Raw genomic sequence first — 57,671 nt, 5'->3', positions numbered from 1 at the left:
CTTTCTACCAGGTCCGCTGCCAGGATCAGGCATTGACCTTCAACCTGTACCAGATGGTAGCTGAACTCTGCATTCAGCGAGATCGCACGGTTGGCAGGCAGCGTCCACGGTGTGGTCGTCCAGATCACCAGTGACACCGGGCCATTCACGTTGGTTACACCAAACTTGCTGGCCACCGCCGCCGCATCAACCGCATGGAACGCGACGTCGATGGATGGCGAGGTTTTGTCGTAATATTCAACTTCTGCTTCCGCCAAGGAAGAACCGCAGTCCGTACACCAGTGCACCGGCTTGGCGCCTTTGAGCAGATGACCATTACTGATGATCTTGCCCAACGCACGGATGATGTTGGCTTCGGTTTTAAAATTCATGGTCAGGTACGGATGATCCCAGTCGCCCAGCACCCCCAGACGGATAAAGTCTTTCTTCTGGCCTTCTACCTGCTCGGCAGCATATTCACGGCATTTCTGGCGGAACTCTGCCGGTGTCAGTTTCTCACCCGGTTTGCCATACAGTTGCTCAACCTTCAGTTCGATAGGCAGACCGTGGCAGTCCCAGCCTGGAACATAAGGCGAATCAAAGCCAGCCATCCCTTTTGACTTGATAATAATGTCTTTGAGGATCTTGTTTACCGAGTGACCAATGTGAATGCTGCCATTCGCATACGGAGGGCCGTCATGCAGAATGAAGGATTTCTTGCCCTTTTTGGCGGCACGAATGATCCCGTACAGATCCTGTTCATACCAACGTGCGAGCATGCCAGGTTCACGCTTGGCGAGATCGCCACGCATCGGGAACCCTGTTTCCGGCAAGTTCAGGGTATTCTTGTAGTCACTCATTAGATTCTCGATCTCGTTTCGGTTCGTAGATTAAGCCGGTGTCTGTAGCCCGAAGAACGTCCGGGCCGTCACCACATCATTGGCGATTTGCTGCTTTAGCGCATCGAGCGAAGCAAAACGCTGTTCATTGCGCAATTTTGCGCGCAGCACCACATCAAGGTGGCGCCCGTAAAGATCCATGGTTACATCCAGCAGATGCACTTCCAACTGCTGACGTACACCTGCCACCGTTGGGCGAGTGCCAATATTGGCCACGCCCGGCAAAGGCTCGGGGCCAAGGCCATAAACATCGACGGCATATACCCCTTTCACCGGGGCAACCAGGCGTTTGAGCGGCAGGTTGGCGGTTGGGAAACCAATGGTTCGCCCCAGTTCATCGCCATGCACTACGCGCCCGGAAATACTGTAAGGATGCCCCAGCAGGGTTTCTGCCAGCGGCAAATCATCATCACGCAACGCATTGCGGATGGCGGTGCTGCTGATACGCAGATCGCCTTCACGGAAGCTTGGCGTGCTGACCACCTCAAAGCCGAATTCTTGCCCGGCAAGCTCTAACAGCGGGAAATCCCCCTGGCGACCAGCACCAAAGCGGAAATCATCCCCCACCATCAGGAATTTTACCCCCAGCTTTTCGACCAGCAGCTCGGCAACGAATGCCTGAGCGGTATGGGCGGCAAAGCGGGGATCAAACTTGACGCACAACAGGTAATCAACCCCGGCCTGCGCCAGGTATTTGGCTTTGTCACGCAAGCGCGTGAGGCGGGCCGGAGCCTTATCCGCGGCAAACAGTTCCAGCGGCTGCGGCTCAAAGATCATGACGATGACCGGTAACCCCAGACGCCGTCCTTCCTGCTTCAACTGCCCCAATAGCGCCTTATGACCGCGATGGACGCCGTCAAAATTGCCGATGGTGAGCACACAGCCACGGTGGCGTGCCCGGATATTATGGATGCCGCGAATTAGCTGCATAGCTGGCCCAACACAGTGGAAATCGGCGGATTATACCTTGTACAGCGGTCAAGGTTAACCCGCGATTGGTTCCTTTGATGTAATAGTCATACCATACCGGAGGATAATCGCCTTAACCACCGTTTATCTGGCCCAATGCGTGCTATATTAGCGCGCTGATAGCGAGCTTGGCTTCTGGCCGACGCTTGAAAGACGGGGGATAACCCACCAGGACCAACAGCTTGCAGACTGTGATGCAAATCACATGGCGATTTTTCTCGTGAAACACTGTATTCCCATGGCTGAAGCTGGTAAAATCCTGCGCCATCACAACGTAGCAAGTGCCGCCCGTACAAACGGCGCTTATTTGCACAAATCCATTGACAAACGAAGGCTAAAAGGGCATATTCCTCGGCCTTTGAATTGTCCTCAATATATATATTTGGGAGTTGGACCTTGGCTAATATCAAATCAGCTAAGAAACGCGCCATACAGTCTGAGAAACGTCGCAAGCATAACGCTAGCCGTCGCTCAATGGTGCGTACCTTCATTAAGAAGGTTGACGCAGCTATCGCAGCTGGCGACAAAGACGCAGCACAAAAAGCATTCCTCGTAATGCAACCACTTGTGGATCGCCAGGCAGCTAAAGGCCTGATCCACAAAAACAAAGCAGCGCGTCATAAGTCAAACCTGACGGCGCGTATCAACGCAATGCAATAAGCATTACGTTGTGTGCTTGTTAAAAAAACCGGCTTCGGCCGGTTTTTTTACGCCTGGCGTTCAAGCCTACAGCGCGAACAGCGCCGAGAAGTCCTTGTTGCATACCCGCTGTACCGCCGGATGCTGGATCATTCGCTCGGCAAAAATGATGTAATACTCTTCCTGCACGCTATCGACACGGCCGATCTCCACCACGTCATCATCGCTATAGGTATCCAGCGCATACAGCGTTGGCGCCACGAAGATCGCATTGTGGTACAGGCCGAAAGCCTTCATCAGGGCTGCATCGTCAAACTCCCCCAGTATCTCAACCTTGATACCTTGCGTGTTGAACCAGTTAAGCAGCTTGCGCCCCAGCATTGAACGCCTTCCCGGGATCAACAAGCGGCGCTGTTCCAGACAGGCCGGAAACGGTAAATCGGGTATCGGCTGACGACAGAAGAAGCTGACCCCACACTCCCCCAGCTTAAGCGAAAACAAGCCTTCCTGCTGGCTGGAGTCGACCGGGCAATCCGACAGGATCATATCCAGTTTATGCTGGCTCAGTTGCTCAAGCAGCATCTCATGGGTTGATTCAAAACAGCGCAGGTGGATTTGCTCATTGTCCACTACCACCGCAGTTTCCAACACCTGGCTGACCAGACGTTTGGATAGCGCATCCGCGACGCCCACGTCAAACAGCAGGTTGGACTCCTTGCGGTAGTTGACGATATCCAGCATTTCCTGGCTGAGCATAAACATCTTGTCGGCATAGCGGAACACCAGTTGGCCTAGCTCGGAGGGGACCAGCCCACGCCCCTGGCGTTTGAACAGCTTACCGTTGAGCCGTTCTTCCAGTGCCTTGATTTGGCCGGTGATGGTCTGGGGCGTGAGGAACAGGGCTTCCGCCGCTCCCACGACCGACCCCTCCTTGCAGACCTGCCAGAAGTAATACAGATGGTTAAAGTTGATGTGAGACATTCTCAAAACGTTCTCTCCTTAGGTTTCTCATCGGCAAACGGTCTGCCGTGATGAGCGACAAACTCCCTATCGTTAATTTCGGACAACGCAAAGTTATCTTTAATCCCAAGTGCAGCGTGGCTGACGAAGCCACGCTGCCGCTACTATTGTAATAGCCCTTCAGCAACGAGGGGTAAACACAAAGGTCATCGGCTGCGGGGCAAACTCAAACGCAGCAGGCCGTAACCCACTACCGCAGCGCTGGTCGATCCCAATAGTATGCCTAATTTGGCATAGGTACTGAGAGCCACATCCGCCTCGGCGAAGGCCAATGAGGCAATAAAAATCGACATGGTGAAACCAATACCACAGAGCACGGCCACGGCAAACACTTGTTTAAAGCCGATATCCTGCGGCAAACGGGCAATCCCCAGTTTCACCGCCAGCCAGCAGAAGACGAAAATCCCCAGCGGCTTGCCGATAAACAGCCCGGCAGCAATCCCCAGCGGCAACAGTGAAGTCAACCCGCTCAAGGACACCCCTTGCAACGAGACACCCGCGTTGGCAAAGGCAAACAGCGGCAGGATCAGGAAGGCGACCCATGGGTGCAGCTCATGCTCCAGGGTTTCGGAGGGCGAAGGCTCACTCTTGGCGTTCAGCGGGATCATAAAGCCGACAATCACCCCTGCCAACGTAGCGTGAACACCCGACTTGAGGATCGCAACCCACAGCACCAATCCGACCATCATATACAGCGAGGTTTTACCCACTCCCCGCCAGTTCATTAGCGCCAATACCACGATCGCCGCAGCCGCAACGCCCAGCGCCACCATCGAGACCTGATGGGTGTAGAACAACGCGATAATGATGATGACCCCAAGGTCATCGATAATCGCCAAGGCCAGCAAGAATACTTTCAGGCTGGTCGGCACCCGGTTGCCCAGTAAGGCCATCACGCCCAAGGCAAAGGCAATATCCGTTGCCGCCGGGATCGCCCAACCCTGGCGGGTTACTTCATCGGCACCGTTGAACAGCAGATAGATCAGCGCCGGAGCCAGCATGCCGCCTAACGCGGCAATCGCCGGGAAGATGGCCTTCTCACGCCCAGCCAGGGAACCTTGCAGCAGTTCACGTTTGACTTCAAGCCCCACCACCAGGAAAAAGATGGCCATTAAACCGTCGTTAATCCACAGCAGCAGCGGTTTGGCAATGTCCAGCGAGGCGATGCTGACCGCCACGGGTAAGTTAAGGAAGGCCTGATACAGCCCCTGTACGGGGGTATTAGCCATGATCAAAGCCACCACGGCGGCAGCGATCAGAATAATGCCCCCAGCGGCTTCTTGACGCAGAAATTGACGAATAATAGTAGTCACAGTAAGTCGCTCCAAAATGCCCGTCGTCTTTCAAGCTGCGACTCGAAATCCATAGGGCATAGATAATGGGGGCAAAGCGCCCCGGTTTCCAGACAATGAAACGAGTATAGTCGAGGAATCACCTCGAAAAAATCAGTTTATAAATGCAAAACAACTCGTAAAAACCGAATTATTCGCGCTATATATCACACTTTTAATAGGGACTTTCATACAGCAAAGATAAAAAAACCCCGGTTTGCTTAAACCGGGGTTTGACGATTGATGCGCGGAGAACGTTGATTAACGAGTCAGGTCGTCAAAAAACTTTTTCACGCCGTCGAAGAAGCTTTTCGAACGCGGGCTGTTTTTATCCCCAGAAGGACCACCCAGGCTCTCTTCCAGCTCTTTGAGCAGTTGCTTCTGCTTCTCGTTCAGACTCACCGGCGTTTCTACCACCACGCGGCACAGCAGGTCACCCTGGCTGCCACCCCGTACCGATTTCACCCCTTTGCCACGCATGCGGAACAGTTTGCCGGTCTGAGTTTCCGCCGGGACTTTCAGCTTGACGCGGCCATCCAGCGTTGGCACTTCAATCTCGCCACCCAAGGCAGCCATAGCAAAGTTGATCGGCACTTCGCAGTAGAGATTATTGCCTTCACGTTCAAAGATCGGGTGAGCACTCACCTGAACCTGAACGTACAGATCGCCTGCTGGCGCGCCGTGTTCGCCAGCTTCACCTTCACCCGCCAGGCGGATGCGGTCGCCAGTATCTACGCCCGCCGGGATTTTCACCGACAGGGTTTTGGATTTCTCTACGCGACCATGGCCGTGACATTTGTTGCACGGATCCTTGATGATCTGACCACGCCCGTGGCAGTGCGGACAAGCCTGCTGCACGGTGAAGAACCCTTGGCGCATCTGCACCTGACCCTGACCATGACAGGTCGGACAGGTTGCCGGCGAACTGCCCGGCTTGGCACCGTTGCCATGGCAGACATCACACTCTTCCAGCGTTGGAATACGGATCTCTTTGGTCACGCCACGCACGGCTTCTTCGAGCGTCAGATCCATGTTGTAACGCAAATCGGATCCACGGCTGGCACGTTGACGGCGTCCGCCGCCAAAGATATCGCCAAACACGTCGCCAAAGATATCGCTGAAGTCGGCACCGCCGCCACCAAAGCCACCACCACCGCCCATACCACCTTGCTCAAAGGCCGCATGGCCGTATTGATCGTAGGCAGCACGTTTTTGATCGTCGGTCAGGACCTCGTAGGCTTCCTTGACCTCTTTAAACTGGCTTTCGGCGTCTTTTTCCTGATTACGATCAGGGTGATACTTCATCGCCAGGCGCTTATACGCCTTTTTGATTTCGCGCTCGTCTGCCGTCTTGGCTACGCCGAGCACCTCGTAATAATCTCTCTTCGCCATTATTTCTCTTACCCTTAACATGCGTGCACGGGCGTAGAGTTGCCTCGACGCCCGTGCTGGTTTCCGGTTACGGCCTGTGGCCGCACCGTGCCCGCTTAAGGGCGATTATTTTTTGTCTTTAACTTCTTCAAACTCGGCGTCAACCACGTCGTCGTCTTTCTGCGCCGCGTTGTCTGCACCGGCATCAGCACCCTGTGCCTGCTGCGCTTGCGCCTGGGCCATTTCCATCAGCTTGCCGGAAACCTGCACCAGAGCCTGGGTTTTCGCTTCGATTTCGGCTTTATCTTCGCCTTTCACCGCCGCTTCCAGATCTTTCAGCGCGCTCTCGATAGCGGTTTTGTCTTCAGCTGGCAATTGCTCACCCGCTTCTTCCAACTGCTTACGGGTACCGTGGATCAGGTGATCTGCCTGGTTACGAGTTTGCACCAGTTCTTCGAACTTACGGTCAGCTTCAGCGTTCACTTCGGCATCGCGTACCATTTTCTGGATTTCTTCTTCGTTCAGACCAGAAGACGCCTTGATGGTGATCTTCTGCTCACGGCCGGTGTTCTTGTCTTTCGCAGACACGTGCAGAATACCGTCGGCATCGATATCGAAGGTGACTTCGATCTGTGCCATACCGCGTGGTGCCGGCTGGATGCCGTCCAGGTTGAACTGGCCCAGTGACTTGTTGTCATTGGCACGTTTACGCTCCCCCTGCAGCACATGGATGGTCACCGCTGCCTGATTGTCTTCGGCAGTAGAGAACACCTGGCTGTGCTTGGTCGGGATAGTGGTGTTTTTGGTGATCAGCGGCGTCATCACGCTGCCCATGGTTTCGATACCCAGTGACAGTGGGGTAACGTCCAGCAGCAATACGTCTTTCACATCACCGGCCAACACACCGCCCTGAACCGCAGCACCAACGGCTACCGCTTCGTCCGGGTTAACGTCTTTACGTGGTTCTTTACCGAAGAAATCAGCAACTTTCTTCTGAACCATAGGCATACGGGTCTGGCCACCGACCAGGATCACGTCCTGAATGTCAGAAACCGACAGGCCTGCATCTTTCAGTGCCACTTTCAGCGGCTCGATAGAGCGAGCAACCAGATCTTCTACCAGCGACTCGAGTTTTGCACGGGTCACTTTGATGTTCATGTGTTTTGGACCGCTGCCATCTGCAGTGATGTACGGCAGGTTGACGTCGGTCTGCTGAGCGGAGGACAGCTCGATCTTGGCTTTTTCAGCGGCTTCTTTCAGACGCTGCATCGCCAACGGATCGTTGCGCAGATCCATGCCCTGCTCTTTCTTGAACTCTTCCACCAGATAGTTGATCAGGCGGCTGTCGAAGTCTTCACCACCCAGGTGGGTATCACCGTTGGTCGCCAGAACTTCAAAGGTTTTTTCACCGTCAACGTCGTCGATCTCAATGATTGAGATATCGAAAGTACCACCACCCAGGTCATAAACCGCGATGGTACGGTTGCCCACTTCTTTGTCCAGGCCATAAGCCAGGGCCGCAGCAGTAGGTTCGTTGATGATACGTTTCACTTCCAGACCTGCGATACGGCCAGCATCTTTGGTCGCCTGACGCTGAGCATCGTTGAAGTAGGCAGGAACGGTGATAACCGCTTCAGTTACCGGCTCACCCAGGTAATCTTCCGCCGTTTTCTTCATTTTCTTCAGGACTTCCGCAGAGATCTGCGGTGGTGCCATTCTCTGGCCCTTCACTTCCAGCCAGGCGTCACCGTTATCGGCAGCAACGATGCTGTAAGGCATGATAGCCTTGTCACGCTGTGCTTCTTCATCCTGGAAGCGACGGCCAATCAGGCGCTTGATCGCAAACAGGGTGTTCTGTGGGTTAGTAACAGCCTGACGCTTAGCAGGCTGGCCAACCAGAATTTCACCATCCTGGGTATATGCGATGATTGAAGGAGTGGTGCGATCGCCTTCGGCATTCTCCAGCACGCGCGCCTTGCCACCATCCATAATTGCTACACAAGAGTTGGTTGTACCCAGGTCGATACCAATAATTTTGCCCATCTAAACATCTCCACTAATAAATTCATAATCGGTCAGGTTGCTAACTATATGCGGGCGTTTTTTTGCTTTTCAACTGCCCGGCATCTCAGTGTTACCCGCGGTCAGCAACTGCGGTTGCCAATAAGATGGGGCCATCCACACCAGCATCAAGGGGCAGGACAAAAAAAATTTCGTTTTTATCCGCAGCCAGATCATTGTTTCCTGGCGTGGGGATCATTATGATGCCGCGCGCTCTGATGGAAGTTATGGGTTTTTCGGCCATTCAGACCAATTATTAAATTACCTATCCATTTTCGTTACAATTCTGTTATCGCAGAGGACATATGCACTCCAACAAGTTGGCAAATCCCGGCCCCCTGGGTCTGATGGGCTTCGGGATGACTACCGTCTTGCTGAACCTGCACAACGCGGGCTTTTTCCCACTGACTTCCGTCATCATCAGTATGGGGATTTTCTTCGGTGGCATGGCTCAGATTTTTGCCGGTATTCTTGAGTTCAAGAAAGGCAACACCTTCGGCTTGACCGCCTTCACCTCTTACGGCTGCTTCTGGCTGAGCCTGGTAGGCATCCTGCTGCTGCCACGCATGGGCCTGGCAGAACCGACCGACGCGAACGTCCTCGGCATCTACCTTGCACTGTGGGGCGTCTTCACCCTGTTCATGTTCTTCGGCACGCTGCGTACCAACCGTGGGTTGCAGTTTGTGTTTGCCAGCCTGACCGTGCTGTTCGCACTGCTGGCCGTCGGCAACATTACCGGTAACCACGCGATCCTGACGTTCGCCGGTTACGAAGGCATTATCTGTGGTGCCAGCGCGATCTATCTGGCAATGGCAGAGGTGATCAACGAACAGTTGGGCCGCACCGTACTGCCAATCGGCCCGGTGGAAGCTCAGCAGGCAACACCCGCTGCTGTTACCGCATAAATCCGTACTAACGTGATATAAAAAAACCCTGCGGTGTTTAATCGCAGGGTTTTTTATTGGGCGAAAATCGCTTAGTTCAAGAGCGGTTTTTCACTGTTCAGGTCGCGACGCAGGTAGATCCCCAGTAATAGGCCGAGCGTCGATAATGCCAGCATATAGTAAGCGGGCGCTAACGGGGTTAACTTCATGATCAGCGTGACAAATACCGGGGTTAAACCACCAAAAATCGCGTATGCCACGTTGTAGGAGAACGAAATCCCGCTAAATCGCACTTCCGCCGGGAAAGCCCGCACCAACACGTAAGGCACCGCGCCGACAATCCCCACGCTGAAGCCAACCAGCGCGTAGGTGGCAAACAGCATTTCTGGATGTGTTGCCACCGACTGATAGAACAGCCAACTGCACCCTGCCAACAGCACACTGCCGACGATAAAGGTTTTGCTGGCGCCAAAGCGGTCCGCCGCCGAACCAGAGACGATACAGCCAGCAAACAGCATGATGATGGCGATGCTGTTGGCCTGCAATGACAGCGCCGGGGCTATGGCAAACTGTTTTTGCAGGTAGGTTGGCGTCATCAGGATCACCACCACAATGCCTGCCGACAACAGCCAGGTCAGCAGCATCGAGACCGCGATCTCTTTGCGGTGATTCATCACCACCGATTTCAGCGGCAGCTCTTCTGCCAGCGCCTTACGCGCCTGCATCTCGATAAAGATTGGGGTTTCCTGCAACCAGCGGCGCAGATACATGGCGAACAGACCAAAGATACCGCCCAGGAAGAACGGAATACGCCAGCCACCGTCATGAATGGCCTGTTGGCTGAGCGTGGTATTGATGATGGTGGCCACCAGCGAGCCGAGCAGGATACCGGCCGTCAGGCCAGCGGTGAGCGTGCCACAGGCAAAACCAACGCGTTTGCGCGGCACATGCTCCGCCACAAATACCCAGGCACCAGGGACTTCACCCCCGATCGCCGCGCCTTGCAGAACCCGCATCAACAGCAGCAGCAACGGTGCGGCGATGCCGATACTGGCGTAGGTGGGCAGCATCCCCATCGCCAGCGTCGGTAACGCCATCAGCAGGATGCTCAGGCTGAACATCTTTTTACGGCCCACCAGATCGCCGAAGTGCGCCATGATAATGCCGCCCAATGGCCGAGCCAGGTAGCCCGCAGCAAAGATACCAAAGGTCTGCACCTGGCGCAGCCACTCAGGCATATCCGCCGGGAAGAACAGGTCGCCCATTACCGCAGCAAAGAAAACAAAAATGATGAAATCATAAAACTCCAACGCACCGCCCAGAGCAGCCAACGTCAGAGTCTTATAATCTTGCCGGTTGAGCCGGCGATTATTATCGTGATGCATAAGATACCGTTAGAGGAAACAGGAAAGACACAGAAAGCATAATGGCTAACTGTAAAAAGTTTCTTACTATAACGGCAAAATACTTTCACACCAGATGCGCTGAAGGTTATCCCGCAGATTGCTGAAATTTAGAGATTTATCTCGCGCCGCGCATTCTTGGGACGAAATGCTGCTACCACGGCCTCGTGGGTCTCTACATAGGGGCCTTCGAGCAGTTGGATGCAATAAGGCACGCTGGCAAAAATACCGTGCACCACCACCTTGCCTGCCTCGTCCTTCACCCCTTCCAGCGTTTCTTTAATCGATTTGGGTTGCCCCGGCAGGTTGATGATCAACGCCTGTTTACGGATCGCCCCAACCTGACGTGAAAGAATTGCCGTTGGCACATAGTGTAGGCTGATTTGGCGCATTTGCTCGCCAAAACCCGGCATGACCCGATCGGCAATTGCCAGGGTAGCATCGGGAGTCACGTCACGCCGGGACGGGCCGGTGCCGCCGGTAGTCAACACCAGATGGCAGCCCATTTCATCAACCAGCTCACACAGGGTATGCTCAATCAGCGTCTGCTCGTCGGGGATCAGCCGGGTTTCCAGGGTGAACGGCGTCGCCAAAGCGCTGCCCAACCACTCTTCCAGCGCCGGGATCCCTTTATCCTGATAAACGCCCCCTGAAGCGCGGTCCGAAATAGAAACCAAACCAATGCGTAATGTATCCATGTTTTACCTCTGTTTTATGCCCCGGTTACCCAAGGGAGATTCATCACGGGAGTATAGGGTGTTTGCTCAATGAGGTGGATATTCAGGTATAAAAAAAGGTGGCCGAGGCCACCTTCTGCGCTGATTGATTGCCGCTGTTACAGCAGATCGGCGATCATTTTTTCCAGCTTGCCCTGGTCTACGGCAAACTTGCGGATACCGTCGGTCAGTTTCTCAACCGCCATTGGATCCTGGTTGTGCTGCCAGTAGAACTCAGGCTCGGTCAGCGGTGCCGGACGCGCTTTCACTTCGCCGGTATAAGACAGTTTACGCTCCAGTGCGCCTTCGCTCTCTGCCAGCTCTTTCAGCAGTGCAGGTGCGATGGTCAGACGATCGCAGCCCGCCAGTTCGATGATTTCACCGACGTTACGGAAGCTGGCACCCATCACCACGGTTTCATAGCCGTGCTGCTTGTAATACTGATAAATTTCAGACACTGAAACCACGCCCGGATCTTCGTGCGGAGCGAACTCTTTCTTGTCGCCATTGGCTTTGTACCAGTCAAGAATACGGCCAACGAACGGCGAGATCAGGTACACGCCAGCTTCGGCGCAGGCACGCGCCTGAGCGAAGGAGAACAGCAGCGTCAGGTTACAGTTGATGCCTTCTTTTTCCAGGCGCTCGGCGGCACGGATGCCCTGCCAGGTGGAGGCCAGTTTGATCAGGATGCGATCGTTGCTGATGCCCGCTTCGTTATACAGTTTGATCAGGCGCTTGGCTTTGGCAACGCTGGCTTCGGTATCATAAGACAGACGCGCGTCCACTTCGGTGGAAATGCGGCCCGGGACCAGTTTCAGGATCTCCAGACCAATGTTGACGGCCAGCTTGTCTGCGGCATCGGCAACCTGCTGATCGCGATCGCTGCTCTGCTCACGTGCCCAGGCAATGGCTTCATCGATCAGTTTGCGGTATTCAGGAATTTGCGCTGCATTGAGGATCAGCGAAGGGTTGGTGGTGGCATCTTGCGGTTGATATAGCTTCATTGCAGCGATATCACCCGTATCCGCAACTACCGTAGTCAGCTGGCGTAGGGACGTTAATTTATCGGTCATGTTGGCATTATCTCATCGTTTGTGCATGAACTTTTGGCATCGTTCAACCATGCCTTGTCCTGATAATAACATGCACGTAGCCCGGCGCAAGGCAGGAAAATCACGCGCTGGCGGCGGTTGTTTTATCCTTGTGCGAGCAACCGGTTACGCACCGATAATTCGCCATTACCGAAGCAATGCCACGGCATTAACGCGCTATCCCCCCAGGAAATTATGTTAAATTCCCGCAGCTGTTTTATTCATCGAAAAACCCAAAAGAAGGCTGTAATTCCCGTCAATGGGATGATTTTAGCCAAGTTCTTGTCGAGAACTGACTCAAGTTTTCCGCACCGGAGTCGAAGAACCTGAGGAGCAGTAATCTTAACAAGGAGAAACACGTGACGGATCTGATTAACTTTATCAATAACATCTTGTGGGGTTCAGTACTGATCTATTTGCTGTTGGGTGCCGGCATCTACTTCACCTTGCGTACCCGCTTTATTCAAATTCGTCACTTCAACCACATGTTTTCCGTGTTGAAGAACAGCACCAAAAGCGACGGTGCGGGCATTTCGTCCTTCCAGGCGCTATGTACTTCACTTGCCGCTCGTGTCGGCACCAACAACCTAACCGGCGTGGCGATAGCGCTTACGGCTGGCGGCCCCGGTGCCATCTTCTGGATGTGGGTGATCGCGTTTATCGGCATGGCGACCTCTTTCATTGAGAGCACCCTGGCGCAGCTTTACAAAACCAAAGACGATAACGGCCACTACCGTGGCGGCCCTGCCTACTATATGGAAAAAGGCTTGGGAATGCGCTGGATGGGTGTGATGTTCTCCATTTTCCTGCTGATCGCTTTCGGTCTGGTGTTCAATGCGGTACAGGCCAACTCCATCGCCCTGGCCAGTGCCGTAGCCTTCAACATCGACCCCATGTACGCCGGCATAGTATTGGTGGTCCTGAGTGCCATGGTGATCTTCGGCGGTATTCGTTCCATCGCCCGCGTCGCAGAAAAAATCGTGCCGTTTATGGCCTTGGCTTACCTGCTGCTGGCGCTGTGGATCATCGGCCTGAATATTGAGCATATGCCTGCCATCCTGGCGTTGATCTTCAAAAGCGCTTTTGGCCTGCAGGAAGTTGCTGCCGGCACCCTGGGCTACGGGATCTCACAGGCCATGACGCAAGGTATACAACGCGGGCTGTTTTCTAACGAAGGCGGGATGGGGTCTGCCCCCAACGTGGCCGCTTCCGCGACTCCTTATCCGCCACACCCTGCCTCGCAGGGCTATGTGCAAATGCTTGGCGCATTTGTCGATACCATCGTCATTTGCAGCGCAACGGCGGCGATTATTTTGGCCTCTGGTGCACTGGATAATCCCCCGTCCGACATCAGCGGTATCGATCTGACCCAGCGGGCCATGGCCAGCGCCGTCGGTTCCTGGGGCGCGCCCTTTGTCGCGATCGCCGTTTTCCTGTTTGCCTTTACCTCTATCATTGCCAATTATGCCTATGCCGAGAACAACCTGATCTTCCTCAAGCACCACCATCCGACCAAGCTGACGATTTTCCGCTGCTTTGCCTTGGGCATGGTGATGTTTGGTTCGATGGCAGAATTATCCACGGTGTGGAAAATGGCGGACATCTCGATGGCGCTGATGGCGATCACCAATCTGACCGCTATCTTGTTACTGTCCGACGTGGCCTTCACATTGGCCAAGGATTACAACCACCAGCGTTCACTCGGCAAGCTGCCCACCTTTGACATCAACCACTACCCGGAGCTGGGATCTCAACTCGAACCGGGGATCTGGAAGCCGACCAGGCAGCGTTAATCCTGCAGGGCGTGCGTAAAGTGCGCCCTATCACAGCCATACCTCCTGGTCTTGCGCGCTTTTTGCTACAGTAGCCACATGTTGATAAACAGGATGTGACCATGCTCATTATTATTTCACCTGCCAAAACCCTGGATTATGCAAGCCCGTTAGCCACCGAACGCTTTACCCAGCCCGAATTGTTGGATCAGTCGCAAAAGCTGATCAAACTCTGCCGTAAGCTGACCCCGGCGCAAATTTCCGGCCTGATGAGCATCAGCGATAAGCTCGCGGGCCTGAATGCCGCACGCTTTGGCGAATGGCAGCCTGACTTCACCCCGGACAATGCTCGTCAGGCGCTGCTGGCGTTTAAAGGCGACGTTTATACCGGCTTACAGGCGCAAGACTTCAGCGAAGAGGATTTCGACTTCGCACAGCAGCATCTGCGGATGCTCTCTGGCCTGTACGGGGTGCTGCGCCCGCTGGACCTGATGATGCCTTACCGGCTGGAGATGGGGATCAAGCTGGAGAACCCGAAGGGCAAAGACTTGTACAGCTTCTGGGGCGATCGGATCACCGAGAAACTGAATCAGGCCCTGGAGCAACAAGGCGATGATGTGGTGGTGAACCTGGCTTCGGATGAATACTTCAAATCGGTAAAACCGGCCAAGCTGCACGGTTCACTGATCAAACCGGTATTCCTGGACGAGAAAAACGGCAAGTACAAAGTCATCAGTTTCTACGCCAAGAAAGCGCGTGGGCTGATGAGCCGCTTTATCATCAAAAATCGCTTGGAGCGCAGAGAACAGCTGGTTGATTTCAATCTGGAAGGGTATGCCTTCGATGAAGCAGCTTCGGCGGGTAATGAGCTGGTATTCAAACGCCCTGAGCAATGAGCAATCCGTTCCCTCTCCCGACAAGGAGAGGGAACGGGTTTTGTCAGACTGGCAACGTCATCATGAATTGACGCAGCGCGGCAAAGTCCGCCGACATGTTATGCGACAACAGCGGCAACTGTGCACGCACCGCCAAGGCCTTTGGCAGCGGTAACTCCTGGCCGAGGATCTCTTCGACGCTTTCCTTGAACTTGGCCGGATGTGCCGTGCCCAGGAACAGGCCAAACTCCCCTGCTTGCAGTTGATCACGCAGAACGCGGTAGGCGATCGCCGCATGAGGCTCTGAAAGGTAGCCCAAGGCAGCCAACTCTTTCATGGTTTCTTTGGTGGTTTCATCACTCACCGCGCCATGAGCCAACTCCTTCAACTGCCATATTTTACGGCGGAACAACTCTTCCACACGCGGCCAGTTGTTAGGCTGGCTGACGTCCATCGCGTTGGATAACGTCGCCACGGTGGCGTTTGGCTGCCATTGGCCAGTAGTCAGGAAGCGTGGCACGGTGTCGTTAGCGTTGGTGGCGGCGATAAAGCGTTTCACCGGCAGCCCCAGGGATTTCGCCAACAGCCCGGCGGTCAGGTCGCCAAAGTTGCCGCTTGGCACGGAAATCACCAACTGATTGCGGGCTTCCTGCGGCAGTTGCGCCACCGCTTCAAAGTAGTAGCAGATTTGCGCCAGCAGGCGGCTGATATTGATCGAGTTGGCCGAGTTCAGGTGTACGGCCTCTTTCAGTTCCTGATCGTCAAACGCCTGCTTCACCAACGCCTGGCAAGCGTCAAAGTCGCCATCGATAGCAATGGTGTGGATGTTGCCACCCAACGTGCAGAACAGCTTTTCCTGCAGCGAACTGATCTTGCCCTGTGGATAGAGGATCACCACGCGCACGTTTTTCAGGCCGTAGAAGGCATGGGCAACGGCAGCGCCGGTATCACCGGAGGTTGCAGTCAAGATGGTTACTGGCTGATCGCCCGCGACTTCCGCCAGCATCTGCGCCATAAAGCGGCCGCCGAAGTCTTTGAACGCCAGCGTCGGGCCGTGGAACAGCTCCAGACAGGCGACATCGCTCTCCACCTGCGCCACCGGGGCCGGGAACTCAAACGCGGCCTTCACCCGCTTGTACAGCGCTTCTTCGCCGATCTCGTCGCCAATAAAAGCGGACAGGATCTTGCTGCTGCGAGCGACAAAGTCCATCTCCAGCAGTTTATCAATCTCGGTCAGTTCGAATTCTGGCAGTTCCAGCGGGAAAAACAGCCCTTGCTGCTTACCCAGGCCCTGTTTGATAGCCTGCGCGAAGCTGACCTGTTCGTTATGATCTTTCAGATTGTACAGTTTCATGCGTTATCCCAATAGTCGAGCGCCAGCGGTATCCAGGCGGCAAATATGAACAAAACCTTCGTCGTTTTGCAGGTAATGGTTGGTCAGCCAATCGGCCATGCGTTGCGCCGTTGCGCCGTCATCACAGACCGCAAACAGCGTCGGGCCGGAGCCGGAAATGCCACAGGCCAAGGCACCGATCTCCTGTGAGGCTTTACGCGCTTCGGCGAAGCCTGGCAACAGGCGGGTGCGATAAGGCTCGGCAATCACATCCTGCATCAGCTTGGCCGCCAGACGCGGTTGCTGGGTGTGGCAAGCGTGAATAAAGCCCGCCAGATAGCGACCATGGCTGATACAGTCCTGGCGGCGGTATTGCGCGGGCAAAATGGCGCGCGCCTCGGCGGTGGACACTTTGATGCCCGGATAGGCCATCACCCACAGCCAGTCTTTAAAGCCAGGCACTTCCTGGCTGATGATCCCTTCTTCTTCCAGCATCAACTGCAAGCCGCCCAGATAGCACGGCGCAACGTTATCGTAATGCACGCTGCCGGAAATACGCCCTTCCAGTTCGCCCATCAGGGCCAGCAGTTGCGTCTCGTTGAGCGGGCGATCGCAAAATTCGTTCATCGCCATCAGACCGGCCACCACCGAGCAAGCGCTGGAGCCCAGCCCGGAACCGATCGGCATGTTCTTCTCCAGCCGCATCGCTACCGGCACTTCACGACCAATCGCCTGGCAGAAACGCTCCCAACACTGGTAAACAATGTTCTCTTTAGGATCGCTCGGCAGCTTGCTGACAAAACGCCCGCCATTTTCCAGGCTGAAGCGGCTGGCCGCTTCTACACTGACGCAATCCCCCAGCAGCGTGCCGTCGATAGGGGAAACCGCAGCTCCCAGCACATCGAACCCGACGCTGACGTTACCAATTGAGGCCGGTGCATACACCTTAACCATATTAGACTCCCAACTTCCATGACAGTGTGCGCAACAGATCGGCAAATACCCCGGCCGCCGTCACATCATTACCGGCACCATAACCGCGCAGCACCAGCGGCAATGGCTGATAGTAGCGGCTGTAGAAGGCCAAAGCGTTCTCACCGTTCTTCACTTTATACAACGGATCGTTGCCATCTACCGCATCAATACGTACCAGGCAGCGGCCTTCTTCGATAGCCCCCACATAGCGCAGCACCTTACCTTCCGCGGCAGCAGCGGCCACACGGCGGTTAAATTCGGCATCCAACTCCGGCAGGCGGGCAATAAAGTTCTCCACATCGCCGCTGGCATCAAACGACGGTGGTAACACCGATTCGACTTCAATATCGCTCAGTTCAAGCGCATAGCCTGCTTCACGCGCCAGGATCAGCAGCTTGCGAGCGACATCCATCCCCGAAAGATCGTCACGCGGATCTGGCTCGGTGTAACCCAAGGCCTTGGCCTGCAAGGTGGCCTCCGACAGCGACATCCCCTCATCCAGCTTACCGAAGATAAAGGACAGTGACCCCGACAGGATACCGGTGAAGCGCATCAGCTCATCGCCCGCATTGAGCAGGTTCTGCAGGTTTTCGATCACCGGCAAGCCCGCCCCCACGTTAGTGTCATACAGGAATTTGCGGCGAGAACCGGCTGCTGCGGTGCGCAGTTGCTGGTAATAATTCATCGACGAGGTGTTGGCCTTCTTGTTTGGCGTTACCACGTGGAAACCATCGGCCAGGAAATCGGCATACTGATCGGCCACCGCCTGGCTGGAGGTACAGTCGACAATCACCGGATTGAGCAGGTGGCACTCTTTCACCAGGCGGATCAGGCGGCCCAGATTGAAAGGCTCTTTGGCTTCGGCCAGTTCGTCCCGCCAGCTTTCCAGCGAGATGCCGTGCACGTTGGTCAACATCGCCCTTGAGTTGGCAATGCCACAGATGCGCAGATCGATGTGTTTTTGCTTCAGCCAAGGTTGCTGACGATAAACCTGCTCGATGAGCGCCCCGCCAACGCCACCCACGCCAATCACAAACACTTCGATCACCTGATCGGTGTTGAACAGCATCTGATGGCTGACGCGCACGCCAGTGGTGGCGGAATCGTTATCGACCACCACAGAGATTGAACGTTCGGAAGAGCCTTGAGCGATCGCCACGATATTGATGTTGGCGCGCGCCAGAGCAGAGAAGAAGCGTGCAGAGATGCCACGCAGGGTGCGCATACCGTCGCCAACGACCGAGATAATTGCCAGGCGTTCCATCACGTCCAGCGGCTCCAGCACGCCGTCTTTCAACTCCAGGTAGAATTCGTCTTCCAGGGCACGACGAGCTCGTTGCAGCTCACTCTGCGGCACACAGAAGCTGATGCTGTACTCGGAAGAGGACTGGGTGATCAACACCACTGAGATCCCGGCGCGTGACATCACGGCAAACACACGGGCCGCCATGCCGACCATGCCTTTCATACCTGGGCCGGACACGTTGATCATCGCCATATTGTTCAGATTGGTGATGCCCTTTACCGGCGTATCATCGGCCACGCTTTCGCCACCGATCAAGGTGCCGGGAGCTTGCGGGTTGGCGGTGTTTTTAATCAGGCAAGGGATTTGGAACTGGGCAATCGGGGTGATGGTACGCGGGTGGAGAACTTTGGCGCCGAAGTAAGAGAGCTCCATCGCCTCCCGGTAGGACATCGACTTCAATAATCGGGCATCCGGCACGGTACGCGGGTCGCAGGTATAAACCCCGTCCACATCGGTCCAGATCTCGCAACAGTCTGCTCGCAGGCAAGCGGCCAGCACGGCGGCGGAATAATCGGAGCCGTTACGCCCCAGCACGACCAGTTCACCTTTGTCGTTACCGGCAGTAAAGCCCGCCATCAGGATGATATGGTCTGAAGGAATGGCCGCAGCAGCGATACGCAGGGTGGACTCGGCAATATCGACGGTCGATTCCAGATAGTGGCCCTGAGCCAGCAGCTTCTCTACCGGGTTAATCACAGTAACCGGATAACCTTTGGCTTTGAAGACGCCTTCCATGATGGCAATAGAAAGCTTTTCACCCCGACAGATGATAGCCGCATTGACGCTATCCGGGCACTGCCCCAACAACGCCACGCCATGCAGTACCTGTTTGAGCTGCGCGAACTCCTGCTCGACCAGTGCCTTCAGGCGATCGTACTCAAAGCCTGGCAACGCCTTGGCCAAACCGCTGAGCAGGTCGGCAAAGATGCGCTCGGCGTCGCTCATGGTTGGCAGAATATCCTGGCCGGCTACCGTTTTGTCAATCATCGCCACCAGATGATTGGTGATCTTGGCCGGTGCGGACAATACCGTGGCTACCTGTCCTTGGCGTGCATTGTTCTCCACGATATCGGCAACGCGCAGAAAACGTTCCGCATTCGCTACCGAGGTTCCACCAAATTTAAGCACTCGCATTTCTGTTATCTCCTGAATTTATGCCGAAAAAAAAGCCCGCACTGGTTAGGTGCGGGCTTTTTTCTTCTGTTTCCTGTACGCGTCAGCCCGCCCCGTTACCTGTGGTATCGGTGGTGGTAATAATTGTCGTATTCAGGCTGATGTTTCGCATTTTGTCTGTCTGTCTCATTAGAATCTCTGTCCCCTCTATTGGTTAAAGCAATCGTCTGGCCAAGTCAAATTATTTCTTTGTTTTGCCTATTTACTGGCCACAGTGGGATCTGCGCGATGAAGCCGATAAAAAAACAGAATTGCAGAACAAAAAATCACAATAAAGCCGATTAAATAGTGAATAACACCAGCCAAGCAACAGAAAACGCCTACATCACTTCGTCAATTTTTTTTCAACATCATGCAGCAACCTGTGCAGCATGACGGTATCGCGCTGCTGCAAGACCCCGAGCCGCTGGTGTAACCAATCGCGCAATTTTTGGTCGCCCGCCACGTCCAGCGCTTGTAACAGGCGATCTGCCCGTTGCCGCAACGCGTTGAGTTGCCCGGCATCGGCCAGGGGTTCCTGCTGCGTGCTGACTGACATTAACTGCGCCAGTTGATAGCAATACACCATCACCGCCTGGCCGAGGTTCAGCGAAGGATAATCAGCCACCATCGGGACGCCGGTCAGCAGATCGGCCAACTCCAGTTCTTCATTGGTCAGGCCCGAGTCTTCACGGCCAAACACCAGTGCAGCCTGATGTACCCATTGGTGGCGTTCCGCCAACTGCTCCGTCAGTTGCTGGGGGGTACAGTAGTAATGAAAGCGTGCGCGGCTGCGAGCGGTAGTCGCAACGGTAAAGTCCACATCTTCCAATGCCTGCTCCAGGGTAGCAAACGTCTGCACCGCATCCAGAATATCGCCAGCACCGTGGGCGACCCAGCGGGCAGCGGGCTGCAGATGGGCCTCGCTGTCGACGATGCGCAACGAGGTGAAGCCCATGGTTTTCATCGCCCGCGCCGCTGCGCCAACATTTTCCGCCCGAGCGGGCGCGACTAACACGATATGAAGCTGCATCAAGACTCCAGAAAAATAATGAGAATAGTTCTTTGACTGTTGGGATTTGTCTGATTATATTTACAAACGATTAACATCGTAAATGATCGCTTGCTATAATATTATTAAATAGGCATTTCAACCTATAAATCACACGAAACAATCATAAATGTAGGTTAAGTTTTAATTTTCATTAAAAACAAAGCACTATATTTTCGCCCCAAACAGTTAGCTTTCAATTGTAACGCATCAGCTCCAACAAAGCTGAATCGTTCACAGAATTTGACGATCTGTGACTTAACATGGCAGTTCTGTAAGTGTTTTTCACAAAACTGTTAACGTGCTACAATTGAATTTGATATATGTCAACAAAGCGTAGTTTTGTTAGGTGATGAATTCGGCACACACTGTTATATTGCTGTTAATAGGGTTAGGATATGCGCCGTTTTGGCATCATTCGGGGTGGTAAAAAATAGCCCCCCCACCCAGCTAGCGATCTTGTTGACATTGATGGAAAGCGCATCAAGAACGAGTTTACGTACTGTAGTCGTTTGGTAATTGAGGGAACGTGAGCGGTATCTCTGCCCTCCATGGAAGAACACCGAGACTGCTGTACTTCCTATTTTCTATTTTGTTGGCAATTTTAGGTAGCAAATATGCAGACCCCGCACATTCTGATTGTCGAAGACGAGTTAGTCACTCGTAACACCCTGAAGAGCATTTTCGAGGCGGAAGGCTACATTGTTCATGAAGCCAATGACGGTGCAGAAATGCACAACATCCTGTCCGAAAATGATATCAACCTGGTTATCATGGATATCAACCTGCCAGGCAAGAACGGCCTGCTGCTGGCGCGTGAACTACGCGAACAAGCCAGCGTCGCGCTGATGTTCCTGACCGGTCGTGATAATGAAGTCGATAAAATCCTTGGCCTGGAAATCGGCGCCGATGACTATATCACCAAACCGTTCAACCCACGCGAACTGACCATCCGTGCGCGCAACCTGCTGTCACGCACCATGAATCTGGGTAGCGTCGGCGAAGAGCGCAAACTGGTTGAGAGCTACAAGTTCAACGGTTGGGAGCTGGACATCAACAGCCGCTCTCTGATCGGCCCTGCTGGCGAGCAGTACAAACTGCCACGCAGCGAATTCCGCGCCATGCTGCACTTCTGTGAAAACCCGGGCAAGATCCAGTCCCGTGGTGAATTGCTGAAGAAAATGACTGGCCGTGAGTTAAAGCCGCATGACCGTACCGTGGACGTGACCATCCGCCGTATTCGTAAGCACTTCGAATCCACGCCGGACACGCCGGAAATCATTGCTACCATTCATGGTGAAGGTTACCGCTTCTGCGGCGATCTGGAAGAATAAGCCTGTCTTAACGTCACAGGTTAAAAAGGGTTCAGCTTGCTGAACCCTTTTTTGTTGAGGCCAGACGCGATGCCATCTGAACAGGCTACAACGTAGGAGCGCTGCATACTGCGCCCGTCTGGATTATTTGGCTTCACCCCAAGGGATGATGGGCACCGCGCTCAGGGCATTTTTCGGTGAACCATCTACCACCCGATCGGAATAGCTCAGGTAGATCAGCGCATTGCGATTGGCATCATAAAAACGCACGACCTGCAGCTTTTTGAACACCAAAGAGGTGCGCTTCTGGAACACCACGGTTCCTTCAGCCTTGCCCTTCTTAATCTTGTCGCTCAGCTCAATCGGGCCAACCTGCTGGCAAGAAATGGCAGCATCCGAGGTATCCTCTGCCAGCCCTAACCCACCCTTTATGCCACCGGTTTTAGCCCGGCTGATATAACAAGTTACATTTTTAACATCGGGATCGTCGAACGCTTCAACCACAATTTTATGATCTGGACCAAACAGTTTGAATACCGTATCGACCGATCCTACCTGTTCCGCCTGCGCGCTATTAAACGTTGCGCAAACCAGACCGAACAAAAATATCCATCCTTTTTTCATTCACTTAACTCCAATAGAACAGCGTGTTAAATCACAGGGCTGCTAATAAGAACGCCGATGCTTCAGGTCATAGAAATGGGTTTTCCTCGGCCCAGTCAGCTCTTTTTAGCACAGAGAGCGAAAAAAATCTTTGGGAGTCGTGGAGGAAAAAAGTTGCTATTATGCGGCATCGTCATCGCTTAATGCCTGTTAACACCAGTTTTCCCCCGCTTCCCGCAACGCATATCGCAAAAGCGCCGTATGTAATGCAACTGATTGATCAATAAGTCAGTGGGCATCAGGTATCAGCATGACAAATCAAACAGTTCGGGTTCCGAACCTGAAGCTCTACGAGGAAGATCTATGGATCAAGCCGGTATCATTCGTGATCTGCTTAGCTGGCTGGAAAGCCATTTGGACCAACCTTTGTCACTGGATAACGTGGCGGCAAAAGCGGGTTACTCTAAATGGCATCTGCAACGGATGTTTAAGGATATCACTGGGAACGCCATCGGCGCCTATATTCGGGCAAGAAGGTTGTCCAAAGCCGCCGTCGCATTACGCCTCACCAGTCGGCCTATTCTGGATATTGCTTTGCAGTATCGTTTCGACTCACAGCAGACCTTCACTCGCGCATTCAAAAAACAGTTTGCGCAAACCCCGGCGCTGTATCGCCGTTCAGAAGACTGGAACGCCTTCGGCATGTGCCCGCCAATACGTCTGGGCGCCTTTACGCTGCCACATCCAGAGTTTGTCACGCTACCCGAGCTGGACCTGATCGGCCTGACGCAGAGCTACTCCTGTACGTTGGAGCAAATATCCAGCTTCCGCTCCGAGCTGCGTACCCAATTCTGGCAACAGTACCTGGGGCAGATAGAAACCCTGCCACCGGTGCTTTACGGCCTGCACCACTCGCGGCCAAGCCAGGAAAAAGACGACGAGCAGGAAGTGCTGTATACCACTGCCCTGGAGGCGCAACATGTGCCGACCAAGGTGCAGGAAGGCCAGCCGATCACGCTGCAGGGCGGAGAATATGCCATGTTCAGCTATCAGGGGCCAGCCTCCGGCCTGCAGGACTTTATCCTGATACTGTACGGCACTTGCCTGCCAGCATTGGAACTGACCCGCCGCAAAGGGCACGATATTGAGCGCTTCTATCCGCAAGGTGACCGGCGTCCGCCTCAGCCACCCAGCGAGATCCGTTGCGACTATCTGATCCCGATCCGCCGTTAGCGCTGTAGCTCATCCAACGCGGGCATGTCCAGATGCGAGATATCGCCCGCACTTTCCACAACCCAGCCTGGAGCCAACCAAGGGCTTTGCTGATAGTCGACGCGTGACAACGAGCAGTTGCGCAAACGCAGACGGCGCTCGGCATAGGCCGGTAGCCCTAAAACTGTCCCGATCAGGCACCCCAGCGCGATGCCGTGGCTGACAATCAACGGCTTGCTGCCCTGCGGCAGTTTCAGGCACTCGGTCAGCGCCGCATGCATCCGCGTGGCCAACTCCGTCATAGATTCACCTTGAGGGATACGGCCGTCAGCAGTACCATCGACCATCTGTTTACGCCACAGCTCTTCCTGCGGTGTCAGGCTGTCGATCAAACGTTCTTCCAGAACGCCCATATGCAGCTCACGCAGCCGGGCATCTACCATAACGTCGCAACCGCAAGCGTCCGCAATGATTTGCGCGGTCTGACGGGTGCGGCCCAGATCGCTGGAAATCACGTGCGTCACGCCCTCGCGGCTAACGCGTTTGCCAACCAGATGAGCCTGGTGAACGCCAGTGGCGGTTAATGGGCTGTCGGATTGGCCCTGAATGCGGCGTGCTGCGTTCCATTCCGTTTCGCCGTGGCGAACGAGGTATACCTGTAACATTATGCTTTTCCGTTATACTGCGTGAAACTTGAGTTTATCTGTGGCTCGTGCCTTGCACTACGCATAACTTGCCGCCATCAAAAATCATGGCAAGACACAGCCCCACTTTAAGGAAGCTAAAGCCGTTATGTATCATGTTATCGCTGCAACTACCAACCCGGCAAAGATCAGGGCTATTCAACTGGCTTTTGAAGATACCTTTGGCGCAGACCAATGCCGCATAGAATCGGTTGACGTCGCCAGCGGCGTTTCACTGCAACCCATTGGCAATACCGAAACCCGTACCGGCGCACGCCAGCGCGTGATGGAAGCGCGGCAGGTGCGGCCAGAAGCCGACTTTTGGGTCGGAGTAGAAGCCGGGATCGAAGAAAATATGACGTTCGCCTGGATGACGGTAGAAAATCCGACGACCCGTGGCGAATCGCGTTCTGCCAGCCTGATGCTGCCAGAATCAATTTTACAGGGTATTCGAGCCGGTCGCGAGTTAGGCGATGAAATGACCTTGATCACCGGCAATAGCGAAGTCAAACGTCAGGGGGGAGCGATCGGTATCTTTACCGATGGTCGGCTGAGCCGCACCAGCGTTTACCACCAGGCGTTGCTGCTGGCACTGGTGCCGTTCCACAATCCGATTTACCGCAGCCACAGCAGTAATAATACGCCGCAGCAATAAGCCACCGGGGTGATGGCTTCACCCCAGTAATTGCTGTTCCAGCCACTGTTTCAGCTCTGGCGTCGCCATCTTCAGGCTGTTTGATCCTCTGGTGATGGTTGCGATACCTGCCCCGAGCTCATTCTTCAGCTCGCGCTGGCTCATTTCGCCACGCATCAGTTCCTGAATAATACGCACCCGTGTCCCCAGCGCAGTACGCTCATCCGGCGTCAGTAGCAGTTGCATCAACTGTTGGTGCAAATCCTGATCGAACGAACTCTGCAGCAGTGCGACAAAGCGCAGCCAATCTTCATTGCCTTGTTCTGAAAGAGCGGGATCGTTTAGCGATAATTGCGTCATGCCAGCCACCATACTATTTAACTAGTACAGCAGCATAGCATACCGCGAGTAAGCGTCAAAATACCGGTAACAACGCTACAGCTTGAAAGACGACGGGGATATCAATAGCGTCTTTGCCACTCGGCATCCGTCAGCACCTTCGCTGGCCGATGCATGAAGTGACGATAAAACGCGTCATAGGCCAGCACGTTCTTCACGTAAGAACGGGTTTCCGAGAACGGAATGCTTTCCACAAACGCCACGGCATCTACCCGGCCATCGCTATTGCCTAACCAGGTATTCACCCGTGATGGGCCAGCGTTATAAGCCGCAGACGCAAGAATACGGTTACGACCAAATTGCTGGTACACCGACTCCAGATAGCTGGTGCCAATAGTGATATTGGTTTGCGGATCAAACAGCTGGCTCGGGCTGCTGTAGCCCGGGATACCGAACAGATCCACCGTATGTTTCGCGGTGCGCGGCATAACCTGCATCAAACCTGCGGCCCCGACCGGCGACTGCGCTTTCGGGTTCCAGGCGCTCTCCTGGCGGGCTATCGCCATGGCATAGCTCGGCGTAATGCCTTTATCTTCGGTAGCACGGCGGAATTCCTGTGGCCAGGCCATCGGGAAACGTTCTTCAAGATGATCCCACAGTTTGCCAACGATCGTTGCCTGTACGCTCAGATCGGCCCATTTCTGCTCAAAGGCATAGCGGGCCAGCGCTTCCTGCTCCGGGCGGCTGCGGCTGGCGACGAATGAGCTCCACTCACTGCGCGCCAGGTTATCCATATTCCAGTACATCAGTTCACGCACCCTGGCAATCTCCGGGCCACTCACCAGATCGGTACGCGGTTTTGCCGCCACGGCGACCATCACCGGATAAGGCACCTGCAGTTTTTGCGCCGCCACCATCGGGTAGAAGCCGCGTTCGTTCATCAGGCTACGCAGTATCGCTTCCCCTTCGCTGCGTTTACCTTCATCGATCATGACACTGGCACGCCAGTAGCGCCATTCATCCTTGTTCCGCGATTCTTCAGGCAGGCGTGCCAGCCAGGTTTTCAGCCCCTGACGATCGCCCACGCCCAGCGCCATACGCACGCGGCGCTCCAGCAAGGCTGGCTGTTGGCTGCGCAGGATCACCTGATCGCGCCATTGGGTCTGCTCAAAGGTGGCATCATTGCCCATCAACCGCCAGGCCACCTCTTCCTCCATTGCCAACTTCTCGCTTTCGCTCATTTTCTGTAGGCGGACCAGCGTTGGGATCATAGCTCGAGCATTTTCTACGTCCTGACGGGCAAGACGGGCGAATACGATGGTGGTAGCCGAACGGGTAAAATCTGTTGGGCCGACGCTACGGGCGAAGGCTTCCAGCGTGGCGGGATCGTTTTGCAACCGTACCAGCGCATCCCCCATGGTCTGATAATCGCTTGGGAGTTGGCGGTACAGGTAGTTCACCAGGCCGCTGTTGCCCTCTTTCAGCGCCAGCTTCATCCGTGCCAGCGTATTCAACGGCGTTTGCTTACCGGCAGCCTGCCAGACGCTGAACAGCTTATCGCAGGAGCCTGGCAAGGTTTTACCGCTCATCCAGATATCATCGGCACCAGCCCAAGCTGCCTGCTGATCGCCGGTGGCCCACTTGGCGTAATAGAAATTACAGCGCGCCGCAACAGGTTTAGGCTCTTGCGGGCTGAAGGCCAGCAGGGTAGTCCAATCTTGACGGCTCGCCAGCTCGTTCACAAAACGGGCAGAGAGCGATTTTGCGGGTGGCAACGTAGGATGCAACCGCAAAAACTGCTGGACCTGAGCCGCACTGGCGGTGCTGAGATCCTGCGTCAACTGGCGATATTCCAGATAAGGATACAGGGGGTAATCCTGCAGCGTTGGCATCAACTGCGCCACCACGTCCATCTGTTTACTGTCCCAGGCCTGCTTGATTTGCAGATAACGCTGGCGTTCGCCGTCCAGGGAGTCTGCCAATGTTGCACCAGAAAATGCCGTCAGGCACAGGCCTACAGCCCACAACCGCCATTTGTCCACCTTGACCATACTTACTCTTTCCTCGCTGGGTTAGCTTGCCAGAACCGATCCACCCCGCTGCCGCGCCGCGTCAGCAGCCAACGGGCCAGTAGATCCTGCTCTGCGAATATCTCACGCCCCACCGTGGGAAGCCACGCCGGGAACAAAACCGTGCCGCCACCATGGGCTGGCATCAGGTATTAATCATAGACAGCAAAAACGCGTATCCATTCATTACTTTATAACAAGTTTATCAACCCAGATGAAAACCACCCTGCCTGGCGCAATCGCCAGGCAGAACAACAAGACGACGTTTTGAAAAATCATGGGATTATGGGCAATTTTTTCATCACACAATAACCCCGGTGTTCTATAGTTTTCTATGCAGACACGAGTTTTCCTATACAAAAAATGACGTTAAAGAGACATTAATAGAGAAACATTTTCTCACTGATTAAAACAATTCCTATTACTTTGTTTTTATTATCTCAGATCAAAAACTCAAGTTTGCGATTATTTACTATCACGCGGCAGATAATTGGCCACCCACTAACTGAAAATGACTACCTTTAACGTCTGTGTGACAGAAAACAATGGAATATCAACCCGGCAAAAGGGCTGCCGACACAGATGGGGACTTAGATTCGAACGACTTTAAGGAGAGGCACTCCATGCCAAAACATTCCCCCACTGAATACCAAGCGCCGCCCAAGCCGGAAAAAGCCTGGTATCAATACGATATTGAACAAACGCTTCAGCATTTAAACGTTCAGCAACAAGGCCTAAGCGAACAGGAAGCCGCCGAACGGCTGAAGAAGTTTGGCCCCAACGCCCTGCCGGAGCAGGCAGGCAAAAGCGCCTTTATGCGCTTTATTGCCCACTTTAACGATGTGCTGATTTATATTCTGCTGGCCGCCGCCTTCCTCAAAGGCATTATGGGGCATTGGATCGATACGGTGGTTATTCTTTGCGTTGCCGTGATCAATGCCCTTATCGGATTTGTGCAGGAAAACAGCGCAGAGAAATCGCTGAAAGGCATTAAGAATATGCTTTCCAGCCAGGCTATTGTGGTACGAGACGGAATTAACCACACCGTGAATGCGGAAGATTTGGTCCCGGGGGATATCGTATTATTGCGCCCTGGCGATAAAATTCCCGCCGACCTGCGGTTACTGGAATCTCACAACCTTCAGGTTGAAGAGGCCATCTTGACCGGCGAATCTACCGTGGTCTCGAAGCAAACCGACGCTATCCCTGATGAAGTAATGATTGGCGATCGCACCAACCTGTTGTTCTCCGGTACCACTATCAGCGCCGGGAATGCCAAGGGCGTGGTTATCGCAACTGGCGGCTATACCGAACTCGGCCACATCAGCGAGATGATCTCGACCGTTAAGACCCAGCGCACCCCGTTACTGCAACAGATGGATCGCCTGGGCAAAAACATCTTCATCCTGATCCTGGTGATGATGGTGTTGCTGTTCGTGTTTGCCTTCACGATGCGTGATATGCCGCTCGGTGAGCTGCTGGTGGCGCTGATCAGCCTGGCGGTGGCCTCGGTACCCGAAGGTCTGCCTGCCATCATTTCCATTATCTTGTCCCTGGGCGTGCAGTCGATGGCACGTAACCGCGCGATTATCCGCAAACTGCCTACGGTAGAAACCTTGGGCTCGATGACGGTGATCTGCTCGGACAAGACCGGCACGCTGACCATGAACGAAATGACGGCAAAAAACGTCATCATGGCTGACCATGCCTACCGTGTGGAAGGGGAAAGCTATGAACCGGTTGGCGGCATTTTCTTTGCCGACAGTAACAAACCAGCACAAGTTCAAGATATCCCACCGTTAGCGCAGTTCATTACCGCGATCATCCTGTGTAACGACAGCCAGGTCAAGCAGGATGACAGCGGCCGTTGGCTGGTCACCGGCAGCCCGACGGAAGGCGCATTGAAGGTGCTGGCGATGAAAGCTGGATTAGCGATTGGTGAAGCACGCCAACTGGCTAAAATCCCGTTCGACTCCAGTTACAAATACATGGCGGTACGTAGCCAGGTCGCAGGCAAAAATCAGGTGTTCCTTACCGGTGCGCCAGACGTGTTGTTCTCACTGTGCGAGTTCGAACTGACCGATTCCGGCATCCAGCCCTTCCGCCTCGGCTACTGGGAAGCGGAGATGTCGCGCTTCGCCGAGCAAGGTTTACGCATGGTGGCCGCCGCCAGTAAAACGACGCCAGACGGCGAAGTGGAACTGGATCACGGCGATATCCGCCAGCAGATGGTGTTTATCGGTATCGCTGGTGTGATGGATCCACCACGTCCTGAAGCGGTCGCAGCCATCGCCGAATGTCAGCAAGCGGGGATCCGCGTGAAGATGATCACCGGCGATCACCAGAAAACGGCCATGGCCATCGGTGCCATGCTGGGAATTGGCAACAGCCAGGATTCTATCACCGGCTCCGAGCTGGAACATATGGATGACCAGGCGTTGGCTGAAGCCGCCGTGCACTACGATATCTTTGCCCGTACCAGCCCGGAACATAAGCTACGTCTGGTAAAAGCGCTGCAGGATAAAGGCGGCGTGGTAGGGATGACCGGCGACGGCGTCAACGATGCACCAGCGTTGAAACAGGCCGACGTGGGTATCGCCATGGGGATCAAAGGCACCGAGGTCACTAAAGAAGCCGCCGATATGGTGCTGACCGACGATAACTTCGCCACCATCGCCAGCGCGGTAAAAGAAGGCCGCCGTGTTTACGACAACCTGAAGAAAACCATCCTGTTCGTGCTGCCGACCAACCTGGCACAGGGCCTGCTGATCATCATCGCCATTCTGGCTGGTGCCATGCTGCCGCTGACGCCCATCCAGATCCTGTGGATGAACATGGCCACCTCCACTACCCTATCCTTTGGCCTGGCCTATGAGCCCGCCGAAAAAGGGCTGATGCACCGTAAACCAAGGATGCCGGGCAGCAACGTGTTGGATCTGCACGCTATCTGGCGCATCGGCTTCGTCGGCGTGCTGATCGCCATCAGCGCCTTCGCATTGGAAGCCTGGATGGCGCCACGCGGCTACAGCAGCGAGCTGATCCGCACCGTGCTGCTGCAAACCCTGGTCACCGCGCAGTGGGTTTACATGTTCAACTGCCGTACCGCAGACCGCTTCCCGCTCAACCGCCAATTGTTCCTCAATAAGGGCCTGTGGTTGGTCAGTGGCGTGTTGTTACTGCTACAGATGGCCATCATTTATCTGCCGTTTATGAACGCGCTGTTTGGCACCGCGCCGCTGCCGCTGTTCTATTGGGGCGTGACGCTGATGATAGCCATTGCGCTATTCCTGATCGTGGAAGTAGAAAAATGGGTGATTAACCGCATCAAAGCGAGCAGAAAAACGTTATTATAAGCACCTTAGGACTCGCAATTTTCACTAAAACGCCCGGCAAACCCTGCCGGGCGTTTTATAACGTTAAAAATACCTAGGAAAAATCTCATAAAAACGAGCATAAAGCGCACAACAAACTGCTCTTATAATACAATTCGCCCTCAAGACGGTCAGGTTATGCTTTTTTGGTAGTGCGATTGATGGTACGCGGCAAAGTTTTACCCTTTTCGACTAGGCTCAATTATTTAGTATCAGACTGCCGTGCCATCAAGCCGGCCGTAGGCAGGAATGGCAAATGAAGATGTCGATAAAGGCCAGGAAGTTGGCTGTCAGGACACTGGGTTTATGTAGCAACCCGGTCCGATCGCGTCGCATGTTACCGATACTGCTGCTGGCTCTGTTGACGTTTCCCAGCTTGGCCGGGGCTGATACACAAGATCCCTACCAAAAACGCATTCATACCGTCACCACCGTGGTGGTGGGGATTATCAGCTATGCTCGCTGGCCCGCCAAACCTGATCCGATCCGCTTGTGCGTGACTGCGCCTGTCCAGTATGCCGAAGGTCTGTTCGACCCAGTGTTGCTGACAGCACCGCAGCCAATCAAAACCTTGCGGATCGAGATAGATAATCCGCAGTTGGCAACTAGCTGCGATGTAGTGTATTTGGGCGACGTTAATGACGCCCAGAAACAAGATTTCTTCCACCGGATTTCGGGTCACTCGATCCTCAGCATCAGCGAAAAGGATATGGAATGTGCTGTTGGCAGTGCCTTTTGTTTGCAAATCAGCAACGATCAGGCGGGTTTTAAAGTGAATCTGGACTCACTGGCGCGCAGTGGCGTGCGTGTTCACCCTAACGTGCTGCAGTTGGCGCGTAAAAAGGGGCCGCCGCAATGAAACTGTTAGGTCACAAAGGTTCGGCTACCTCTCGCCCTACGCTGGGCCAAGTGCTGCAACGGATGAACCTGAGTCTGGCGTTGATCGCCGTCGGTGCCGCAGGGATCTTCCTGACGTTGCTTGCGCTGTTTGCCCTTCGAGCCTATGCCAACCATAACCTGCATCTGATTGCCCGCTCGATCAGTTATACCGCTGAAGCCGCCGTGGTGTTTGAAGACCGCCCCGCCGCTCGCGAAGCGTTGATGCTGATCGCTTCCAACGAAGAAGTGTCAGAGGCTAAAATCCTGAATATGCAGGGTGTCGCTTTGGCCAGTTGGAGCCACCCAGCGGATAGCCCATTGCATGGGTTGGAACAGATGGTGGCCCGCTGGATCTTGCCGGAAGCGGTGGTTTTGCCCATTGCCCGTGAAGGCAAACAGATAGGCCTGGTCTGGCTGACCGGCAATGGCAGCAGTCTGCTGAAATTCTTGCTGCGCGGCATGGTAGGCATGATTGCCTGCCTGATGCTCAGTACATTGTGCGCCCTGATACTTTCCCGCAGAATGCTCAGAGGGATCGTGACCTCCTTGGACGATATCACCAATGTTGCCCATACGGTACGTCGCGATCGGACTTTCGAACTGCGGGTGCCTTCAGCACCGATTGCCGAACTGCACGAACTGAGCTGTGATTTTAACGGCCTGCTGGATGAAATCGAAGCCTGGCAACAGCACCTGCAACAAGAAAATGACGCATTAACCCACCAAGCCACCCACGACAGCCTGACCGGGTTGCCAAACCGGGCCTTCTTTGAAGCTCAGTTGGGCCGCGCGCTGTCAGAGCTCGAACCCGATGAAAAGCTGGCGGTACTGTTTATCGACGGCAATCGTTTCAAGGAGGTGAACGATAACCATGGCCATGCTGCCGGTGATACCGTCTTGATCACCATCGCAGAACGCCTGCGCAGCAGGTTGCGCAAGCACGATCTGGTCGCCCGGATGGGGGGCGATGAATTCGCCATCCTGCTGGCACCGCTCAAAGACACCAACGATGTGCTGCCGATTGCCGACATCATCATCGAGTGTATGCAACAACCCATTGTGTTGCCCAACAAGGAAAGAGTGATCGCCGCACTGAGTATCGGCATCGCATTTTACCCTGAACATGCCTCTACCACTCAGGAACTGCTGCACGAAGCGGATGACGCAATGTACCGGGCAAAACACCTGTCCCATGGAGGCTGGCGGTTAGCGATGCGCAAATAGCGTCAGCACCGGGTCTCAAACAACCAAAAAGAGAAAAATCAATGTTACAGCAAAATTTTAAACGGTCTTTTTCCCTACTGGCATTAGTGTTTATCACCTTGCTCACGCTGGCAGGCTGCCAGAGCAAACCACAAGGGCTGACGGCAGAACAGATCGCTTTACTGCAGGCACAGGGGTTCAAACTGACCGAAAACGGTTGGGAGTTTGGTTTTTCCGACAAGGTGCTGTTCGGTAACAACGTCGGTAAATTGAGCCCGCAAAGTACCGAGATTGTCGAGAAGATGGGCAAGGCGCTGAAGAGCGTAGACATCGTGCAATTCCGCCTGGACGGCCACACCGATAACTACGGTGAAGACAGCTACAACGACCAGCTTTCACTGCGCCGCGCCAACGCCGTGGCCGATGTCCTGGCTGGTGTCGGCATCCCGCGTGCCAATATAGAAACTCGCGGCATGGGTAAACGCCAACCGGTAGCCAGTAACGCCACCTCCAGCGGGCGTGCTGAAAACCGTCGCGTGGCGATCGTCGTCACCCCTTAAGAAACAGCAAAGTTCACCTAATGGTGAGCATTAGCGGTTATACTTGGCGATCGTCATAGGGGATCTGGGAACCGGTGCTGAAACGGGCTACACTCAGGCCGCCAGACATCCTATAAAAACTGATAGAGAGGCTCGGAGCAACGTGGCTCAATACGTCTATACCATGCACCGCGTCGGCAAAGTAGTTCCGCCGAAGCGTCATATTCTGAAAAACATTTCCCTGAGTTTCTTCCCTGGGGCCAAAATTGGCGTACTGGGCCTGAACGGTTCCGGTAAGTCTACCCTGCTGCGCATTATGGCCGGCATCGATACCGATATCGAAGGGGAAGCTCGCCCGCAGCCGGGCATCAAGATCGGCTATCTGCCGCAGGAACCGCAGCTCAATATGGAGCACAGCGTCCGCGAGTCGGTTGAAGAAGCGATGGCAGAAGTGGTCGGTGCCCTCAAGCGCCTTGATGAAGTGTACGCCCTGTACGCTGAAGAAGGGGCCGACTTCGACAAGCTGGCCGCTGAGCAGGGCCGCCTGGAAGAGATCATTCAGGCTCACGATGGTCACAACCTCAACACCCAGCTGGAGCGCGCCGCCGATGCACTGCGCCTGCCGGAGTGGGACGCAAAAATCGCCAACCTTTCCGGTGGTGAGCGCCGCCGCGTAGCGCTGTGCCGCCTGCTGCTGGAAAAACCAGACATGCTGCTGCTGGACGAACCGACCAACCACCTGGATGCCGAATCCGTGGCCTGGCTGGAACGCTTCCTGCACGACTTCGAAGGCACCGTAGTGGCGATCACCCACGACCGTTACTTCCTCGATAACGTGGCTGGCTGGATCCTGGAGCTGGACCGTGGCGAAGGTATTCCGTGGGAAGGTAACTACTCTTCCTGGCTGGAGCAGAAAGACGCTCGTCTGGCGCAAGAAGCCTCAACCGAAGCCGCTCGCCGCAAGTCGATCGAGAAAGAGCTGGAGTGGGTGCGTCAAGGTGCCAAAGGCCGTCAGTCCAAGGGCAAGGCCCGCCTGGCACGCTTTGAAGAACTTAACAGCACCGAATATCAGAAACGTAACGAAACCAACGAACTGTTTATCCCACCTGGCACCCGCCTGGGCGATAAAGTGGTTGAAGTTAACAATCTGCGTAAATCCTACGGCGACCGCCTGCTGATCGAAGATCTCACCTTCGCGGTCCCTAAGGGTGCCATCGTTGGCATCATCGGCCCGAACGGCGCGGGTAAATCCACACTGTTCCGTATGATGTCCGGCCAGGAACAACCTGATTCCGGCAGCATCGTGCTGGGCGATACCGTCAAGCTGGCCTCGGTCGATCAGTTCCGCGACAGCATGGATAACTCCAAAACCGTGTGGGAAGAAGTTTCCGGCGGCCAGGACATCATGCGCGTGGGCAACACCGAAATGCCAAGCCGTGCCTACGTTGGCCGCTTTAACTTCAAGGGCGTCGATCAAGGCAAACGCGTGGGCGAACTGTCTGGCGGTGAACGTGGCCGTCTGCATCTGGCCAAGCTGCTGCAGGTTGGCGGCAACGTACTGCTGCTCGACGAACCCACCAACGACCTGGATATCGAAACCCTGCGCGCGCTAGAAAACGCCCTGCTGGAGTTCCCGGGCTGTGCGATGGTGATCTCGCACGACCGTTGGTTCCTCGACCGTATTGCCACCCACATTCTGGACTATCAGGATGAAGGCAAGGTAGAGTTCTTCGAAGGCAACTTTACCGAATACGAAGAGTACAAAAAACGTACTCTGGGTGCCGATGCACTGGAACCTCGCCGTATCAAGTACAAGAAAGTCACCAAGTAACATCCGGTTGGCTATCTATGCTCTCAAGCCCGCATTTTGCGGGCTTTTTGTTATCCCCAATCCAGCGCCTGCGCATAATCCACAAAGACCGGATGCTGGATCACGACATCGATAAAACAGGCTAGCGCCGGGGAATTAAGCTTACGGCTCGGGTAAACCAGATACAGTTCATTCCCTTCGGCCTGCCACTGCGGCAACACTTCCACCAACTGCTTTTGCGCGACCACTTCGCGGCTGAGAAACGCGGGCAACAGTGTAATGCCCGCCCCCAAAATGGCACATTCGCGCGCATATAACAGATTATCGGTGGTATGCCGCAGCGGCAATTGCCAACGGTAGTACTCCTCACCCCGGCGCAATATCCAGGCGGGCCAGGCGCGGTGAGCGATGCAAAGATGCTGCTGCAACTGCTGCGGATGCAGCAATGGCGGATGTTGGGCCAGATACTCCGGTGCAGCCAACAAATAACGGGGAGCATGCCCCAGACGGCGGCCAATCAACGAGGAATCCTGCGGCCTGCCGGTACGCAATGCCGCATCAAAGCCCTCCTGCACCATATCCACCATGGCATCCGACACTGACACTTCCAACGAGACATCCGGATATTGGCGCTGAAAATCTGCCGCCAGACGCGGAAGCAACGTCGCCCCCAGCCCGGCAGGCGTGGAGATGCGTAGACGGCCACTGGGGTTATCGCGTAAGCGCTGCAAGGCCAGATCGGCCCGTTCGGCAGCAGAGAGCATCTCCTGACAATGTTCAAGATAGCGCTCACCGGCAAAGGTCAAATTTAACTGCCGGGTGGTGCGGTTGAGCAAGCGCAGACCGAGCTTTTGTTCCAACTGGCTGACACGCTGGCTAACGCTGGATTTAGGCAGCCCGGCCCGTTTGGCTGCCGCCGTAAAACTGCCGCACTCCGCCACCAGCGCAAACAACGCCATATCCTGCAACTGCTTGAACATAATTGTTCACCTCAGACGAACACTTAGTTAGTTATTGTCCATCTTATCACTCTACTCCTCAGGGTCTACACTGGAACTATTCATGCGAAGGAGCACAATTATGTTAATCAAAGCCATTGCCGTCGATCCGAAAAATCCAGCCGGTTTTATCGAGATCGCTCCAGAAAAACCCGCACCGGGTCAATACGATCTGCTGGTGGAAGTGAAAGCCGTTTCCGTTAACCCGGTCGATACCAAGGTTCATGCAGGCCTGCAAAAGAAGGGTTTGCAGCAGCCACGTATTCTAGGCTGGGATGCCAGCGGCGTGGTGCTCGAAGTGGGCAGCAGCGTTAGCGGGTTCAAACCCGGCGATGAGGTGTGGTATGCCGGGGATATTACCCGTCCGGGCAGCAACAGCACCCATCAGCTGATTGACTCACGTATCGTGGCACATAAACCGGCCAGCCTGGACTGGGCGCAAGCCGCCGCGATGCCGCTGACCGCGCTTACCGCGTGGGAAGCCCTGTTTGAACACCTGAATATTCAGCATGCGGCTGCCGGTAAAACGCTGCTGATCATCGGCGGAGCCGGTGGCGTCGGCTCGCTGGCGATCCCCTTGGCGGCACAGCGTAGCAAGGTGAAAGTCATCGCTACGGCCTCTCGCCCGGAATCGGCCGCCTGGTGCCGCGAACGGGGTGCTGAACTGGTGGTGGATTACCGCGACCTGAAAGGCAACCTGGCCAAGGAAGGGATTGAGAGCGTGGATTATATCCTGTGCTTGAACGATACCGACGGCCACTGGCAAGCCATCAGCGATCTGGTCGCCCCGCTCGGCCATATCTGCACCATCGTCGAGAACAGCCAACCGCTGGATCAAAATGCGCTGAAACTGAAAAGCGCAGCGCTGCATTGGGAATTCATGTTTACCCGCAGCATGTTCACCACGCCGGATATTGCCCAGCAAGGGGAGATCCTCAAACAGGTGGCGCAATTGCTCGATGAGGGTAAATTGACCACCACGCTGAGCGAAACGCTACAGGGGCTGACGGTGGATACGTTGACCGCCGCGCATGCCAAGCTGTTGGATGGGCATATGCAGGGCAAGCTGGTGATAACTTACTAAGTTAGTGGAAAGGTCGATTTATCAGGTATTAATAAATTGCTATATACATGATATTTAAGCGATGGCCCCCTCACCCCAACCCTCTCCCACAGGGAGAGGGAGCTGATAGCCTCTGCTCGTTTGGAAGTGAAGAGAACATCTTGGCAAACTCGATCGCCTCCCCATTAAAGGTGAGTCACGACAATTTCAAACACACTCGATCGGTTCCCTCTCCCTGTGGGAGAGGGTTAGGGTGAGGGGCACTACATCGCCACTACATCGACATTTACCAGCCTAAAACGTCCCTAAAACTTCACCAAGCGGCTGGCATCCGCCGCCAGCAGTTGCTGCACCAGCTCGACACAGCGCAAGAAACGCTCCTCGTAATCGCTCGACTCTACGTGAGCATATTCGATGTTATTGGCGTGCAGCATCTCTTCCAACAAATATTGAAACGCCTTGCGATCGACCGGGCTACCCAGGCTGCGCAAGCCGTCGGCCACCCAAGGGGTATTGTTCTCCAGCAGGATCACCAGATCGAAACGGTATTCGTCGATCAACGCCTGAACGAACGGGTGCTCCCGCCCTTCATACTTTTTACAGAACGCCTGCGTGGTGACAAAGTCGGTGTCGATAAACGCCACTTTATTGGCGTATTTCACCGCAAAATCCACGTACTGGGCCTGCCCAAGCGCGATCTTGTCATAGTCGGAATACTGCAACGCCATCTCGTCACCCCCGAGGTGGGAGAAGACGTAGTCACGGCCATATTCCCAGGCGCTGGTGGTGTTGAAGATGTTCGCCAGTTTGTTGACCAGCGTTGACTTACCGCTGGATTCGCCGCCCAGGATCGCCACCGTGCGCACAAAGAACGGCTTCACTTCGGTCGGGATATAGTCCCAATAGCGGAATGGATCCTGTCGGATCTGGCTACCGCTGATGTTCATAAAGGACCGTTCGGGATCCACCAGGATGGTTTCAATCCCAAGATGTTCGCGGTAACGAGGGGCATCCAGCTCTTCGCTGGAATAGATAAAGCTCGGGACGATGCCCTTTTGCTCCATAAAGCTCTTCACGCCGTTGCTCCACACGTCCCAGCCGTGCGGGTAAGGTTCGATGCCCTTTTCGTCGAAAGAGTGAATATGGATATTTTTCTGGTATTTAAAGGTCTGCAACAGCCAGCGCAGACGATCGCTGACCGTCGGCTGCTGTGACATGGAGCTGTTCTCGAACAGCAACAGATCGCGCGGTTCATCGTGGCACAGGATCACATGCAGCTCGTCAACCTGGCTACAGGCGCGCTGGATCAGATAGATATGGCCGGTATGCAGCGGGTAAAATTTACCAAACACCACGCCGACTTTCTTCTCCCGACGCGGGAATTCCAGCCCCAGGAAACGGTGCAGGGCCTCCAGCTTCTGCGCGCTCGGGCTTTTGATTTTGTCATTCAACAGCTGGCTGAGGTAGCCTTTAGTCATGCTACTGGCATCAGCTACCTGCTGTAAGGTACATCCCTGTTGCTTAATCGCTGCCTTGAGGTAATCGAACTGCCGCATAAACCCTCCCGTTTATTATGCTAAACAAAATAGCATATTCCGCGCAGCGGGCGGCAATTAATAAAACTGTTCCAGCACGTCCAGCGCATCCGCCAGCTTCTTGACGCCGAATACCTGCATATTGGCCGGTGGTTTCTTCGGCACGTTGGCATGTGGCACGATCGCCCGCTTGAAACCGTGTTTGGCCGCTTCGGAAATACGCTCCTGGCCGCTAGGCACCGGGCGGATTTCCCCTGCCAGCCCCACTTCGCCAAACACCACCAGATCGTTAGGCAATGGGCGGTCGCGCAGGCTGGAGACCAACGCCAACAGCAATGCCAGATCGGCACTGGTTTCGCTAACCTTGACGCCGCCTACCACGTTGACAAAAACGTCTTGGTCGGACATCTGCAAGCCACCGTGGCGGTGCAACACCGCCAGCAAGATTGCCAAACGGTTCTGTTCCAGGCCCACGGCAACGCGGCGCGGGTTAGACATCATCGAGTGATCGACCAGCGCCTGGATCTCAACCAGCAGTGGCCTGGTACCTTCCCAGACCACCATCACCGAACTGCCAGAGGTCACTTCATCACCCCGGCTGAGGAAGATCGCGGAAGGGTTACTCACCTCACGCAGCCCCTGCTCGGTCATGGCGAACACGCCCAGCTCGTTGACCGCACCAAAACGGTTTTTATGGCTGCGCAGCGTACGGAAACGGGAATCGGCATCGCCATCCAACAACACCGAACAGTCGATACAGTGTTCGAGGACTTTCGGCCCGGCCAGCGAGCCATCTTTGGTGACGTGACCAACCATCACGATCGCCACGCCGCGAGTTTTAGCAAAGCGGGTGAGATAGGCCGCCGTTTCGCGCACCTGCGCCACGCTGCCTGGCGATGACTGGATATCCGCCATATGCATGACCTGGATCGAGTCGATCACCATCAGCCGTGGTTGCTCCTGCTCGGCGATCAGGCAGATCTGCTCGATACTGGTTTCCGACAGCATGTTAAGGCCGCCGGTGGGCAACCCAAGACGATGGGCACGCATCGCGACCTGTTGCAGCGACTCTTCACCGGTGACGTACAGGGTTTTCATCTGCTCGGCGAGTTTGCACAGCACCTGCAACAGCAGCGTACTTTTCCCCGCGCCGGGGTTACCGCCGATCAGGATCGCACTGCCCGGCACCACGCCGCCGCCCAGTACGCGGTCAAATTCCAGAAAGCCGGTAGAGAAACGCGGCAGCTCTTGCAGACTGATGTCCGAAAGCTTCTGCACCTTGCTGATACCGGCATCGCCCGCATAGCCGCTTAAACGCTCGCTACGAGCAGCGGAAGAGGAGACTGAAGCCAGGCGCACTTCTGTAATGGTGTTCCAGGCCTGACAGGCACTGCATTGCCCCTGCCAGCGCGGATAATCAGCGCCGCATTCATTACAGACAAATGCCCGCTTTACTGCTTTTGCCACAGCTTACCTCACATCGTGTTTCAAACTGCCGCAGAGCACACAGAGCACTCCCAGCAGATCGGCATGGCGGATCGAGACCTGCGCCTTCTCATAGACCTTAGGCTTCGCGTGATAGGCAATACCCAGCCCGGCCACCTGCAGCATTTTCAAATCGTTGGCACCGTCGCCGATCGCTACGGTTTGCTGCGGTGGGATCCCCAGCTTCTCTGCCAGCGCCACCAAAGTATCTGCCTTGAACTGCGCATCCACGATCGGCCCCAGCACCTCGCCGGTCAGCTTACCGTCGCGGATCTCCAGTTCATTGGCGGCTACGGCCACCAGCTTGAGCTTGTCACGCAGGTACTCGGCATAATAGGTAAAGCCGCCGGAGGCAATGGCGACGTGCCAGTCGAGCGCCTGCAGCTTGCGCACCAGGCTGGTCAACCCAGGCATCAACGGCAATTCATCACGCACCTGCTTGAGGATATTGGCATCAGCCCCTTTCAACGTACCCACGCGTTGGCGCAGGCTAGCGGTGAAATCGAGTTCGCCACGCATCGCGCGTTCGGTCACTTCACTGACCTGCTCACCCACCCCGGCCAACTTGGCGATTTCGTCGATGCACTCAATCTGGATCGCCGTCGAGTCCATATCCATCACCAACAGGCCCGGCTTGCGCAGGTTAGGGATTTTGCCCAGTGGAGCAACGTCTAACCCGCTTTCGTTCGCCAACAGTTTGGCGCGCGCAGTTAGCGTGCCCGCCAGGCGAACCACCTGATAATCTTCCACCGCCCAGGCCGTCACGATCACCATCGCGGCACCCAGCTTGCGCTGGAACTGAGTAATACGCTCTTTATCCAGTTCTCTGCCATATAGTAGCCAACCGGTGTGGCCCGCCCGATAGTCCAGCGGCATGACTTCGTCACCGCTCAACGAAAGAGGCAACCCCGGCCATTGAGAGATCTCAGCGGGGAGATCGCAATAGGTCAGACTATTTGGCATCCTTAACTCCTGAATAACACTGCATGATAAAACGACGCATCAAGCTATCCTATCGCCATTGCTTCTGGCAACATATTACCCTATGAATCTCTAGTTGGCCGCTCTAGCGCATCGCTGCGCTCGCGGTATTGGTACATCCCGGTACCGCACAGCCAGGTGGTCAATCGTGACTCCCGGATGACCGCCCTAAAGGAAGCCTAATGGCTAAAGCTAAACTGAAATTCCGCCTGCATCGCACCGCGATTATCCTGATTTGCCTGGCGTTGCTGGTGCTGTTGATGCAAGGTGCCTCCTATTTTAGCCTGAGCCACCAAATGGCGCGATCGGAACAGGTCGAAGAATTGGCACAAACCTTGACCAAGCAGGTGGCTTTTAGCCTGACTCCGCTGATGGATGGCGACAGCGACATAGACAATCAGCAGGTTGAGCGCATTCTCACGCAGTTGACCGATCACAGCCGTATTCTGGACGCCAGCGTCTATCAATTGGACGGCACCCTGATCGCCCATTCCGGCGAGCAGATTAGCGTGCGCGATCGCCTGGCGCTGGATGGCAAACGCGCGGGTAGCTACTTCAACCACCAGCTTGTCGAGTCAATCCAGGGCAAAGATGGCCCGCTGGGCTTTATCCGCGTAACGCTGGATACTCACGTGCTGGCCACCGAATCCAAACAGGTGGATAACACCACCAACCTGCTGCGCCTGATGATCCTGCTGGCGCTGGCCATCGGCATTATTTTGGCCCGTACCCTGTTGCAAGGCCGCCGCAGCCGCTGGCAGCAGTCGCCATACCTGCTAACCGCCAACACGCCGCTGGCAGAAGGTAACACGGTAGATGATGGTGATGACGAGAAACCGGCAGAGCAGGAAGAGACAAAGAAAGATTAAGCCAAGCGCTGAATACGATCGTTCAGCGTCTGAAGCTGTACCCGCATTTGAGCAGCAATGGCCCGGAACGATTCGCTGATCTGCGGATGTTGTGCCGTACGCTGCCAGAATTCAACCGCCATCAACTCGGCCTGCCGCCAAATGGGGCCGTTGACCTCATTGCCCAATCTGATTTCCACCGCTGTTTTTCGCATATTACCGCTATTGGCAGGGGCAAACGCCATCGGCAACATGTCATACAACGGAGCCAATACCATCGGCCACTGCTCCGTACGCAGGAACGATAGATTCCCCTGGTGCATATCGCTATTGGCGATCAGCCTGCCAAATGCCCAATATAGACCGATTGTTTTCCAGGTTTGATGATCGATGATCCCCTGCTGCAATAGCTTTTCCGCTGCGGTGACCCAGTTAGCCCCGCCGCTGCCGCTAAACTCGGCATCCAACGCTTCCAGTGAAACCAGAGCGACTCTCCCATGTTCACCAATACGATCAAATCGTTCGATCTCCAAAAAACACTGTTGGTTATCGCCAAACAGCACCGTTGTCGGTGCGGAACACAACCCGGCCTCTGCAACCACTTGTAATGCCAATGACTCTGCGATTAGCAAATCGCTCCAGCGTTGCGCAATGGCGTTGTCCGGTACCGTACTGAACTTCACCAACACATGACTTCGGCGACCTCCCGACAGTTCGGCATAGGCACTAAACTTGGGCTGCTCGCCACCGGCAGAAGAACCAATCAGTTCCCCCGCTAATGCGCGTGCAGACAGCGTAGCGTAATACTTGGCCTTGCCCGCCATCGGTACCGGGATTTCAGCCGCACGCGTTAACCAACGCTGATAACTCTCTGCGCCCGGCAACAGATCGCCACTCATATCCTCACCATAATGACAAAGCGCTACCAGGCGCTGTTCTTCATTCCATTGCAGAACGTCTTCCGGCAACTTTAGCTGCCGTGCAACGGCTTTCCCCCAGGCGCGGCCAAGAAAACCTACCGGGCGCAGATCGTTCAGATACCAAGGCAAACCATCATACAACTGCCACTTACCGCTTTGTTCATCGAACACCGCGCAGCTGTCTGCCGGATAGAGGGAATAGAGCGTGGCAAACAGATGCGCCTTACCCAGCTTATCGATTTGATACAGTGGGAAATGCGACTCACCAGCCACCTCCCGCCTGAGCGCATAACGCGTGGATCTGCCTTTGTCGATGACCAGAACCGATCTTGCCAAATCGCGGATACGGCGCGACAGCGTGGGTTGGCTGATCCCCAATGCGGCAGTCAGTTCCCGGGAAGAAGCGGGTCCATTACGCAGAATTTTTTCGACTGTGCTCATCGCTGAATAGATTAGTGAATAGATAGATGAATAGAGTAATAGCGCTAATTAGCGGAAAGGTAAAGAATTAGCTAGAAAGGTTGGTATAAGGGTGAATAGATAAAATGGGGCGCAGCGTGCTGCGCCCGCGAGGTCATTACGCTTTGTCGCCCAGCAGGACAGATTCCAGCGCGATAACGATCATCTCGTTAAAGGTGGTCTGACGCTCAGCAGCAGTGGTCTGCTCGTGACGCAGGATATGGTCGGAAACGGTGCAGATGGTCAACGCCGTGCTACCAAACTCTTCATACAGCTCTGCGGCCACGCCGTAGATGCCTGCCGCTTCCATCTCTACGCCCAGGATGCCGTACTTCTTCATCACCTGGAACATATCCGGATCTGGCGTGTAGAACAGATCGGCGGAGAAGATATTACCCACGCGTGCAGGGATGCCCTGAGCAGCCGCAGCGTCTACCGCATTACGCACCATGTCGAAATCCGCAATGGCCGCATAGTCGTGGCCTTTGAAGCGCATACGGTTAACCTGGGAATCGGTACAAGCCCCCATGCCGATCACCACATCACGCAGTTTGACGTCATCACGCACGGCGCCACAAGAGCCGACACGGATGATTTTCTTCACGCCAAACTCGGCAATCAGTTCACGCGCATAGATAGAGCAGGATGGGATGCCCATGCCGTGGCCCATTACCGAGATTTTACGACCTTTGTAGGTGCCGGTGAAACCCAACATGCCACGCACGTTGTTCACTTCCACTGCGCCTTCCAGGAAGGTTTCTGCGATATATTTTGCCCGCAGCGGATCCCCCGGCATCAGCACTACATCAGCGAAATCACCCATCTCAGCATTAATATGTGGCGTTGCCATAATCACTTCCCTCAATTCATTGAAATAAAGACGCTGGCATCAAGGCCAGCGTCATTAAAGCGATATTAAAACATGGATTTGCCGTAATCCATCGGCGATACGCCAAAATAGCTGGCGACGGTCTGGCCGATATCGGCGAAGGTTTCGCGATGCCCCAGCGAACCTGGTTTGACTTTCGGGCCATAGACCAGAACCGGGATGTGCTCACGGGTGTGGTCGGTGCCTGGCCAGGTCGGGTCGCAGCCGTGGTCAGCGGTGAAGATGATGATGTCATCCCCTTTCACCAGCTTCAGCAGCTCTGGCAGACGGCGGTCGAACAGCTCCAGCGCGGCAGCATAGCCAGCCACGTCACGGCGGTGGCCGTAGGAGGAGTCGAAATCAACAAAGTTGGTGAACACGATGGTGTTGTCACCGGCTTTTTCCATCTCGATCAAGGTGGCGTCGAACAGGGCGTCGATCCCGGTAGCTTTCACCTTCTTGGTGATCCCTACGTTGGCATAGATATCGGCAATCTTACCGATGGAAACCACTTCGCCACCCTTCTCATCTACCAGCTTTTTCAGCACGGTTGGAGCCGGGGGTTCCACGGCCAGATCGTGACGGTTACCGGTACGCTGGAACTCACCTGGCTTATTCCCCAGGAACGGACGGGCAATCACACGGCCGATGTTGTAGCCACCTTCGGTCAACTCTTCACGAGCGATCTCACACAGCTCGTACAGGCGATCCAGGCCGAAAGTCTCTTCATGGCAGGCAATCTGGAACACCGAGTCCGCAGAGGTGTAGAAAATCGGCTTGCCGGTTTTCATATGCTCTTCGCCCAGTTGATCCAGGATCACGGTACCGGATGAATGGCAGTTACCGAGGTAGCCTGGCAGGTTGGCACGCGCCACCAGCTTGTCCAGCAGTTCCTGCGGGAAGCTGTTGTGCTCGTCCGAGAAATAGCCCCAGTCGAACAAGACTGGCACACCGGCAATTTCCCAGTGACCTGATGGCGTATCTTTACCGGAGGAAAGCTCGCTGGCATGGCCGTAAGCACCGATGATTTCAGCGTCTTTATCCAACCCTTCCGGGAACTTGCCGGTCGATTCTTCCGCCGCTTTGCCCAAGCCCAAACGGCTCAGGTTTGGCAGGGTCAGCGGGCCGCTACGGCCCACGTTGGCTTCGCCGCGCGCACAGGCAGCAGCGATATGGCCAAGGGTATCGGAACCTTCATCACCAAAGCTTTTGGCATCTTCACTCGCGCCAATGCCGAATGAGTCTAATACCATAATAAATGTACGTTTCATCATACTCTCCTGCGTATTCACGCTGAGGGCGACAGCGAAAAGGCCGCTGCCACTCCTGATTCTTTAGACAGAGGTTATTCGGTGATGCGTTTGTAAACCACCGGCGTGACTTCTGGCGCTTTGTCGCCCAGAACCATCGCGCTGCGTACCGCATCTGCCGCCTGCTGCCAGCTTTCTTCGTCGTTGGCATGGATAACCGCCAATGGACGCTGCGTATCGACAGTGTCGCCCAGGCGGGCCACATCGGTCAGGCCCACGCTGTAGTCGATGCTGTCGGTCGCACGACGACGGCCACCGCCCAGTGACACCACCGCCATACCCAGAGCACGGGTATCCATCGCGTTAATGATACCTGGTTTCTCGGCATAAACCGGCTTGGTTAACGTCGCGGCTGGCAGATAGCTGTCGTAACGCTCGATAAAATCGCTTGGGCCTTTCTGTGCCGCCACCATGCGGCCAAAGATTTCCGCCGCTTTGCCGTTATCCAGCACCGCCTGCAGTTTGGCACGAGCGTCAGCATCGTCGGTAGCCAGGCCGCCAGACAGCAGCATTTCCACGCTCAACGCCATGGTCACTTCCAGCAGACGCGGATTGCGATACTCCCCGGTCAGGAAGCGTACCGCTTCACGCACTTCGACCGCATTACCGGCGCTGGAAGCCAGCACCTGGTTCATATCGGTCAACAGCGCGGTCGTCTTGCAACCGGCACCGTTCGCAACGCCCACGATCGCCTGGGCCAAATCGTCAGAAAGCTGGTAGGTCGGCATAAAGGCTCCGCTGCCAACCTTCACGTCCATCACCAACGCATCCAGCCCTTCGGCCAGTTTCTTAGCCAGAATAGAGCCGGTGATCAGCGGAATGGAGTCGACGGTAGCGGTGATATCGCGCGTCGCGTAGAAACGCTTGTCTGCCGGAGCCAGTGAACTGGTCTGGCCGATAATCGCCACGCCAACGTCTTTGATGATCTTACGGAACGCGTTGTCATCCGGGAAAATATCAAAACCTGGGATCGCTTCCAGTTTGTCCAGCGTACCGCCAGTGTGGCCCAGACCACGGCCTGAAATCATCGGTACGTAGCCGCCACAGGCTGCCACCATCGGGCCAAGCATCAGCGAAGTCACGTCGCCCACGCCGCCGGTAGAGTGTTTATCCACAATCGGGCCGTTCAGCGACAGGCTTTTCCAGTCCAGCACCGTGCCGGAATCACGCATTGCCATGGTCAGCGCCACACGCTCTGGCATGGTCATGTCGTGGAAATAGATGGTCATCGCCAGCGCAGCAATCTGCCCTTCTGACACCACGTTATCGCGAATGCCGTTAATGAAGAAGCGGATCTCAGCTTCGCTCAACGGTTGCCCGTCACGTTTTTTACGGATTATTTCTTGTGCCAAGAACAAAGTAGCCCCCTGTTTTAGCTAAATAGAGTCATTCGATACGCCTGCGCGCTGCGTTAACGGGGCCGCTTGGCAGCCCCAACACAACAAGACGTGAGAGAAAATCAGTAACCGTTACCAGCGGCTTGGGTGCTATGCCCCAGCGTGGTCAGCAGGCTGGCTAACAGGCTCGAAGCACCAAAGCGGAAGTGGCGCGCGTCGGCCCAGTCTTCTCCCAGCAGACGCCCGGCAAGTTGCAGATACTGTTGAGCATCTTCAGCGGTACGCACGCCACCGGCTGGCTTGAAGCCAACGGTTTTGCCTACGCCCATATCACGGATCACGGTCATCATCAGCTCAGCGCTTTCCAGCGTGGCGTTGACCGGCACCTTACCGGTAGAAGTCTTGATAAAATCAGCACCAGCCTTGATAGAGATCTCGGAGGCTTTACGGATCAGTTCCGCCTGCTTCAGCTCACCGGTTTCGATGATCACTTTCAGCAGCACGTTGGCAGCGGCGCAGGCCTGCTTGCACTGTTTGACCAGCTCAAACCCGACTTCCTCGTTACCGGCCATCAGGGCACGGTAAGGGAATACCACGTCAACTTCATCGGCACCGTAGGCGATGGCCGCACGGGTTTCTGCCACGGCGATGTCGATATCATCATTGCCATGGGGGAAGTTGGTGACGGTGGCGATACGGATATCTGGCGTCCCCTGCTCACGCAGCGTTTTGCGGGCAATCGGGATAAAACGCGGATAGATGCAGATGGCGGCAGTATGGCCTGCCGGGCTGTTCGCCTGACGACACAACGCGATCACTTTCTCGTCGGTGTCATCTTCGTTCAGCGTGGTTAAATCCATCAGGTTCAGCGCGCGTTGCGCTGCTGCGGTTAATTCGGTCATAAAACTCTCCAACTGAGCATTCTGATGTTGGCGAGCGGACTTGGTTCCTTGAAGATAGCGCGCGGGATAGTCTTCCCACGCCAGCAACTGAGATCCTTCTCACCGCACATAGCCCTTCGATTTTCGCATAGCCAGCAATCGCCATTTGAACACGATCACTCTGGCATATTTGTGCTCTGATTCACACTACACAGGATAGCACTGTAACAGGACTGAATTATATGTGAAGATCATCACAAAATAACGCGATATTGTTCACAAATTCACTAAAGAGACGGCGGTCATCAGGCGAATGCCCTGTTGGCAGGCAACCAGGCCCCTTCAGGAGCCTGGTTGTTGATACCAAGTATAGCTTACAACGCCAGGAAGAATCCGGCGATGGTGGCACTCATCAGGTTGGATAAGGTACCGGCTGCCACCGCTTTCAACCCGAAACGAGCAATGTCGTGACGACGGCCTGGTGCCATGCTGCCTAGACCACCCAGCAGGATCGCTACGGAAGACAGGTTGGCAAACCCACACAGCGCGAAGGAGATGATCGCCTTGGTGTGCTGTGACAACACCTGTAGACCCTCAGCAGCCACCACGTCATCTGGACGCAGGTAGGCACCAAAGTTCATGTAGGCCACGAATTCGTTAACGATCACCTTCTGCCCGATAAACGAACCGGCCACCATCGCTTCACTCCAAGGCACACCAATCAGGAACGCGATTGGCGAGAACACCCAGCCCAGGATCAGCTCCAGCGACAGCTGTGGGAAATCGAACCAGCCACCAATACCGCCAAGAATACCGTTAAGCAACGCGATCAGAGCGATAAATGCCAACAGCATCGCCCCCACGTTCAGCGCCAACTGCATACCGGATGCCGCACCCGAGGCAGCAGCGTCGATGACGTTGGCCGGGCGGTCATCTTCGGCGATCAGCTTCATCGCATCGGCTCGGTCTTGGGTATTTTCGGTTTCCGGCACCATCAGTTTGGCAAACAACAGCCCACCCGGCGCGGCCATAAAGGAAGCGGCGATCAGGTATTCCAACGGTACCCCCATCTGGGCATAGCCCGCCAGCACGGAACCGGCTACCGAAGCCAGGCCGCCGCACATCACGGCAAACAGTTCCGACTGGGTCATGGTGGCGATATAAGGGCGCACCACCAGCGGCGCTTCGGTCTGCCCCACAAAAATATTGGCCGTGGCTGACAGCGATTCCGTCCGCGAAGTACCCAACAGCTTATGTAAACCACCGCCGAGGAGCTTGATCACCACCTGCATGATGCCCAGGTAATAGAGCACCGCAATCAGCGAGGAGAAGAACACAATCACCGGTAACACGCGCAGGGCGAACACGAAGCCGCCACCGCCGAACACTTCAAACATTTTGTCGGAAACCAGGCCACCAAAGATAAAAGAGATGCCCTCGTTACCGTAAGCGATGACGTTTGCCACCCCTTCCGACATGCCACCAAGAATACGTCGCCCGATCGGGACATAGAGCACTAGCGCGCCAATGCCAACCTGAATGATAAACGCGCCGAGTACGGTACGCAGTTTAATAGCGCGCCGGTTGCTGGAAAGCAGCACCGCAATGGCGATCAAGACCACCATACCGACCAGGCTCATGAAGAGTTGCATACGAATATGTCCCTGTTGCGAAGAAGAAATGCCCCCGACCCGCAGGATAAAACGGGTTGCCCAAGGGCGATAATGGGACGCAATTATACTGAGCGAGGCGGGATGAGACTCGTTTTATGTCACAAATATATACAAGTGGAAGTAACTGAAAATCACACAACGTGATTCAAATCACATTTAAAGTGAGAGGTACGGATCTAATGCAAACAGGGATTGGCTATTTTGTTGTAGCTGTTCGGCAATGTCGTCGGCAGATTCAGGCCGCAGTTGGCAGAGTACCTGAAATACCTCCGCAGCCCGTTCAGGTCGGTTCGGCTGCCCTTGATAACCCGCCAACGGCATGTCCGGCGCATCGGTTTCCAGCAACAGCGAGGTCAACGGCAACTGCGCCATCACCTGGCGGGTTTTCTGCGCCCGCTCGTAGCTGATCGTGCCGCCTACACCAATGTAATAACCGAGGCGAATAAAGGCCTGCGCCTGAGCCAGACTGCCAGCAAAGCCATGCACCACACCACGGCGCGGCACCTCGGTACGACGCAATGCGGCAGCTAACTGATCGTGGCTACGGCGAGAGTGCAGGATCACCGGCAGATCATACTGCTTTGCCAGCTTCAGCTGTGCCTTGAGCAACGCCTGTTGGCGTTCAAACTGCGGCTCGGCCATATACAGATCCAACCCTATCTCCCCCACCGCGACCAGCTTCTGCGGCTTACTGGCCAGAAAACCTGCCAGTTGTTCGAGCTGCTCATCATGGTGTTGGGCGATATACAGTGGGTGTAACCCCAGCGCGGCAAACAACGGAGTATGTTCGCGCGCCAGTTTGAGAATACGCACAAAGCGATCGGCCGTTACCGCTGGCACAATAATTTGCTGCACCCCAGCTTGCGCGGACAGTGCCAGGCTCGCTTGCTCATCCCCGCTAAAAGGCGGGAAATCAAAGTGGCAATGGGTATCCGTAAAGGCGTAACTCACAGCACATCTCCGTCACCTGGCAGGATGATTTTTGGTGGCAGTTCAGGTTGCACGGCATGGCCCTGCGGGTTGAGCACATCGGTAATAATCGGCGAAGGCATCCGCACGGTTTCCGGCTGGATCAGACGACGCGAGAGCGACTTTTTCACCTTCATACCATCCATCTTTTCCTGCTCCAGCAGCCAGTGGCCAACCGTAGCCAGGAAATAGCGCCCACAACGGCGGCCCAGATGGTAATCGCGATTAAGCGCGGGCAAACGGCTGCCGAGCGCATTGCTCGCCAGCGGCTTAGGCGGGAATATTTCGAAGATGCGCAGTTTACCGGGAGGTTTTTCAATAAATTGCTGGATGCGCAAATAGCTCTGCTCATGATGCTGCAACACCCGCACCATTTGCTGCAGGCTGCTTTCACCCAGCCATTGCTCCATGCGTTTCATCCACTTCGGCGTATAAACCATCTGTGAAGGTACGGTGCGGATCACCACGATGGTATCCGCCCCACGGCGATAGGCCTCTTCCACGGGGATAGCATCGCTGATGCCGCCATCCTGATAGCTGATGCCATCCAGCTCTACGCCCATACGATAAAAACCGGGAATGGCGCTGGAGGCCTTGATTGCCGGTAACCAGCTATCCCGTGCCGCAGGGAGATAAACCGGCGTAAAGTCATCGCTGCGGCAGGCACACATCAAAAATTCACGGCCATCGCCCAACTGTTGCTCCGCCACGTCAAAGGCCAGTGGCAACTGTTGCGAGGTGATGTCCAACAACCAATCGAGATCGATAAGATGCCCACCACGTACAAAGCGCAGCGGGTTGAAGAAATTGGCAGAGGTGGTGTAGCGGGTGATCACCCGCCGTGCGTAGCCCATCTGGCCACAAATAAATGCCGACAGGTTCTGCGCGCCGGCAGAGGTGCCAATCATCAGCTCAAAAGGGTTGAAGCGGGCGCGCTGGAATTCATCCAGTACACCGGCGGTAAAGATACCGCGCTGTCCGCCGCCCTCACACACCAGCGCCATTTTACCGGGCCGGTATGGTTTATACGCCAGGGGTTCAATATTCCCGAGCGTGATGGGTATTCTGTATCCCAACCCTATATCCTCAATGTGGCCGTTTTCTCGAGGATACCTCTTCTTGCTCTCTTCCGTAATCTTCTTGTAATACGCCAGAGAGGCAGTCATTGCTCCCTGCCAGCCACAGGCCGTCATTGCCGGAAAACTCCGCCCATGCCTGCCAAACCTGGCCTTTCAGCTGTTTCCAACGGCCAACAATGATGTCGCTATTCATGACCTGCCTCCTGGCGCCGAGAAAAAGAATCAAGCTTTGTTACAGTTTAGAGAGACGCTAAGGGCGCCGACGGCCGGTAAACAGGCTGACCAGGAACAGAATGATCCCTACCACGAACACGACTTTGGCGGCCCAGGCAGCAGTACCTGCCAACGAACCAAAACCCAGTGCTGCGGCGATCAATGCAATAACTAAAAATATAATGCCCCATCGAAACATAAGCCTCTCCTTACCATGGTGATAAAAATTTCGCGTTTGGCTCGCCCCTGCTGGGTGCGGCTTAAAACTGCGGATTATTCTATTTCTGGTAGTACATCCCAGGCGTTAGCCTGGGAGTTGTTGCTTACTGTTACTGACGATTAAGGTTTTACCGCCAGATCGTTCTTGACGCTTTTCACGCCATCAATGGCTTTGGCAATACTTTCTGCACGGTCAGACTGCGCCTGGGTTTTCACCTCACCGGAAAGCTGCACCACACCATCGGTGGTTTCTACTTTCACGTTGCGTGAAGGCACGATGTCGTCGGCCAGCAGTTTGGCTTTCAGTTCGCTGGTAGTCGCAGTGTCACCGGCATAGGATTTCACCGACTGGGTCGCTTGATCTTTCACGTGCAGCTTATCGCTGACGGATTTGACCCCTTCTACCCGACCTGCAACGTCTACCGCTTTCTCAGCCTGAGCCTGAGTGGCGACAAAACCGCTTAACGTCACCACACCTTTTTCGGTTTCCACCGAGATGTCGGTGCTTTTGATGGCTTTATCGTCAACCAGCGCAGTTTTAACTTTAGCCGTTATGCCGCTGTCATCCATATAGTTGTCGACTTTTTTCATGGAGCTATCGATTTTGGCACCAGTACTATCAACTACGCCTGATGCTTTGTTCATCATGGTCTCTTCAGCCAGGGCTGAACCACTAACCAGTACCGAACCCAAAACGACTGCCATCAGCGAATGTGCAAACTTGGTATTTTTCATCGATCTCTTCCTTCTTGTTGTAGAACCCCAAACTGCTGTGGGCTCTGGTGCCGCCAGAGTGCGGCTAACTCAAATGAATACTTCACGATCTCTATACAATCAAACGTTCACGACCGGACTATTGCTCTACGGTAAGTATACCTGCAATGCCCGTGCCAAGTTAAAAACGCCGTTAAAAATCAACAACAACAAAACAAATGAGCAACAATTAAGCGCAAAACTGTCGTCTATTGGAGACATATGACAGTTGATTTGGGATCCACATCACTATCTTATTGATATTACTAAGATAGGACTGTCTCCGATCGGCAACACTACCGAATAACTCTCTAAAATATGTGGATACGATAGTATTTTACGCTCAGATGTCGCTACGCACCCTGATAAATATAGACCATCAGCGAAAATTTGCCGCCAGATCGCGGAAAATCTTGTTCGGTCTAGACGAAATGATTAGTGAGAAGGGTTTAATAATTAGCAGGATGGGGGCTGAAGAAGGAAAACACAGGGCGCTTAGAAGCGCCCTGTTGACGAGATTAATGCTCGCGGGTTTTGCGGAACACCACTTCTGGGTAGCGTTCCTGAGTCAGGTTGAGGTTCACCATGGTTGGTGCGATATACGACAGGTTGTTGCCGCCGTCCAGCGCCAGGTTCAGCTCGCTCTTACGCTTGAACTCTTCGAATTTCTTCACGTCGTCGCACTCGACCCAACGGGCTGTAGAGACGTTCACCGATTCATACAGCGCTTCCACGTTGTATTCGCTTTTCAGACGGGCAACCACCACGTCAAACTGCAGCACGCCGACCGCACCAACGATCAGATCGTTGTTGGCGATTGGGCGGAATACCTGCACCGCCCCCTCTTCCGACAGTTGGACCAGCCCCTTCAACAACTGTTTCTGCTTGAGCGGATCGCGCAGGCGGATACGGCGGAACAGTTCTGGCGCAAAGTTCGGAATACCGGTGAACTTCATATCCTCACCCTGGGTGAAGGTATCGCCGATCTGAATGGTGCCGTGGTTATGCAAGCCAATGATGTCGCCTGGATAGGCTTCTTCAACGTGCGAGCGGTCACCGGCCATAAAGGTCAGCGCATCGGAGATCACCACGTCTTTGCCGGTACGAACCTGGCGCAACTTCATGCCTTTCTCATAGCGGCCAGACACCACGCGCATAAACGCCACACGGTCGCGGTGTTTAGGATCCATGTTTGCCTGGATCTTGAACACGAAGCCGGTGAATTTCTCTTCAGCGGCGACCACTTCACGGGTATCGGTTTTACGCGGCATTGGCGCAGGCGCCCAGGCCACCAGCCCATCAAGCATATGATCGACACCGAAGTTGCCCAAAGCGGTACCGAAGAACACCGGGGTCAGTTCGCCTGCCAGGAAGGCTTCCTGCTCAAACTCATGGGAGGCCCCTTGCACCAGTTCCAGCTCATCACGCAGCTGGGCGGCCAGATCTTCGCCTACGGCAGCATCGAGCTCCGGGTTGTTCAACCCTTTAACGATGCGCACTTCCTGAATGGTGTGGCCTTTACCTGTCTGGTACAGATAGGTTTCATCTTTATAGAGATGGTAAACCCCTTTGAACAGCTTGCCGCAGCCGATCGGCCAGGTGATCGGCGAGCAGGCGATTTTCAGTTCGCGCTCAACTTCGTCCATCACTTCCATCGGATCGCGGATGTCACGGTCAAGTTTGTTCATGAAGGTCAGGATCGGCGTATCACGCAGGCGGGTAACTTCCATCAGCTTGCGGGTACGATCTTCAACGCCTTTTGCGGCGTCGATTACCATCAGGCAGCAGTCCACCGCCGTCAAGGTACGGTAGGTATCTTCGGAGAAGTCTTCGTGCCCAGGGGTATCGAGCAGGTTGACCAAGCAGTCGCGGTACGGGAACTGCATCACCGAGGTGGTGATTGAAATACCACGTTGTTTTTCCATCTCCATCCAGTCGGATTTGGCATGCTGGCTGGAGCCACGGCCTTTTACCGTACCGGCGGTCTGGATAGCGTGTCCGAATAACAGCACCTTCTCGGTGATGGTGGTTTTACCCGCATCGGGGTGCGAGATAATGGCGAAAGTTCTTCTTTTCGCAACTTCGCGGGCGAATTCACTAGGAGACATGTTTTTCACGTTTCTATGGTTAGTCCGCCCTGCTCATCATCACAACGCGCCAATCGCGGCGCCAGGCAAAGCGGTAATAAAAAGATAGTAGCCGAGTATTTTCGCTGATTTACCAACCGGTGACAATCAATGGTTTCTTCGGTACAAGATAATGGCAGGCCAAACTGGCTGCACAAGGGGAACTATAAGTCGCTACCCCAGCGGCAGCGCCATAACGATCGCGTCTTCGCGGCCACTGGCTGCGGGGTAATAGTTGCGGCGCACCGTCACTTCATTGAAGCCAAGGTCTTCGTAGAGCGCTATCGCTCCGCGGTTGGAGGCTCGAACCTCCAGCCATAGAGTGACCACACCGCGCGCTGCCAATTGCTCGATCACGGCAGTCAGCAAAGTGCGGCCAAAGCCCCGGCGCTGCCAGCTTGGATGGATGGCAATATTAAACAGCGTGGCTTCGTCCAGCACGATTTGGGTAATGGCAAAACCCGCCATTTGCCCTTCAGCTTCCAGTTTCAGGTTAAGGTAACGTTCACCCTGATTGCTGGCTAGCGTCGCCTCGGTCCAGGGAAACGCATGGCTGGCTTGTTCAATCTTGAAGGCTGTGGCCAGATCGGCCGCTGTCAGGGTAGAAATGCTGTTCATGATGACAAATCTGCTGCCAGAGCGCGCGTTTCGCACTCGCATCTTGAGAAAGCTCGGCCAGCGCCGGGCTATGTAGTTGCGCGCCGGCCACCGCTAACGGCTCCGTGACGCCCAACCGCCAACTGTTGCACTCGGTATCTTGTGGCAGCATCGCTACCTGATCCGGTGTCAGGCCATAGGTTTGTGCCGCCGTCAGCCCCAGGCTGCGCAGCACGTCACAAAACAGCGGGTCGTGCTGGTCTGGCAATGTCTGCGCCACCACCAGCAGGCGCACGTGTGGGGGCACGCTTACCGCCACCTCCCCCTGCAACACTCCAGGGCGGCGTAATGTCCACTGCGTAATCCCCAGCTGTTGTAACAACCAGTCGCGTTTTGATGCCATGCCGATCCCCGTGTGTGACGCACCCTACCTGCCCTATGCCGCGCTATGCTAACAAACCCGCGCAGCCTGCGCCAACAAACCCGTCGAACATCTGGCCACAAAGCTCTATAATCTCCGGCTAAATCTTGAGGAGCCGAAAACTGATGTCTGCATTAACCCCCGCCAGTGAAGTCATGCTGCGCCACAGTGATGAATTTATGGAACGCCGCGTGCTGTTTGCCGGCGATCTGCAGGATACCCTGCCGGCCCAATTCGAGGCCGCGGATGTGCGTGTCCACACCCAGCAATACCATCACTGGCAGTTACTGAACCGGACGATGGGAGAGCATGCACAGTTCGGCCTGACGATCGATCCTGCCTTCGTCGCCGAGTGCGATACGCTGGTGTATTACTGGCCAAAGAGCAAGCAGGAAGCGCAGTTCCAACTGTGCAATATCCTGGCCCTGCTGCCGGTTGGCGCAGAAATTTTTGTCGTCGGTGAAAACCGCAGCGGCGTGCGCAGTGCGGAACAAACCCTGGAAGGCCATGCCACGCTTGCCAAGATCGACAGCGCTCGCCGCTGTGGGTTGTATCATGGCCGCATCGATGTGCAGACCCAGTTTGATCTGGCCGACTGGTGGGAAAGCTATCAGCTGCACGATCTGGAAGTGAAGACGCTGCCTGGCGTGTTCAGCCGTGACGGCCTGGACGTTGGCAGTTCACTGCTGCTCTCCACGCTGGAAAAACACATGAAAGGCAAAGTGCTGGACGTGGGTTGTGGCGCTGGCGTAATGGCTTCGGTGCTGTCTAAACTGTCGCCGAAAATGAAGCTGACCCTCAGCGACGTCAACGCCGCAGCCGTAGAATCCAGCCGGGCGACACTGGCTGCCAACGGTATTGAAGGGGAAGTGATCGTCAGTAACGTCTACTCCGACATTACCGGCCGCTTTGACCTGATCATCTCCAACCCACCGTTCCATGACGGCCTGGCCACCAGCCTGACCGCCGCAGAAACGCTGATCCGCGGGGCGTTAAAACACCTGCCAATCGGTGGCCAACTGCGTATCGTCGCCAACGCCTTCCTGCCTTACCCGGATATTCTGGATGCCACCTTCGGCAGCCATGAAGTGTTGGCGCAGAATGGCCGCTTCAAGGTGTACAAAGCCACCGTGGCCCGCCAGCCACGCGATGCGAAGAAGAAAAGGTAGTAGGTCAGGATTCCCCCTTACCACTCTGGTTAGGGGGAAATATCCTCACTGTAGCCCCCTGCCATCAGCCGTTAACCAACTCCATACCTACCGTTGTATAGCGTGCACCTGCCACGCCTGCCAGTGGGAATACCGCCTCAATCGCCGCCAGTTCCTGCTCGCTTAGCGTGATCTCCGCAGCCGCTACGTTCTCTTCCAGATAGCGCCGACGTTTGGTGCCAGGGATTGGGACAATATTTTCCCCCTGCGCCATCACCCAGGCCAACGCCAGTTGCGACGGGGTCA

54 protein-coding genes, 1 pseudogene and 1 other annotated feature (2 of these 56 only partly in view) are annotated in these 57,671 nt (G+C 55.1%); of the genes and pseudogenes, 15 read left to right on the top strand and 40 right to left on the bottom strand.

The annotated features are described in order from the left end of the window. Both ileS and ribF read right to left on the bottom strand, forming a co-directional pair. Window positions 1-839, bottom strand: partial view of an isoleucine--tRNA ligase gene (gene ileS / locus KGP17_RS03605; RefSeq protein WP_223498869.1) — the start only. It extends 1,978 nt beyond the left edge of the window; only the first 839 of its 2,817 coding nucleotides appear in the window; the start codon lies at window positions 837-839; its stop codon lies off the left edge, out of view. Between the two features lie 30 nt (window positions 840-869). Next, complete coding sequence (ribF, locus tag KGP17_RS03600) at window positions 870-1,808, bottom strand: bifunctional riboflavin kinase/FAD synthetase (protein WP_024483575.1); 939 nt, start codon at window positions 1,806-1,808, stop codon at window positions 870-872. Window positions 1,809-2,243: 435 nt separating this feature from the next. Here ribF and rpsT point away from each other — a divergent pair, with 435 nt between their 5' ends. Next, window positions 2,244-2,507, top strand: a complete 264-nt coding sequence (rpsT, locus tag KGP17_RS03595; RefSeq protein WP_024527210.1) for a 30S ribosomal protein S20 — start codon at window positions 2,244-2,246, stop codon at window positions 2,505-2,507. A gap of 66 nt (window positions 2,508-2,573) precedes the next feature. Here the strand turns inward: rpsT and nhaR are convergent, their stop codons facing one another. The 5 genes from nhaR to KGP17_RS03570 form a co-directional block, all read right to left on the bottom strand. Beyond that, on the bottom strand, window positions 2,574-3,473 hold the full coding sequence (nhaR, locus tag KGP17_RS03590) for a transcriptional activator NhaR (RefSeq protein ID WP_021179255.1): 900 nt from the start codon (window positions 3,471-3,473) through the stop codon (window positions 2,574-2,576). Window positions 3,474-3,652: 179 nt separating this feature from the next. Then, on the bottom strand, window positions 3,653-4,819 hold the full coding sequence (nhaA, locus tag KGP17_RS03585; RefSeq protein ID WP_059199710.1) for a Na+/H+ antiporter NhaA: 1,167 nt from the start codon (window positions 4,817-4,819) through the stop codon (window positions 3,653-3,655). Window positions 4,820-5,098: 279 nt separating this feature from the next. Continuing rightward, on the bottom strand, window positions 5,099-6,229 hold the full coding sequence (gene dnaJ, locus KGP17_RS03580) for a molecular chaperone DnaJ (protein ID WP_021179253.1): 1,131 nt from the start codon (window positions 6,227-6,229) through the stop codon (window positions 5,099-5,101). Window positions 6,230-6,334: 105 nt separating this feature from the next. Next, window positions 6,335-8,251, bottom strand: a complete 1,917-nt coding sequence (gene dnaK, locus KGP17_RS03575; protein ID WP_021179252.1) for a molecular chaperone DnaK — start codon at window positions 8,249-8,251, stop codon at window positions 6,335-6,337. Window positions 8,252-8,342: 91 nt separating this feature from the next. Continuing rightward, window positions 8,343-8,513 (bottom strand): hypothetical protein, encoded by a 171-nt coding sequence (locus tag KGP17_RS03570; RefSeq protein ID WP_155621700.1) that lies wholly within the window; start codon window positions 8,511-8,513, stop codon window positions 8,343-8,345. A 61-nt stretch (window positions 8,514-8,574) separates the two neighbouring features. Here KGP17_RS03570 and satP point away from each other — a divergent pair, with 61 nt between their 5' ends. After that, window positions 8,575-9,174 (top strand): acetate uptake transporter, encoded by a 600-nt coding sequence (satP, locus tag KGP17_RS03565; RefSeq protein ID WP_039995478.1) that lies wholly within the window; start codon window positions 8,575-8,577, stop codon window positions 9,172-9,174. A 71-nt stretch (window positions 9,175-9,245) separates the two neighbouring features. Here the strand turns inward: satP and KGP17_RS03560 are convergent, their stop codons facing one another. From KGP17_RS03560 to tal, 3 genes are all read right to left on the bottom strand, one after another. After that, window positions 9,246-10,538 carry an MFS transporter gene (locus KGP17_RS03560; RefSeq protein ID WP_121608662.1) on the bottom strand — a complete coding sequence of 431 codons (1,293 nt, stop codon included), beginning with the start codon at window positions 10,536-10,538 and terminating at the stop codon, window positions 9,246-9,248. Between the two features lie 128 nt (window positions 10,539-10,666). Beyond that, a complete protein-coding gene (gene mog / locus KGP17_RS03555; protein ID WP_024483581.1) occupies window positions 10,667-11,254 on the bottom strand; it encodes a molybdopterin adenylyltransferase in 588 nt (195 codons plus the stop codon). A gap of 137 nt (window positions 11,255-11,391) precedes the next feature. Continuing rightward, window positions 11,392-12,345, bottom strand: coding sequence for a transaldolase (tal, locus tag KGP17_RS03550; RefSeq protein ID WP_024483582.1), 954 nt, complete (start codon window positions 12,343-12,345; stop codon window positions 11,392-11,394). Between the two features lie 377 nt (window positions 12,346-12,722). Between tal and KGP17_RS03545 the strand changes: the two genes are divergently transcribed. Continuing rightward, complete coding sequence (locus KGP17_RS03545; RefSeq protein ID WP_223498868.1) at window positions 12,723-14,156, top strand: sodium:alanine symporter family protein; 1,434 nt, start codon at window positions 12,723-12,725, stop codon at window positions 14,154-14,156. A 101-nt stretch (window positions 14,157-14,257) separates the two neighbouring features. Continuing rightward, window positions 14,258-15,031, top strand: coding sequence for a peroxide stress protein YaaA (yaaA, locus tag KGP17_RS03540; RefSeq protein WP_059199707.1), 774 nt, complete (start codon window positions 14,258-14,260; stop codon window positions 15,029-15,031). Between the two features lie 43 nt (window positions 15,032-15,074). On the opposite strand, the gene thrC is transcribed toward yaaA, so the two are convergent. The 6 genes and pseudogenes from thrC to KGP17_RS27960 all read right to left on the bottom strand — a co-directional run. Further along, window positions 15,075-16,364, bottom strand: coding sequence for a threonine synthase (gene thrC, locus KGP17_RS03535; protein ID WP_209528874.1), 1,290 nt, complete (start codon window positions 16,362-16,364; stop codon window positions 15,075-15,077). 3 nt (window positions 16,365-16,367) lie between these two features. Next, on the bottom strand, window positions 16,368-17,297 hold the full coding sequence (gene thrB / locus KGP17_RS03530) for a homoserine kinase (RefSeq protein WP_059199705.1): 930 nt from the start codon (window positions 17,295-17,297) through the stop codon (window positions 16,368-16,370). A gap of 1 nt (window position 17,298) precedes the next feature. Continuing rightward, window positions 17,299-19,758 carry a bifunctional aspartate kinase/homoserine dehydrogenase I gene (gene thrA, locus KGP17_RS03525; protein ID WP_059199704.1) on the bottom strand — a complete coding sequence of 820 codons (2,460 nt, stop codon included), beginning with the start codon at window positions 19,756-19,758 and terminating at the stop codon, window positions 17,299-17,301. Between the two features lie 25 nt (window positions 19,759-19,783). Further along, window positions 19,784-19,902: a sequence feature (Thr leader region), on the bottom strand. Next, window positions 19,841-19,909, bottom strand: coding sequence for a thr operon leader peptide (gene thrL / locus KGP17_RS03520; RefSeq protein ID WP_071998276.1), 69 nt, complete (start codon window positions 19,907-19,909; stop codon window positions 19,841-19,843). Its footprint overlaps the feature before it by 62 nt. 213 nt (window positions 19,910-20,122) lie before the next feature. Beyond that, entirely contained in the window at window positions 20,123-20,809 is a 687-nt protein-coding gene (locus KGP17_RS03515; protein WP_223498867.1) for a tRNA/rRNA methyltransferase, read from the bottom strand. A 389-nt stretch (window positions 20,810-21,198) separates the two neighbouring features. Further along, window positions 21,199-21,336: pseudogene (locus tag KGP17_RS27960) on the bottom strand (hypothetical protein); the annotation flags it as partial. Window positions 21,337-21,444: 108 nt separating this feature from the next. Between KGP17_RS27960 and arcA the strand changes: the two are divergent. After that, entirely contained in the window at window positions 21,445-22,161 is a 717-nt protein-coding gene (gene arcA, locus KGP17_RS03510) for a two-component system response regulator ArcA (protein WP_024483588.1), read from the top strand. Window positions 22,162-22,284: 123 nt separating this feature from the next. On the opposite strand, the gene creA is transcribed toward arcA, so the two are convergent. Continuing rightward, window positions 22,285-22,764: a protein CreA gene (creA, locus tag KGP17_RS03505; RefSeq protein ID WP_094982171.1), complete on the bottom strand. Its 480-nt coding sequence runs from the start codon at window positions 22,762-22,764 to the stop codon at window positions 22,285-22,287. A 342-nt stretch (window positions 22,765-23,106) separates the two neighbouring features. On the opposite strand from creA, the gene robA reads away from it, so the two are divergent. Further along, on the top strand, window positions 23,107-23,976 hold the full coding sequence (gene robA, locus KGP17_RS03500) for an MDR efflux pump AcrAB transcriptional activator RobA (protein WP_094982172.1): 870 nt from the start codon (window positions 23,107-23,109) through the stop codon (window positions 23,974-23,976). On the opposite strand, the gene gpmB is transcribed toward robA, so the two are convergent. Next, on the bottom strand, window positions 23,973-24,620 hold the full coding sequence (gene gpmB / locus KGP17_RS03495) for a 2,3-diphosphoglycerate-dependent phosphoglycerate mutase GpmB (protein ID WP_094982173.1): 648 nt from the start codon (window positions 24,618-24,620) through the stop codon (window positions 23,973-23,975). The genes robA and gpmB overlap by 4 nt on opposite strands. A 127-nt stretch (window positions 24,621-24,747) precedes the next feature. Here gpmB and yjjX point away from each other — a divergent pair, with 127 nt between their 5' ends. Further along, entirely contained in the window at window positions 24,748-25,293 is a 546-nt protein-coding gene (yjjX, locus tag KGP17_RS03490) for an inosine/xanthosine triphosphatase (RefSeq protein WP_021179238.1), read from the top strand. Window positions 25,294-25,311: 18 nt separating this feature from the next. Here yjjX and trpR read toward each other — a convergent pair whose 3' ends face one another. From trpR to KGP17_RS03475, 3 genes are all read right to left on the bottom strand, one after another. Continuing rightward, window positions 25,312-25,632, bottom strand: a complete 321-nt coding sequence (trpR, locus tag KGP17_RS03485) for a trp operon repressor (protein WP_021179237.1) — start codon at window positions 25,630-25,632, stop codon at window positions 25,312-25,314. A gap of 101 nt (window positions 25,633-25,733) precedes the next feature. Then, window positions 25,734-27,653, bottom strand: coding sequence for a murein transglycosylase (sltY, locus tag KGP17_RS03480; RefSeq protein ID WP_094982241.1), 1,920 nt, complete (start codon window positions 27,651-27,653; stop codon window positions 25,734-25,736). Between the two features lie 11 nt (window positions 27,654-27,664). After that, entirely contained in the window at window positions 27,665-27,826 is a 162-nt protein-coding gene (locus tag KGP17_RS03475; protein WP_218519895.1) for a hypothetical protein, read from the bottom strand. 477 nt (window positions 27,827-28,303) lie between these two features. Here KGP17_RS03475 and KGP17_RS03470 point away from each other — a divergent pair, with 477 nt between their 5' ends. The 5 genes from KGP17_RS03470 (at window position 28,304) to ettA (ending at window position 35,503) form a co-directional block, all read left to right on the top strand. Further along, entirely contained in the window at window positions 28,304-31,033 is a 2,730-nt protein-coding gene (locus KGP17_RS03470) for a cation-transporting P-type ATPase (RefSeq protein WP_223498866.1), read from the top strand. 274 nt (window positions 31,034-31,307) lie between these two features. After that, window positions 31,308-31,910 (top strand): YfiR family protein, encoded by a 603-nt coding sequence (locus tag KGP17_RS03465; RefSeq protein ID WP_059199699.1) that lies wholly within the window; start codon window positions 31,308-31,310, stop codon window positions 31,908-31,910. Beyond that, on the top strand, window positions 31,907-33,154 hold the full coding sequence (locus KGP17_RS03460) for a diguanylate cyclase domain-containing protein (RefSeq protein ID WP_059199698.1): 1,248 nt from the start codon (window positions 31,907-31,909) through the stop codon (window positions 33,152-33,154). The genes KGP17_RS03465 and KGP17_RS03460 overlap by 4 nt, the downstream gene beginning before the upstream one ends. A gap of 41 nt (window positions 33,155-33,195) precedes the next feature. Beyond that, window positions 33,196-33,693: an OmpA family protein gene (locus tag KGP17_RS03455; protein ID WP_059199697.1), complete on the top strand. Its 498-nt coding sequence runs from the start codon at window positions 33,196-33,198 to the stop codon at window positions 33,691-33,693. A gap of 142 nt (window positions 33,694-33,835) precedes the next feature. Beyond that, window positions 33,836-35,503 (top strand): energy-dependent translational throttle protein EttA, encoded by a 1,668-nt coding sequence (ettA, locus tag KGP17_RS03450; RefSeq protein WP_021179229.1) that lies wholly within the window; start codon window positions 33,836-33,838, stop codon window positions 35,501-35,503. Between the two features lie 50 nt (window positions 35,504-35,553). Here ettA and KGP17_RS03445 read toward each other — a convergent pair whose 3' ends face one another. Beyond that, complete coding sequence (locus KGP17_RS03445) at window positions 35,554-36,462, bottom strand: LysR family transcriptional regulator (RefSeq protein ID WP_059199652.1); 909 nt, start codon at window positions 36,460-36,462, stop codon at window positions 35,554-35,556. 100 nt (window positions 36,463-36,562) lie between these two features. On the opposite strand from KGP17_RS03445, the gene KGP17_RS03440 reads away from it, so the two are divergent. Continuing rightward, complete coding sequence (locus KGP17_RS03440; protein WP_223498865.1) at window positions 36,563-37,564, top strand: zinc-binding alcohol dehydrogenase family protein; 1,002 nt, start codon at window positions 36,563-36,565, stop codon at window positions 37,562-37,564. A 284-nt stretch (window positions 37,565-37,848) separates the two neighbouring features. On the opposite strand, the gene nadR is transcribed toward KGP17_RS03440, so the two are convergent. The 3 genes from nadR to serB are packed head-to-tail and all read right to left on the bottom strand — an operon-like array spanning window position 37,849 to window position 41,526. Continuing rightward, window positions 37,849-39,099, bottom strand: coding sequence for a multifunctional transcriptional regulator/nicotinamide-nucleotide adenylyltransferase/ribosylnicotinamide kinase NadR (gene nadR, locus KGP17_RS03435; RefSeq protein ID WP_037376678.1), 1,251 nt, complete (start codon window positions 39,097-39,099; stop codon window positions 37,849-37,851). A 57-nt stretch (window positions 39,100-39,156) separates the two neighbouring features. Then, complete coding sequence (gene radA, locus KGP17_RS03430; RefSeq protein WP_021808023.1) at window positions 39,157-40,545, bottom strand: DNA repair protein RadA; 1,389 nt, start codon at window positions 40,543-40,545, stop codon at window positions 39,157-39,159. A 3-nt stretch (window positions 40,546-40,548) separates the two neighbouring features. Then, window positions 40,549-41,526, bottom strand: coding sequence for a phosphoserine phosphatase (serB, locus tag KGP17_RS03425; protein WP_179248451.1), 978 nt, complete (start codon window positions 41,524-41,526; stop codon window positions 40,549-40,551). A 200-nt stretch (window positions 41,527-41,726) separates the two neighbouring features. Between serB and KGP17_RS03420 the strand changes: the two genes are divergently transcribed. Continuing rightward, a complete protein-coding gene (locus KGP17_RS03420; RefSeq protein WP_021179224.1) occupies window positions 41,727-42,413 on the top strand; it encodes a YtjB family periplasmic protein in 687 nt (228 codons plus the stop codon). On the opposite strand, the gene yjjJ is transcribed toward KGP17_RS03420, so the two are convergent. From yjjJ to KGP17_RS03350, 14 genes are all read right to left on the bottom strand, one after another. Beyond that, window positions 42,410-43,753 carry a type II toxin-antitoxin system HipA family toxin YjjJ gene (gene yjjJ / locus KGP17_RS03415; RefSeq protein WP_223498864.1) on the bottom strand — a complete coding sequence of 448 codons (1,344 nt, stop codon included), beginning with the start codon at window positions 43,751-43,753 and terminating at the stop codon, window positions 42,410-42,412. The genes KGP17_RS03420 and yjjJ overlap by 4 nt on opposite strands. A 136-nt stretch (window positions 43,754-43,889) precedes the next feature. Further along, window positions 43,890-44,621, bottom strand: coding sequence for a purine-nucleoside phosphorylase (gene deoD, locus KGP17_RS03410; RefSeq protein WP_021179222.1), 732 nt, complete (start codon window positions 44,619-44,621; stop codon window positions 43,890-43,892). Window positions 44,622-44,686: 65 nt separating this feature from the next. Then, window positions 44,687-45,910 carry a phosphopentomutase gene (gene deoB / locus KGP17_RS03405; RefSeq protein ID WP_021179221.1) on the bottom strand — a complete coding sequence of 408 codons (1,224 nt, stop codon included), beginning with the start codon at window positions 45,908-45,910 and terminating at the stop codon, window positions 44,687-44,689. A 74-nt stretch (window positions 45,911-45,984) separates the two neighbouring features. Further along, window positions 45,985-47,307 carry a thymidine phosphorylase gene (deoA, locus tag KGP17_RS03400; RefSeq protein ID WP_094982177.1) on the bottom strand — a complete coding sequence of 441 codons (1,323 nt, stop codon included), beginning with the start codon at window positions 47,305-47,307 and terminating at the stop codon, window positions 45,985-45,987. A gap of 101 nt (window positions 47,308-47,408) precedes the next feature. Beyond that, a complete protein-coding gene (gene deoC, locus KGP17_RS03395) occupies window positions 47,409-48,188 on the bottom strand; it encodes a deoxyribose-phosphate aldolase (protein WP_037376682.1) in 780 nt (259 codons plus the stop codon). 353 nt (window positions 48,189-48,541) lie between these two features. Beyond that, on the bottom strand, window positions 48,542-49,819 hold the full coding sequence (locus KGP17_RS03390) for a NupC/NupG family nucleoside CNT transporter (protein WP_059199644.1): 1,278 nt from the start codon (window positions 49,817-49,819) through the stop codon (window positions 48,542-48,544). A gap of 177 nt (window positions 49,820-49,996) precedes the next feature. Further along, window positions 49,997-50,791 (bottom strand): TatD family hydrolase, encoded by a 795-nt coding sequence (locus tag KGP17_RS03385; protein WP_059199643.1) that lies wholly within the window; start codon window positions 50,789-50,791, stop codon window positions 49,997-49,999. After that, window positions 50,788-51,885, bottom strand: coding sequence for a patatin family protein (locus KGP17_RS03380; RefSeq protein WP_223498863.1), 1,098 nt, complete (start codon window positions 51,883-51,885; stop codon window positions 50,788-50,790). The genes KGP17_RS03385 and KGP17_RS03380 overlap by 4 nt, the downstream gene beginning before the upstream one ends. A gap of 10 nt (window positions 51,886-51,895) precedes the next feature. Beyond that, a complete protein-coding gene (locus KGP17_RS03375) occupies window positions 51,896-52,081 on the bottom strand; it encodes a CsbD family protein (protein ID WP_021179216.1) in 186 nt (61 codons plus the stop codon). Between the two features lie 57 nt (window positions 52,082-52,138). Then, the gene (locus KGP17_RS03370) at window positions 52,139-52,300 is read right to left on the bottom strand and encodes a DUF1328 domain-containing protein (RefSeq protein WP_004933089.1); all 162 of its coding nucleotides are present in this window, start codon (window positions 52,298-52,300) and stop codon (window positions 52,139-52,141) included. Between the two features lie 140 nt (window positions 52,301-52,440). Next, a complete protein-coding gene (gene osmY, locus KGP17_RS03365; protein WP_021808016.1) occupies window positions 52,441-53,055 on the bottom strand; it encodes a molecular chaperone OsmY in 615 nt (204 codons plus the stop codon). 536 nt (window positions 53,056-53,591) lie between these two features. Beyond that, the gene (gene prfC / locus KGP17_RS03360; protein ID WP_021808015.1) at window positions 53,592-55,181 is read right to left on the bottom strand and encodes a peptide chain release factor 3; all 1,590 of its coding nucleotides are present in this window, start codon (window positions 55,179-55,181) and stop codon (window positions 53,592-53,594) included. A 192-nt stretch (window positions 55,182-55,373) separates the two neighbouring features. Then, the gene (gene rimI, locus KGP17_RS03355) at window positions 55,374-55,817 is read right to left on the bottom strand and encodes a ribosomal protein S18-alanine N-acetyltransferase (RefSeq protein WP_037376676.1); all 444 of its coding nucleotides are present in this window, start codon (window positions 55,815-55,817) and stop codon (window positions 55,374-55,376) included. Continuing rightward, window positions 55,762-56,199 (bottom strand): DNA polymerase III subunit psi, encoded by a 438-nt coding sequence (locus tag KGP17_RS03350; protein ID WP_021179210.1) that lies wholly within the window; start codon window positions 56,197-56,199, stop codon window positions 55,762-55,764. Before KGP17_RS03350 ends, rimI begins: the two co-directional genes overlap by 56 nt. Window positions 56,200-56,342: 143 nt before the next feature. On the opposite strand from KGP17_RS03350, the gene rsmC reads away from it, so the two are divergent. Beyond that, a complete protein-coding gene (gene rsmC, locus KGP17_RS03345; RefSeq protein ID WP_024527242.1) occupies window positions 56,343-57,386 on the top strand; it encodes a 16S rRNA (guanine(1207)-N(2))-methyltransferase RsmC in 1,044 nt (347 codons plus the stop codon). A gap of 64 nt (window positions 57,387-57,450) precedes the next feature. Here the strand turns inward: rsmC and KGP17_RS03340 are convergent, their stop codons facing one another. After that, on the bottom strand, window positions 57,451-57,671 hold the 3' end of the coding sequence (locus tag KGP17_RS03340) for an aldo/keto reductase (protein WP_218519898.1). Its footprint extends 772 nt past the window's final position; 221 of the gene's 993 nt are visible here — the last part of the coding sequence; the start codon falls outside the window, past its right edge; it ends in the stop codon at window positions 57,451-57,453.

Source organism: Serratia sp. JSRIV001, from assembly GCF_019968745.1.
Classification (GTDB): Bacteria; Pseudomonadota; Gammaproteobacteria; order Enterobacterales; family Enterobacteriaceae; genus Chania; species Chania fonticola_B.
The sequence above is the reverse complement of the archived record's forward strand: the minus strand, read 5'-3'. Positions and strand labels throughout refer to the sequence as shown.

Excerpts from the sequence above, each read along its gene's own strand:
- KGP17_RS03420 (WP_021179224.1), top strand. The coding sequence starts at position 41,727 with ATGGCTAAAGCTAAACTGAAATTCCGCCTGCATCGCACCGCGATTATC.
- KGP17_RS03350 (WP_021179210.1), bottom strand. The coding sequence starts at position 56,199 with ATGGCATCAAAACGCGACTGGTTGTTACAACAGCTGGGGATTACGCAG.
- thrC (WP_209528874.1), bottom strand. The coding sequence starts at position 16,364 with ATGAAACTGTACAATCTGAAAGATCATAACGAACAGGTCAGCTTCGCG.
- rsmC (WP_024527242.1), top strand. The coding sequence starts at position 56,343 with ATGTCTGCATTAACCCCCGCCAGTGAAGTCATGCTGCGCCACAGTGAT.
- thrA (WP_059199704.1), bottom strand. The coding sequence starts at position 19,758 with ATGCGAGTGCTTAAATTTGGTGGAACCTCGGTAGCGAATGCGGAACGT.
- KGP17_RS03560 (WP_121608662.1), bottom strand. The coding sequence starts at position 10,538 with ATGCATCACGATAATAATCGCCGGCTCAACCGGCAAGATTATAAGACT.
- thrB (WP_059199705.1), bottom strand. The coding sequence starts at position 17,297 with ATGGTTAAGGTGTATGCACCGGCCTCAATTGGTAACGTCAGCGTCGGG.
- nadR (WP_037376678.1), bottom strand. The coding sequence starts at position 39,099 with ATGCGGCAGTTCGATTACCTCAAGGCAGCGATTAAGCAACAGGGATGT.
- mog (WP_024483581.1), bottom strand. The coding sequence starts at position 11,254 with ATGGATACATTACGCATTGGTTTGGTTTCTATTTCGGACCGCGCTTCA.
- arcA (WP_024483588.1), top strand. The coding sequence starts at position 21,445 with ATGCAGACCCCGCACATTCTGATTGTCGAAGACGAGTTAGTCACTCGT.
- KGP17_RS03455 (WP_059199697.1), top strand. The coding sequence starts at position 33,196 with ATGTTACAGCAAAATTTTAAACGGTCTTTTTCCCTACTGGCATTAGTG.
- robA (WP_094982172.1), top strand. The coding sequence starts at position 23,107 with ATGGATCAAGCCGGTATCATTCGTGATCTGCTTAGCTGGCTGGAAAGC.
- KGP17_RS03465 (WP_059199699.1), top strand. The coding sequence starts at position 31,308 with ATGAAGATGTCGATAAAGGCCAGGAAGTTGGCTGTCAGGACACTGGGT.
- prfC (WP_021808015.1), bottom strand. The coding sequence starts at position 55,181 with ATGTCTCCTAGTGAATTCGCCCGCGAAGTTGCGAAAAGAAGAACTTTC.
- yaaA (WP_059199707.1), top strand. The coding sequence starts at position 14,258 with ATGCTCATTATTATTTCACCTGCCAAAACCCTGGATTATGCAAGCCCG.
- yjjJ (WP_223498864.1), bottom strand. The coding sequence starts at position 43,753 with ATGAGCACAGTCGAAAAAATTCTGCGTAATGGACCCGCTTCTTCCCGG.
- tal (WP_024483582.1), bottom strand. The coding sequence starts at position 12,345 with ATGACCGATAAATTAACGTCCCTACGCCAGCTGACTACGGTAGTTGCG.
- creA (WP_094982171.1), bottom strand. The coding sequence starts at position 22,764 with ATGAAAAAAGGATGGATATTTTTGTTCGGTCTGGTTTGCGCAACGTTT.
- KGP17_RS03515 (WP_223498867.1), bottom strand. The coding sequence starts at position 20,809 with ATGCAGCTTCATATCGTGTTAGTCGCGCCCGCTCGGGCGGAAAATGTT.
- KGP17_RS03470 (WP_223498866.1), top strand. The coding sequence starts at position 28,304 with ATGCCAAAACATTCCCCCACTGAATACCAAGCGCCGCCCAAGCCGGAA.
- rimI (WP_037376676.1), bottom strand. The coding sequence starts at position 55,817 with ATGAACAGCATTTCTACCCTGACAGCGGCCGATCTGGCCACAGCCTTC.
- KGP17_RS03370 (WP_004933089.1), bottom strand. The coding sequence starts at position 52,300 with ATGTTTCGATGGGGCATTATATTTTTAGTTATTGCATTGATCGCCGCA.
- KGP17_RS03375 (WP_021179216.1), bottom strand. The coding sequence starts at position 52,081 with ATGAATAGCGACATCATTGTTGGCCGTTGGAAACAGCTGAAAGGCCAG.
- KGP17_RS03390 (WP_059199644.1), bottom strand. The coding sequence starts at position 49,819 with ATGCAACTCTTCATGAGCCTGGTCGGTATGGTGGTCTTGATCGCCATT.
- dnaK (WP_021179252.1), bottom strand. The coding sequence starts at position 8,251 with ATGGGCAAAATTATTGGTATCGACCTGGGTACAACCAACTCTTGTGTA.
- osmY (WP_021808016.1), bottom strand. The coding sequence starts at position 53,055 with ATGAAAAATACCAAGTTTGCACATTCGCTGATGGCAGTCGTTTTGGGT.
- deoD (WP_021179222.1), bottom strand. The coding sequence starts at position 44,621 with ATGGCAACGCCACATATTAATGCTGAGATGGGTGATTTCGCTGATGTA.
- KGP17_RS03445 (WP_059199652.1), bottom strand. The coding sequence starts at position 36,462 with ATGTTCAAGCAGTTGCAGGATATGGCGTTGTTTGCGCTGGTGGCGGAG.
- serB (WP_179248451.1), bottom strand. The coding sequence starts at position 41,526 with ATGCCAAATAGTCTGACCTATTGCGATCTCCCCGCTGAGATCTCTCAA.
- gpmB (WP_094982173.1), bottom strand. The coding sequence starts at position 24,620 with ATGTTACAGGTATACCTCGTTCGCCACGGCGAAACGGAATGGAACGCA.
- yjjX (WP_021179238.1), top strand. The coding sequence starts at position 24,748 with ATGTATCATGTTATCGCTGCAACTACCAACCCGGCAAAGATCAGGGCT.
- KGP17_RS03475 (WP_218519895.1), bottom strand. The coding sequence starts at position 27,826 with ATGCCAGCCCATGGTGGCGGCACGGTTTTGTTCCCGGCGTGGCTTCCC.
- deoB (WP_021179221.1), bottom strand. The coding sequence starts at position 45,910 with ATGAAACGTACATTTATTATGGTATTAGACTCATTCGGCATTGGCGCG.
- ribF (WP_024483575.1), bottom strand. The coding sequence starts at position 1,808 with ATGCAGCTAATTCGCGGCATCCATAATATCCGGGCACGCCACCGTGGC.
- KGP17_RS03460 (WP_059199698.1), top strand. The coding sequence starts at position 31,907 with ATGAAACTGTTAGGTCACAAAGGTTCGGCTACCTCTCGCCCTACGCTG.
- deoC (WP_037376682.1), bottom strand. The coding sequence starts at position 48,188 with ATGACCGAATTAACCGCAGCAGCGCAACGCGCGCTGAACCTGATGGAT.
- dnaJ (WP_021179253.1), bottom strand. The coding sequence starts at position 6,229 with ATGGCGAAGAGAGATTATTACGAGGTGCTCGGCGTAGCCAAGACGGCA.
- trpR (WP_021179237.1), bottom strand. The coding sequence starts at position 25,632 with ATGACGCAATTATCGCTAAACGATCCCGCTCTTTCAGAACAAGGCAAT.
- KGP17_RS03570 (WP_155621700.1), bottom strand. The coding sequence starts at position 8,513 with ATGGCCGAAAAACCCATAACTTCCATCAGAGCGCGCGGCATCATAATG.
- KGP17_RS03440 (WP_223498865.1), top strand. The coding sequence starts at position 36,563 with ATGTTAATCAAAGCCATTGCCGTCGATCCGAAAAATCCAGCCGGTTTT.
- satP (WP_039995478.1), top strand. The coding sequence starts at position 8,575 with ATGCACTCCAACAAGTTGGCAAATCCCGGCCCCCTGGGTCTGATGGGC.